We start from the raw sequence: 55,488 nt of genomic DNA, 5'->3' as shown, positions 1-55,488 counted from the left end.
GCCAAACCTGCGCCTGCGCGGGCTGATGGCCATTCCCGAAGCCCAGAGCGACCCGGCGCTGCAGCGCGCGGCGTTCAGCAAACTGCGCGCACTGGCGGACAGCCTGCGCGCCGATGGCCTGGACATCGACACCCTGTCGATGGGCATGTCGGGCGACATGGAAGCAGCGATCCTGGAAGGCGCGACCATCGTGCGCGTCGGCAGCGCGATTTTCGGTTCGCGCCATTACGATTAAAAGGAAACAATGAAGATCGCATTTATCGGCGGCGGCAACATGGCGACGGCGCTCATCGCCGGCTTGGTCAAGGGGGGCGGAGCGACGCAGGTGCACGTGGTCGATCCGAACCCGGAAGCGCTGGAGCGATTGGCGGCGCAGTATGGGGCGTCCACGACCGGCAGCATCGACGCCGCGGTGGCCGATGCCGACGCCATCGTGCTGGCGGTGAAGCCGCAGCAGATGCGCGACGTGGCGAACGCGCTGGCGCCGCACCTGGACAAGGGGCCACTGGTGCTGTCGATCGCGGCCGGCATCCGCGGCGCGGATTTGGCGCGCTGGCTGGGCGGTTACGGCGCCATCGTGCGCGCGATGCCGAACACGCCGGCGCTGATCGGCATGGGCGTGACCGGGCTGGTGGCGCTGGCCGGCGTGAACAACGCACAGCGCACGCTGGCCGACAGTGTGCTGCGCGCGGTCGGACAAACCGTGTGGCTGGACGACGAAGCGCTGATCGATCCGGTCACGGCGGTGTCGGGCAGCGGGCCGGCCTACGTCTTTTATTTTCTCGAAGCGATGCAGGCGGCAGCGGTCGAGATGGGACTCAGCGCGGAGCAGGGCAAGCAGCTGGCACTGGCCACCTTTGCCGGCGCCACCGAACTGGCGGCGCAGTCGGACGAGCCGCTCGAAGTATTACGCCAGCGCGTGACCTCGAAGGGCGGGACCACGCATGCGGCGATCACCAGCATGGAAGCGGCGGGCGTCAAGGCGGCGATCGTCGACGCGATGAAGGCGGCGGCGGCGCGTGGACGCGAACTGGGGGATGAGTTTGGTGCAGCGTAGGGTGGACGGCTCGACCCGAACCTGTGTTAATACGCGGCCGGTGCGCCGTCCACGCGTTCACATCACGCCAACAAAGATGCGGTGCGAGGTTTCAAGCAGTGGTTGAACCCGTCCACCCTACGGACGTCGGCGCAATCAGCGACGATTGATCAGCATCCCCAGCAGCACACCCGCCACGGCGCCGATACCGACCGCTTTCCATGGATTGTCCTTGACGTAGGTATCCGTGGCCTTGGCGGCGGCTTTCGACTTTTCGACGACTTCCAGGTTGGCCAGGCCCTCTTTGGCGCCGGCGATGGCGCCTTCGAACTTGGCTTTCGCGTTCTTGAGCTCGTCGCCGGTCAGCGTGCTGCCGTGGCGCAGCCAGGCTTCGGCGTCCTGGATGACGGTCTTCAGGTCGGCCAGCAGTTGGTCACGGGCGCCGGTCTGGGTCGGGATTTTTTCCATCATGGGGTGGTCCTCTTCATGTGAATGTGATGCGGCGTCTACACCGCAATAGAGCAGTACTTCAGGTCGTGCAATTCGGACAATATTATCCGAATGCATAGTCTAACGCGACACCGGCAAATAGTGCCGCACCCAACCAATTGTTGTGCCGGAATGCCGCAAAGCAGCGCATCCGGTCGCGGTCGCGGATCAGGGTGTAGTGGTATAGCGCGATACCGGCCGCCACCACCACGCCGCCGACGAACCACCAGCGCAGGCCCAGCAGCCAGCCGCAGACCAGGTCGATCGCCAGCGCCACGCCATAGCACAGCATGACCGCGGCGACGTCGAATCGGCCGAAGGTAATGGCCGAGGTGCGCATGCCGATCTTCAGATCGTCGTCGCGGTCGACCATCGCATATTCGGTGTCGTAGGCCACCGCCCAGAACACGTTCGCCGCCAGCAGCCACCAGGCCACCGCCGGCACCTGGTCCTGCACCGCCGCGAACGCCATCGGAATGCCGAAGCCGAAGGCGATGCCGAGATAGGCCTGGGGAATCGCGAAGAAGCGCTTGAAATACGGATAGGTGCCGGCCACGATCACGGCCAGCACGGACAGCTGCTTGGTCAGCGTGTTCAGCGGCAGGATCAGCAGGAAGGAGACGATGGCCAGCACGGCGGCCACCATCACCGCTTCCCAGCTCTTGATGCGGCAGGAGGTAAGGGGGCGGTCGACGGTGCGCTTGACGTGCTTGTCGAAATCGCGGTCGGCGTAATCGTTGATCGCGCAGCCGGCCGAGCGCATCAGCGCGGTGCCGAGTACGAAGATGACGACGATGGTCGGGTCGGGACGGCCGCCGGAGGCCATCCACAGCGCCCACAAGGTGGGCCAGAGCAGGAGGAGGATGCCGATCGGCTTGTCAGCGCGGACCAGCCGGAAGTAGAGCGCCAGCTTGTTCATGAGTCGCTTCTTGTCGCGCAAGAATTATTGTGTGCAAGACAGCGATTTTACCGGGTTTGTGAAAGGGCAGGCAGCGTGCGCAGCAGGACGTAGGGTGGGCGGGTCCCCCGCCCACGCGTTCAGTGGCGCTTGAGCAGTGGCACACGTCGCAGTATGCAAACGTGCGTTGAACGCGTGGGCGGGAAACCCGCCCACCCTACGTCCCTCCAGAAACGTCGCAGGTTACGCGGCTTTATCGAGCGCCAGCATATCGACCCCCGGCAAATCGCACTGCGCCACCGCATTGCACACCGCCTCGATCGCCGCGCGCCGCGTAAAACTCTTGCGCCAGACGATCACCACGCGCCGCGACGGCGCCGGCGCCGCGAACGGTACGAACGACAGCAACCCGTGCGGATCGTCCATGTCGCGCACCGAGGCGCGCGGCAAGACCGTCAGGCCGATGCCGCTGGCCACCATGTGGCGGATCGTTTCCAGCGACGAGCCCTCGAAGGTGCGCTGCATGCCGTTGCCCGGCGACGAGAAGCGCGCCATTTCCGGGCACACTTCCAGCACCTGGTCGCGGAAGCAGTGGCCGCTGCCCAGCAGCAGCATGGTTTCCGCTTTCAGGTCGTCGGCCGGGATTTCGCGGCGGCGCGACCACGGGTGGGTGCGCGGGGTGGCGACGACGAAGGGTTCGTCGTACAGGGTTTGCATCATCATGCCGTGGTCGGGCAGGGGCAGGGCCATGATGGCGGCGTCGAGCTCACCCTGGCGCAGCAGTTCCAGCAGCTTGACCGTAAAATTTTCCTGCAACACGAGCGGCATCTGCGGCACGTTGTCGATCAGGTTTTTCACCAACGGCGGCAGCAGATACGGCCCGATCGTGTAGATCACGCCCAGGCGCAGCGGGCCAGCCAGCGGGTCCTTGTTCTGTTTCGCCAGTTCCTTGATGGCGGCGGTCTGCTCGAGCACGCGTTCGGCCTGCGCCACGATCTGGGCGCCGACCGGCGTGACCGACACTTCCGAGCCGCCGCGTTCGAACAGGGTCACGCCGAGCTCGTCTTCGAGCTTCTTGATGGCGACCGACAGGGTGGGTTGGGCGACGAAACAGGATTCGGCGGCATGCCCGAAATGTTTGGCACGCGCGACGGCGACGATGTATTTCAGCTCGGTGAGTGTCATAGGAAGATGGTCAGTCGAATTGCATAGATGCAATAGTAAAGCTGCCATGGCCCGGCGTGGTCAGCCGAGAAAAGTATTTTAACGAGAATCTTAGTCGATATAATTGCCCCGCGGGTGATATCGACACTGAATAAAATCTCCCGCCTGTCCAGAAAGGCGCGTATGTCCTCCACATTTGGCCCGGCCGAAGCCCTGGCCTATATCCAGAAACTCCTGACCGTGATGCACCAGCAGGGCGGCTCGGATCTGTTCATTTCCGCCGATTTCCCGCCCAGCATGAAGCACCAGGGCGCGATGAAACCGATGAGCCAGCAGCGCCTGAGCGGCGAAGTCACGCGCGCGCTGGCCATGTCGCTGATGAACGAGCGCCAGCGCGCCGAGTTCGAAGCGCAAATGGAATGCAATTTCGCGATCTCGCTCCCTGGTGTTTGCCGCTTCCGCGTGAATGTGTTCGTGCAGCAGCAAAGCGTGAGCATGGTGGTGCGCACCATCGCCTCGGAAATCCCGAATTTCGAAAAGCTCGAATTGCCCGAAGTGCTGAAGGACGTCGTCATGACCAAGCGCGGGCTGGTGCTGGTGGTCGGCGGTACCGGTTCCGGCAAGTCGACCACGCTGGCCGCGATGATCGACTACCGCAACAGCAATTCGGCCGGCCACATCATCACGGTGGAAGATCCGGTCGAATACGTCCACAAGAACAAGAACTGCCTGGTCACGCACCGCGAAGTCGGCGTCGATACCCATTCCTGGCACAACGCCCTGAAAAACACGCTGCGCCAGGCGCCGGACGTGATCCTGATCGGCGAGATCCGCGATACCGAGACGATGGAGCACGCCATCGCCTTTGCCGAGACCGGCCACCTGTGCCTGGGCACGCTGCACGCGAACAACGCCAACCAGACCATGGACCGGATCATCAACTTCTTCCCGGAAGAGCGCCGCAACCAGCTGCTGATGGATTTATCGGCCAACCTGCGCGCGATCGTCTCGCAGCGCCTGGTGCGCACCGAGGATGGCAAGGGCCGCAAGGCGGCGATCGAAATCCTGCTGAACACTCCGACCATCGGCGAGATGATCCTGAAGGGGAATTTTCACAGCATCAAGGAGATCATGCACAAGTCGCGCGAACTGGGCATGTGCACCTTCGACCAGGCGCTGTACGAGCTCTACAACAATGGCCACATCAGCTATGACGAAGCGATCCGCAATGCCGACTCGGCCAACGGCCTGCGCCTGCAAATCAAGCTGTCGGGCGAACGGCGCGAAGCTGGCGAGGGCGCCGGCACCGCCTCGCCGCTGTCGATGATGCTGGAAGAAGAACCGCAAGACCCTGAAAAGTAAATTGAATCCCATGCCGAATTTCGAATCCAAGATCTGCTCGCGCGCCGAGCTCCGGGCGCGCGTCGCCGCCCTCCCGAAACCCGTCGTGCTGACCAACGGCGTGTTCGACATCCTGCACCGCGGCCACGTGACGTACCTGGCGCAGGCACGCGCACTGGGCGCCTCGCTGGTGGTGGCCGCGAACACCGACGCCTCGGTAAAGCGCCTGGGCAAGGGTGATGACCGGCCCCTGAACACGCTGGCCGACCGCATGGCCGTGCTGGCGGCGCTCGAGTCGGTCAGCCTGGTGGTCGACTTCGACGAAGACACCGCGCTGGAAACGGTGCTCGAAGCGCGGCCCGAGATATACGCCAAAGGCGGCGACTACGAAATGAGCGCGATCCCCGAAGGCCAGGCAGTGCTCGCCTACGGCGGCCAGGCGGTCGCCATCGACTTCGAGCACGACCGCTCGACGACCAAGCTGCTGACCAAGGTCCGCGCCGGCTGAGGCCTTGAGAGTCCCGTAGGGTGGTCGGGTCCCCCGTCCACGCGTTCGACAGCAGCCGGAGCCACCGATGCAAAAAACACTCAGCATCCTCCTCCTGCTGGCCTTGGTCGCCTACACCGCCGCCTGCCTCGCCCTGTTCCTCCTCCAGCGCTCCCTCATCTACTTCCTCCGCCGCAAGCTGCCATCCAGGCCCCGAAGGTAACAACGCTGACCGTCCCCGGCGCCCTCGTAAAAATCTCCGAACGCCCCCGCACCGGCAGCAAAGCCCTGATCTACCTCGGCGGCAATGCCGAAGACGCCAGCTTCAGCCTGCCGCAACTGGACGCCGCCTTTCCCGAACACGCCCTCTACCTGCTGCACTACCGCGGCTACAGCGGCAGCAGCGGCAAGCCAACCGAAGCGGCGTTGGTAGCGGACGCCTCCTTGCTGTTCGACCGCGTCGCCGCCACTCACAGCGAGATCGTCCTGGTCGGCCGCAGCCTGGGCACCGGCATTGCCGTCCAAGTGGCGAGCCAGCGCCCGCTGCATAAACTGGTGCTGGTCACGCCCTACGACAGCCTGGCGTCGCTCGCCGCCAGCCAGTTCCCGTATTTTCTGGTACGCCTGCTGCTGCGCGACCGCTACGACTCGGTGCGCTACGCGCCGCAGGTCACGGCGCCGACCTTGATCATCGCGGCCGAACACGACGAAGTCATCCCGGCGCACAGCACGGCGCGCCTGCTGGCGCATTTTGCCAAGGTCGTAGCAACGCACAAGGTGGTCGCAGGGACGGGACACAACACGGTTTCGGACAGCCCGGCTTATACGCAGGCGCTGGCGTGGGCAAGAGACTAGCCTGTTGCGTCATGCATGCAGCGGATTCGTTACCACATGTATATCAAGCGTGCTGAACAGTTGTTAGCTGTCCACGTAATCCTCTCAAGGGACTATTGCCCAGTAGCATGAACTGTTAGACTCCTATAGTTCAGGCCTATTCAAGATGTGTCTGTATTTACCAAGCACACAAAGGGCTGAAGCCGCGTCGCGCGCGGTTTTGTCTAATTGAAAACTAGGGGAAAGCATGTCCAACCGCCAGGTTCGGTCGAACCGCACGTCGTTGGCGGTTGCCATCGCAAGTATCGTCTGGAGCACCGTTGCGGCCGCGCAAGAAACGTCTGCAGAAATCCAGGAAGTGCTCGTCACCGCCCAACGCACCAGCAGCGTGGAATCGAAAACGCCGGTTGCCATGTCGGTCCTTGGCGGCAGGGCGCTGGACGAAGCCGGGATCGAGCGTCCATCCGACATCGGCACGCGCATCCCGGGCGTGGCCATCGTCGGCGCCGCCGACGGCCTGAAAATCACGATCCGCGGCGTCTCGAACGCCGACGCCACCGAGAAGGGCGAGCCGTCGGCCGCCTTCATGCTCGATGGCGTCTACATCGCACGTCCGCATGCCCAGAACGGCGACTTCCTCGACGTCGAGCGCGTGGAAGTGCTGCGCGGTCCGCAAGGCACCCTGTACGGCCGCAATACCACGGCCGGCGTCGTCAACGTGATCTCGCATGCGCCGACAGGGCGCTTAGAAGGCGCCGCCGCCGCCGAGATCGGCAACCACGGCCACCGCAAGGTCGAGGCCATGCTCAACGTGCCGGTAGGCGATGGCATCGCACTGCGCGCTGCCCTCTCGGAAAACCGCCGCGACAGCCTGCTACGGAACGGCCAGGGCACGCCGCACACGCTCGGCCAGGACCGCGACGCCAGCGCCGGCCGCCTGTCGGCCAGATTCGCGCTTGGGCAGTCGGCCTCGCTGCTGCTGCGCCTCGACCGCACGGTCCAGCGCGACAACAACGACGTCATCGTCCCCGACACCAATTTTTACAGCGGCATCGAAAACGGCGCCCCGATGCCCTACGATGCCGGTACCTCTGCGCGCCTGACCAATGGGTTCGTTCCACCCAACAGCGTGCCCGAGCAGGGCCACAGCCGCCGCGCCAGCACGGGTCTCGGCGCCGAACTGGCCTGGAATCTCGGTCCGGCCACGCTGCACTACCTGGGATCGCGGCGCCGCTTCGACCACGATTTCCTGGTCAATTATTATTACCGCATCATGCCCGGCTTCGCGCTCGGCGTGCGCCAGGACTTCGACGCCCGCTACGACCAGGATTCGCACGAACTGCGCCTGGCCACAAATGGCAAGGGGCCGTTCTCGGCGCAGGGCGGCGTGTACTGGTTCCGCGAAGAGATGGACCAACTGGCCAGCTTCCGTGACCTCGAACCCATCGGCCTGCCGCCGTACTACGTGTTCCCATCGAACCCCGTGGTCTCGACCAGCCGCGCGCTGTTTGGCCAGCTGACCTGGCACGCCACCGGGCGCCTGCGCCTGACAGCAGGTGCGCGCCGCACCGAAGACCACAAATCGCGCTACGGCTCGACCAACCTGCAGCAGGCGCCGCAGTTCAATCCGGCGACCGATATCGCGATGCCGAACGCCGCTGAACTGGAAACCGGCAAGACCAACTGGCGCCTCGGCGTCGACGTCGACCTGGCGCCGGCGACCCTGCTGTATGCCAGCATCTCGACCGGCTACAAGTCGGGCGGCTTCAACGATGGCTGCGTGGGCGGCACGCGCGCGCTCGGCGTCGATTGTCCTGCAGCGATCGGCGTACCCGCGTCGACCCTGGTCTATCAACCGGAGACGCTGACGGCGTACGAACTCGGCCTGAAAACCCGTTTCTGGGCCAACCGCGCCAGCCTGAACGTCAATCTCTACCGCTATGCCTACGACAACCTGCAATTATCGGGCGTGGCGATGGTGCAGGGCGTGCCGCGCTTCGTCACAAGCAATGCCGGCGAGGCCAGCGTCAAGGGCCTGGAAGTCGAAGGCGTGCTGAAACCGGTCGCGAACGGACGCCTGAGTTATACGCTGGCCCTGACCGACGCCCACTACCTGGCCTACAGCCCGGACGGCGTGCATTCCTGGGCCGGTTATAAACTCGACCGCGCGCCGCGCGCCGTGTTCACGCTCGGCTACGAGCACGCCTTCCAGCTGCGCGACGGTGTGTTGAAAGCGGCCGCGTTCACCCGTACCGGCAGCGACTGGAGCATCGGCGTGCCGAGCCAGCTGCTGCGCTACCGCGTCCCGGGCCGCACCGAGACCGATCTCAGCCTGGGCTATGCGCCGTTCGGCTCGCCCTGGAGCGTGCTGCTGCGCCTGAAAAACCTCGAAGACAAGGTCGAGCCGGTGACGATCGACAGTTTCGGCATGACCGTGCCGAGCGCACCGCGCGCGGTGGCGCTGCGGCTTGACTACCGCTTTTAAGAGACCAGCATGAGCGCAGACCTGATCGAGCCTTCCGCCGCCGACCCGCGCCAGCGCGCCGACCCGCTGGCCGACAGGGCGGTGGCACGTATCCTCGGCGCCTGGGACGACGGTACGCCCGCGCTCTCGCGCTGGGACGCGCTCGCCGCCACCCAGCGCGCACTCGGCGGCTGGGACAGCAACGGCGCGCTCGCCGCCTGGCAGGCCGATGCCGCCACGCCGGCGCCGATCGCGCAGGCGCTGCACGACTACCTGCGCCAGGCGGGCCAATTGCCGCAGTGGTTCGAGCCGGGCAAGATCGGCTGCGCCGAAGCGGTGTTCGCACGGATCGGCATGCTCGCGCCGGCGCTGCTGGCCTGCGCCAGCCTGCTCGAGGCCGACGTCGCGGTCGAGCCGCTGGCGCAGCCCCTGGGCAAGCGGGTGCGCGCGGCGGCAGGTCTGCAGTGCGCCGTGCTGCTGGGCGGCGGCCTGCTCGATCCGAGCGGCGCCGGCGTGACGCAGGTGTTGAAACTGCGCCTGGCGCACGCCATCGCGCGTCACCTGGTCGTGCGCGGCGATCCGGCCGAGGCGCTGGCCCACGGCGCCGCGATTCCCGCGCTGCGGCCCGAGGGTGCCGACCGCTGGCGCACCCTGTTCGCGCGCGGCTGGGACCTGCGCGCCAACGGACTGCCGCGCAACCAGGAAGAATTGGCGTATGCGCTGCTGACCCATCACTACGTGTTCCTGCGCAGCCTGCGCCGCCTGGGACAAGGCCTGGACCGCCAGGAAGAGGGCGCCTGGCTGCATGCCTGGAACGTGGTGGGCCACCTGCTCGGCATCGAAGAACACCTGCTGCCGGCGACGATGAAGGAAGCGGAGGCGCTGTTCGCGCGCCTGCAGCAAAACGCCGCTGCGCTGGCCGGCGCGCGCTATGCGGCGCCTGGCGTCGTCCGCTATGGAACCCTGGCCGATCCGCGTCCGGCGCTGGCTGCCGAATTGATGGATGCGCTGCAGGACGACATCGGTTCGCGCATCCGCAAACCCTGGCCGCTGCTGCTGGCGCGCCGCCTGTGCGGTCCCGCCACGATGCAGACCCTGGGCCTGGACGGGCGGGCAGGGCGCACCTCGCGCATCCTGTTCGCGCTCGCCATGGGCGCGGCGCGCGCCATCGATACGCCGGCGCGGCTGCTGGCGCCCGGCCTTTCGCTGCGGCGCCTGGGCGCGCGCATCCTCGGCTACCGCCTGGCGCGGCGCTACCTGATTGATCCGGCGCGGCCTCTGGACCTGCCCGAGGCCTTGCTGCGCCAGGTCGACGCCGCCGTGCGCGACTGGGATACCGACCCGGCGGCGCCGCGCTGGATGAACGCCATCGAACGCCGCTTCCGGCCGCAGCGCGCCCTGCGCGCCGGCCACGAGGCGGCGCCATGCTGAGGGCGGCCGTTGCCTTCCTGTTTCTGTTATTGGTCCTCGTGCCACGCGCCTTTGCGGCGCCGGCGCCGCTGGTGCTCGATGGGCGCAGCGGCAGCATCGACGCCTGGCCCGCGCTGACGATGCTGGCCGACCCCGGCGGCACACTCGGCATCGATGCCGTGCTGGCGGCGCCGCAGCGCTTTGCCGCACCAACCTCCAGCCACGCGACGCTCGGCGTGCAGGACGAACCGGTCTGGCTGCGCATTCCCGTCACCGTCCCCGCCCATGCCACGGCCACCTGGATCCTCGGGATCGACTATGCAGTATTGAACAAGGTCGAGCTATTCGTTGTCGCGAACGGCCAGGTACGCCAGCACGCGCTGACGGGCAACCTGCAGCCGGCGGCGCAAGTTGGGCAGGCTGGGCGGCGGGTACGCACGCCGGCCATGCTGCTCGACCTGGCGCCGGGGCAGCGCTACGATCTCTATCTGCGCATCGACAACATCGGCGCCATGGTGCTGCCGATCCGCCTCGCCCAGCCCGCCGTCTACCACGCCGATGCCGCCGACGAGCAGATGCTGCAAGGCTTGCTGCTTGGCCTGGCCCTGTGCCTGCTGCTCTACAGCCTGGCCCAGGCCGCGAGCCTGCGCGAGCCGCTGTTCGCCAAGTACGCATTGATGATCCTCGGGACCACGCTGTTTTCGGCCGAGTTCTTCGGCCTCGGCAGCCAGTACCTGTGGGGCGCGAACGCCTGGATGAACATCCACGCCGGCGGCCTGTTCGCGCTGATGGGTTCATGTGGCGCCTACCTGTTCGTCGAGCAGGCGCTGGCGCGGCCCGGCATGGACCGCACCTTCAGCCGCCTGATGAAAACCGGCGCCGCGCTGTGCGCGCTCGCGGCGCTCGCCTTCGGTGCCGGCCTGATCGACGTCGGCCAGCTGGTGGCGGTGGTGAGCACGCTCGGCATCATGCCGATGCTGCTCGGCCTGCCGGGCGCCTGGCGCCGTGCGCGCGCGGGCGACGGGGTCGGCGTCTACCTGCTGCTGGGCTGGGCGCTCAGCTTCGCCGGCTCGCTGGTGCTGAGCCAGATGATCGGCGGCCAGGTCGATGCCAATTTCTGGACCATGCACGCGCTACAGTTCACCAACGCGCTCGACATGGTGATCTTCATGCGCGTGCTCGGCCTGCGCACGGGCGAAATCCGCGCGGCCATGCTGCGCGCGCAGGAGGCCACGCGCCTGAAGACGGACTTCCTTGCCCACATGAGCCACGAGATCCGCACGCCGATGAACGCCATCATCGGCATGAGCCGCCTGGCCCTGATGGCCGAGCCGGCGCCGCAACTGCGCAACTACCTCGGCAAGATCCTGGGGGCGGGCGAACACCTGCTCGGCATCATCAACGACATTCTCGACGTGTCGAAGATCGAGGCCGGCCAGCTGAAGCTCGAACAGGTGGAGTTCGACCTGAACGACCTGTTCGACGGCCTGGCCAACCTCACCGCAGTCAAACGCGATGCGCGCCGCGTGGCGCTCGTGTTCCGCGTCGGCCCCGGCGTGCCGGCGCGCCTGGTGGGCGATCCGCTGCGCCTGGGCCAGGTGCTGATCAACCTGGCCGGCAATGCCGTCAAGTTCACCGAGCGCGGCGAGATCGCCGTGGCGGTCGACGTCGCCGGCCGCGGCGCCGACGGCGTCACCCTGCGCTTCTGCGTCAGCGACACCGGCATCGGCATGGACGCGGCCCAGCTGGCGCGCCTGTTCCAGTCGTTCAGCCAGGGCGACGCTTCGATCACGCGCAAGTACGGCGGCACCGGCCTGGGCCTGTCGATCTCGAAGCAGCTGGTCGAACTGATGGGCGGCACGATCGCCGTCACCAGCACGCCTGGCGTGGGCAGCAGCTTCAGCTTTACCGTGGAGTTGGGGCAGGGCGACGGTGGCGCGGAACTGGCCGCGCCGGGGGCGGCGGCGGAACGTGTGGGACTGGCCACGCGCGACCTGGCGCGCCTGCGCGGCGCGCGCATCCTGCTGGTCGAGGACAACGCCAACAACCGGGAGGTCGCGCTCGACTTCCTGGCCGCGGCCCGGGTCGAGGTCGACGTCGCCGCCCACGGCGGCGAAGCGCTCGAGATGGTGCAGGAGGGCGGCTATGACCTGGTGCTGATGGACATCCAGATGCGCGAAGTCGATGGCCTTACCGCGACGCGCCGCATCCGCGCCATCGCGGGTTTGCAGGCGCTGCCGATCGTCGCCATGACCGCGCATGCAATGGCGGGCGACCGCGAACGCAGCCTGGCGGCCGGCATGAACGACCACATTGCCAAGCCGATCGATCCGGATGTGCTGTTCCGGACCCTGCTGGCGTGGATCGACCCGGCGCGCCTGGCCGGCCGTGTGGGAGCGGACCTGCCGGCGGCGGCGCCTGCCGGCGCCGATGCGGTCCTGCTGCCGCCGCTGGCGGGCGTGGACTGGGAGGCTGCGCTGGCGCGCGTGAATCACGAGCAGGCGCGCCTGGTAAAACTGGTGCGCGGTTTCGAGCGCGAGTACCGCACGGCGCCGCGCCAGCTGGCCGAGGCGCTGGCGGCGGGCGACCATGCGCCGCTCGAGCGCCTGGCGCACAACCTCAAATCGAGCGCGGCCTATATCGGCGCGCACGCGCTGGCCGCCAGCGCGCGCCAGGTCGAAGCAGCCCTGCGCGCCGGCGAAGCGGCGCAGGCGGCCGCCCTGGCGCCGGCCTTGATTGGGGTGCTGGACACGGTCCTGGCAGGGATCGCGCCGCTGGCCGCGACCGGCGTCGCCGCGGCGCCGTCGTCCGATGCGCTGCCGGCCTTGCTCGCCCGGCTGGCCACGCACCTGGCGGCGGACGACGCCCGTGCGCGCGAGACGCTGGCACAATTGCAGGAATTGCTGCCGGCGCCCGACTACGCCGCGTCGCTGGCTGCAATTGCGCACGCCGTCGACGAGCTCGAATACGAGACCGCCCTGGCGCCGCTGGCGCAGCTGGAACGCCTGCTCGGCCTGAACCTGGAGGAAACCGCATGACGCCCGCCGCACCGCAGAAAGTCCTGGTCGCCGACGACGACCCGATCAACCGCGACGTGCTGTGCGAACTGCTGCAGCCCGAATACACGGTACTGCTGGCCAAGAACGGCGCCCAGGCGCTGGAACGCGCCACCCGCCACGTGCCGGACCTGATCCTGCTCGACGTCATGATGCCGGACATGAGCGGCTTCGACGTCTTGCGGCGCCTGCGCGCGGCGCCCCAGACCGAACACATCTCGGTGATTTTCATTTCGGGCCTGAACCGGCCCGAAGACGAAGCGGCCGGCCTCAAGATGGGCGCGTCCGACTACATCGCCAAGCCGTACAACGCGACGGTGGTGCTGGCGCGCGTGGCGCTGCACCTGCAGCTGGTGCGCCAGCGCCGCCTGCTCGAACACCTGGCGCACGTCGACGGTCTCACCGAACTGGCCAACCGGCGCCGCTTCGACGAGGTCTACGACCTCGAATGGCAGCGCGCGCGCCGCAGCGGCCAGCCGCTGTCGCTGGCCCTGCTCGACATCGACTCCTTCAAGCAATTCAACGATTTGTATGGCCATCCGGCCGGCGACCGTGCGCTGCGTGCCGTCGCGCGCCTGGCCAGCGCCCACATGCGCCGCCCGGCCGACCTGGCCGCGCGCTACGGCGGCGAAGAGCTGGTGCTGTTGATGCCGGAAACCGATGCCGGCCAGGCGGTGCGCATCGCCCAGGCCTTGCGCGAAGAGATCATGCACCTGAACATCGCCCACGCCGGCTCGGCAGTCGCGCCCTGCGTCACCGCCAGCATCGGCGGCGCCACGCTCGAGCCGTCGCGGCACGAGAGCTCGGCGGCGATGTTCGAGGCGGCGGACGTGCAGCTGTACCGGGCGAAACAGAGCGGCAGGAACCGGGTGATGTGGCGGATGGAGGTGGACAACGCATGATAAATGGGTCGCCTCCGCTACTGTCTGGCCTTGAGATGGAGGCTATCGCTCCGATAGTAAATCTTTAATTCTTCCTATTGTGTTGTGTTAGTCACTTAACAGTGACCTGACAGCTGGGTCGATATTGTCTGTTGTTGCAACCCAAACAACCAACAACCAGTGAGGATAGGATGACCGCACCCAAGAATAACTCAGGCGCTACCGACGGCGCAGGTTCCGTGCTGAGCACGGTAGCTGGACCGTCTACCAGCAAATCGCCGTCGACCTTGGGTAGCAGCGAACCGGTTCCGGAACGTCTGCTGGAAAAGACTACGGCCGAAAAACAGCTGGCGGCCGACATGCCGTTCAATCCCAACAAGCCGGACGAATACGGCGATGCGTCGCGCACGCCGCCCGAAGGCGATCATCACCAACCGGCGACCCCGGCCGCGACCGGCAGCACCAGCACCGAAATCATCATGTCGGACAAAGTCGGCAGCGGCCAGCCGCCGCTCGGCCAGAACCCGACCGTCGCCCCGCTCGACCGCGTGCGCGTCGATCCCAGCGACCGTCATCTGACGACCAACCAGGGCGTACCGGTCGCCGATAACCAGCATTCGCTGAAAATCGGCCTGCGTGGTCCGACCGCGATGGAAGATTTCATTCTGCGCGAAAAGATCACCCATTTCGACCACGAGCGCATTCCCGAGCGCGTGGTGCATGCACGCGGTTCGGCCGCGCACGGCTTTTTCGAATCGTATGGCGATTACAGCGACCTGACCCGTGCAATCCCGTTCGCCGCCAAGGGCAAGCGCACCCCGGTGTTCGTGCGCTTTTCAACGGTGGCCGGCGAACGCGGTTCGACCGACACGGCGCGCGATGTGCGCGGTTTCGCAGTCAAGTTCTACACCGAACAAGGCAACTGGGACCTGGTGGGCAATAACATCCCCGTGTTCTTCATCCAGGACGCCATGAAATTCCCGGACCTGGTGCACGCCGCCAAGCCAGAACCGCACCACGCCATGCCGCAGGCGGCCACTGCCCACGACACCTTCTGGGATTTCGCTTCGCTGTCGCCGGAAATCGCCCATATGCTGATGTGGGTGATGTCGGACCGTGCCATCCCGCGCAGCTACCGCACCATGCAAGGCTTCGGTGTACATACCTTCCGCCTGATTAACGCTGCGGGCGAGTCGCGCTTCGTGAAATTCCACTGGACACCATTACAGGGCACGCACTCGCTGGTGTGGGACGAAGCGGTGCGCATTTCCGGAGCAGATCCCGACTTCCACCGCCGCGACCTGTGGGAAGCGATCGAAGCCGGCAACTTCCCGGAATGGGAACTGGGCTTGCAGATCTTTACCGAAGAGCAGGCGGCAAGTTTCCCCTTCGATATCCTGGATGCGACCAAGCTCATTCCAGAAGAAATGGTACCGCTGACCCCGGTCGGCCGCATGGTGCTCGACCGTAATCCAGACAATTTCTTCGCCGAGACTGAGCAGGTCGCTTTCTGTACCGCGCACATCGTGCCGGGGATCGACTTCAGCAACGATCCGCTGCTGCAAGGCCGTAATCATTCCTACCTCGACACGCAGCTGTCGCGCCTGGGCGGCCCGAATTTCCACGAAATCCCGATCAACTCGCCGATCGTGCAAATCCAGAACAACCAGCGCGACGGCATGCACCGCCAGGCCATCAACCGGGGCCGTGTGAACTACGAACCGAATTCGCTCGGCGGCGGCTGTCCGTTCCAGGCCGGCAAGATGGGCTTCACCAGCTTCCCGGAACGCTTCACGACCGAGGACAAGGTGCGCGGCAATCCGGAACTGTTCGCCGAGCACTACGGCCAGGCACGCCTGTTTTACCAGAGCCAGAGCGCTGCCGAGCAAGCCCATATCGCCAATGCATTCCGTTTCGAACTGACCCGGGTCCAGACCCCCGCCGTACGCGAACGCATGCTGGCGCTGCTGGCGAACGTGGACGCCGGCCTGGTGGCGAAAGTGGCCGAAGGTCTCGGCATGGACGTACCGGCGCCGCTGCCGCTGGCGAGCAAGGACCCCATCCCGGCGTATGCACCGTCGCCGGCCTTGTCGCTGCTGAGCCGTCCGGGCCAGACCGGCATCCGTACCCGCCGCGTGGCGATCTTGGTAGCGAATGGTGTCGATGGCGAGCAGGTACGCAAGCTCTACAACAGCCTGTTGAAGGATGGCGCCGTGCCGCGCCTGGTCGGCAACATGCTGGGCAAGGTCAAGACCAGCGCGGGCGATCCGCTCGATATCGAGATCTCGCTGGAAGCGGGGCCGTCGGTGATGTACGACGCGGTGATCGTGCCGGATGGCGAAAAATCGGCTGATCTGCTGGCGCGCAATGCCCACACCATCGACTTCTTGCGCGAGCAGTATCGCCATTGCAAGACGATCCTGGCCCTGGGTGGCGGCGCCGGCCTGTTGGTGAAGGCAATGCTTCCGCCAACGCTGCCGGACGGGTCCGCCGATCCGGCGCTAATGGTCGACGGCAGCCTGGATGCCTTCAAGGAAGCGCTGGCAAGCCACCGTTCGTTCGCGCGCGAAACCGATCCGCCGATGGTGTAATCAGGCTGGCGGCAACAAAAGGAAACGGCCGATCCTCGGCCGTTTATTTGCGGATCACGCCCCGCCCGCGTACCCGTTCTGCCGCCACGCCTCATACACCACGACCGCCACCGTATTCGACAGGTTCAGGCTGCGGTTATCCGGCATCATCGGCAAGCGAATCCGCTGCGCCGCCGGAAAAGTCTCGCGAAACGCGGGCGCCAGCCCACGCGACTCCGGTCCGAACACGAACACGTCACCCGGCTGGAAGGCCGCGTTCGCGAACGGCGCCGAGCCGTGCGTGGTCAGCGCAAACATGCGTGCCGGGTCGGGCTGAGTGTCAGCCATGAAAGCGTCCCAATTCTTGTGCACTTTCATCGTCGCGTAGTCGTGGTAATCAAGGCCGGCGCGGCGCATCTTGGCGTCGTCGAGGGGGAAGCCGAGCGGCTCGATCAGGTGCAGTTGCACGCCGGTGTTGGCGCACAGGCGGATGACGTTGCCGGTGTTCGGCGGGATTTCCGGTTCGACTAGTACGACGTGAAACATTCAAACTCCATAATTAGTGTGGTGGCGTGCGCGCGAATACCAGGTTGGAGACGCGCGCGGCGCCGGCCGCCTTCAAGGTAGCAGCCAGCTCGTTCAAAGTGTGCCCGCTGGTCATGACGTCGTCGACGACGCCGACGTGGCGGCCCTCGACCAGCGCCGCCATCTCCGCCGCCACCTCGAAGGCGCCGCGGATGTTGCCGGCGCGTTCGCGTGGCGCCACGCCCGACTGCGCCGCCGTTTCGAGCGCGCGCATCGCCAGGCGCGGCTGCAGCGGGACGCCGAGCATCGCGGCGAGCGGCCGGGCGATCTCGAGCGCCTGGTTGAAGCCGCGCTCGGCCAGGCGCCGCGGTCCCAGCGGAACCGGACACAGCAGCTCAGGCAGCGGCCAGCCGGGGTGCGCCAGCACGGCATCGCGCATGCGGCCGGCACACCAGGGCGCCAGCGGCAGCCGCGCGCCGAATTTCAGGCCGAGCACCAGGCTGTCGAGCGGCGCCGCGTAGTCGCCGGCGACGATGGTGGCGTCGAAGGCGGGCGGCGCAGCGATGCAGGCGGCGCAGGTTTGTCCGTTCGCTTCAGCGGCGCCAAGCGGATTGGCGCAGCCGGGGCAGCGCGGCCCGCCGGGAGCGGCGTAGCGCAGCGTGCAGGGCGCACATACTGCCCCATCGGCCAACTCGCCGCACAGTGCGCAGGAAGATGGCAGCAGCGCAGGCAGCAGCACGCGCACCAGATCACGTACGCAGGCGCGCGGCCAGCGCAAGGCCAACGGTCTCATCTGCTCTACCTTCCGCAAACATGTACACTCCCGCCATTATCTCATTTGAACGCAACAGAACCATGGCTTCTCCTTCGACCCCATCGAAAATGAGCGCACCGATTGACGCCGAGCGCGTCCGTGCGTTATTCGCGGAACCGCAGCGCGTGGCGTCCGCCGACTTCCTGCGCCGCGAAATCGCCGCGCGCATGCACGAACGGCTGAGCCTGGTAAAAATCGTGCCGCAACGCGTGCTCGACGCCGGCTGCGGCGCCGGGCTTGACCTCGGCACGCTGCAAAAGACCTATCCGGCGGCCCAGATCGTCGGCCTCGACGCGTCCCCAGGCATGCTCGCCAGTGCCAAGGCGCCGGCGCCGGCCATGCGTTCGCTCAACCAGATGCTCAGCCGCCTGATGCCGGCAAAGGCCGGCGTCGACCTTCTGTGCGGCGACTTCGGTTCCCTGCCATTCGGCCCGAACGCAATCGACCTGGTATGGTCGAACCTGGCGCTGCACTGGCATCCCCAGCCCGACCGCGTGTTCGCCGAATGGCGCCGCGTGCTGCGCGTCGACGGCTTGTTGATGTTCTCGAATTTCGGTCCCGACACCTTCAAGGAGCTGCGCACCGCTTTTGCCGCGCTCGACGAAACGCCGCACACGCTGCCCTTCGTGGACATGCACGACTTCGGCGACCAGTTGGTCGAAGCCGGCTTCTCGACGCCGGTGATGGATGCCGAGCGCATCACGGTAACCTACAGCACGGTCGCGGCGCTGCTGGCGGACGTGCGCGCGATCGGCGGCAATCCGCTGGCGACGCGCCGGCGCGGGCTGATCGGACGCGCGGCCTGGGCGCGCATGGTCGATGCGCTCGAAGCACTGCGCGGCGCGGACGGCAAGATCCCGCTGACCTTCGAGGTGATCTACGGCCACGCGTTCCGGCCGGTGCCGAAAACGACGGCGGCGGGGGAGGCGATCATCCAGTTCCGGCCGCGCACGTAGGGTGGACGGTTTCACCTTTACCTATGATGAATACGCGGCGAGGGCGCCGTCCACGCGCGACGTTTGCAGACCAGCGGCCGCGGTGATGCGAAGGTTACGCGTGGACGGCGCACAGGCCGCATGGCAGCAACTATCCGGGTTGAGCCGTCCACCCTACGCCTCACGGTATTTCGATCCGATCGGCAACAACGAGTTAGCACGAACAGCCCCCGCCAGCAAGGCCCATACGGCAACGCTCGATGCCATAACGCACGAAATAAGACGGCCGCGGCAAGGATTTTCCTTGAATAAAAATTACCGATTTGAGTATAATCAATAACTATTTTTCCGCCGCCATGTGGCCGCCAAACGTTGAAAAACAAGGCGCAACGGTGAAGAATTAGAAAAGAAAAGCAGCATCCGCAAGTTTCGCGCCCGTCAGTGTGTTGTTGCAGTTGCTGGTGGACGAGCAATATGGTGTACACCTGTTGCGCGTCCATAAGCCGCGCCGCCGGGAACCAGCTTGCACTTGGTTTCGGAGCGGCGGCGGTTCGTTCATGGAATTGCTGACCGTTTAAAAATATTCTTATTTTGGGTGGTTGGGGACAATACATGACATATGCAAAGCGACTTCACGCCTTGATGCTCGGTCTCGCCGTATCGGCCAGCGTCCCGGCACTGGCGGCCCCGGACATCACGGGGCGGCCGGTGGAACACCAGTTGAACATGCAAACTCCGGTGACTGGGATCGGCGCTGACATCTACAGCTTGCACAACTGGATGATGATCGTGTGCCTGGTCATCTTCGTCGGCGTCTTCGGCGTCATGTTCTACTCGGTGTTCAAGCACCGTAAATCCCTCGGCCACAAACCGGCCACCTTCCACGAATCGACCGCCGTCGAAATCGCCTGGACCATCGTTCCCTTCCTGATCGTCATCGGCATGGCGCTGCCCGCCACCAAGACGGTCGTGGCCCTGAAAGACACCTCGAACGCCGACCTCACCATCAAGGCCACCGGCATGCAGTGGAAATGGGGCTACGATTACCTGAAGGGCGAAGGCGAGGGCATCAGCTTCCTGTCGAACCTGTCGACCCCGCGCAGCCAGATCGGCGAGCCGGGCGTGGCCCCTACCGAAAAGCGCGGCGAAAACTACCTGCTCGAAGTCGACAACGAAATGGTGGTCCCGGTCGGCAAGAAGGTGCGCATGGTCTTCACCGCCAACGACGTGATCCACGCCTGGACGATCCCGGCCTTCGCCATCAAGCAGGATGCGATTCCCGGTTTCGTGCGCGACGGCTGGTTCAAGGCCGACAAGGTCGGCGTCTATCGCGGCAACTGCGTCGAACTGTGCGGCAAGGACCACGCCTTCATGCCGATCGTGGTGCGCGTTGTCTCGGCCGAGGATTACACCGCCTGGGTCGCCGGCGAGAAAAAGAAAATGGCCGCGCTGGCCGACGATCCGACCAAGGTCTGGACCATCGATGAACTGAAAACCAAGGGCGAAGCCGTCTATGCCGCCAACTGCGTGGCCTGCCACCAGGCCAACGGCAAGGGCGTGCCGAACGCCTTTGCGCCGCTCGACGGTTCGCCGGTGGTGAATGGCGCCAAGGCCCACCAGATCGACGTGCTGCTCAACGGCCAGGACACCCCGGCCTACGCCTCGGCCATGCCGGCCTGGAAGCAGCTGTCCGATTCGGACATCGCTGCCGTCATTACCTATACCCGCAATACCTGGTCGAACAAGGCCGCCGAAAACATTGTCCAACCGGCCGAGGTGCTGGCTGCACGCAGCAAGTAACGCCGTAAAGTTCTCAGGATACTGACATGACTACCAGCACACTCGACCACGCGCACGACGACCACCACGGCCATGACCACGCGCACCACGACATGCCCACCGGCGCCCGCCGCTGGCTGTTCGCCACCAACCACAAGGACATCGGCACCCTCTACCTATGGTTCTCGTTCATCATGCTGCTCTCGGGCGGCGTGCTGGCGCTGATGATCCGCACCGAGCTGTTCCAGCCCGGCCTGCAGTTCTTCCGTCCCGAGTTCTTCAACCAGCTGACCACGATGCACGGCCTGGTGATGGTGTTCGGCGCGATCATGCCGGCGTTCGTCGGCTTCGCCAACTGGATGATCCCGCTGCAGGTCGGGGCATCGGACATGGCCTTCGCGCGCATGAACAACTTCTCGTTCTGGCTACTGCCGCCGGCGGCGCTGCTGCTGGCCGGTTCCTTCTTCTCGCCGGGCGGGGCGACGGCCGCCGGCTGGACGTTGTACGCACCGCTGTCGACCCAGATGGGCCCCGGCATGGACATGGCGATTTTCGCGATGCACATCATGGGCGCCTCGTCGATCATGGGCTCGATTAACATCATCGTCACCATCCTCAACATGCGCGCGCCCGGCATGACGCTGATGAAGATGCCGATGTTCTGCTGGACCTGGCTGATCACCGCCTTCCTGCTGATCGCCGTGATGCCGGTGCTCGCAGGCGCGATCACCATGACCCTGACCGACCGCCACTTCGGCACCTCGTTCTTCAACGCCGCCGGCGGTGGCGACCCGGTCATGTACCAGCACATCTTCTGGTTCTTCGGCCACCCCGAGGTCTACATCATGATCTTGCCGGCCTTCGGCATCGTCTCGCAGATCCTGCCGGCCTTTGCGCGCAAACCGCTGTTCGGCTACGCCTCGATGGTGTACGCGACCGCCTCGATCGCCGTGCTGTCGTTCATCGTCTGGGCCCACCACATGTTCACCACCGGGATGCCGGTGACCTCGCAGCTGTTCTTCATGTACGCCACCATGCTGATCGCGGTGCCGACCGGCGTGAAGGTGTTCAACTGGGTCGCCACCATGTGGAAGGGCTCGATGACCTTCGAGACGCCGATGCTGTTCGCGGTCGGCTTCATCTTCGTGTTCACCATGGGCGGCTTCACCGGCCTGATCCTGGCCGTGACCCCGATCGACATCCAGGTGCACGACACGTATTACGTGGTGGCGCACTTCCACTACGTGCTGGTGGCCGGTTCCCTGTTCGCGCTGTTCGCCGGCTTCTATTACTGGGCGCCGAAGTGGACCGGCCACATGTATCCGGAAGGCCGCGGCAAGATGCACTTCTGGCTGTCGCTGATCACCTTCAACGTCACCTTCTTCCCGATGCACTTCCTCGGCCTGGCCGGCATGCCGCGCCGTTACGCCGACTATGCCGTGCAGTTCACCGACTTCAACATGATCGTCTCGGTGGGCGCCTTTGGTTTCGGCCTGTCGCAGGTGTACTTCCTGTTCGCCGTCGTGCTGCCGACCATCAAGGGCGGCCCGAAGGCGGAAGCCAAACCATGGGAAGGCGCGGAAGGCCTGGAGTGGACCGTGCCGAGCCCGGCGCCGTTCCACACCTTCGAAAACCCACCGCTGGTGAAGTGATGAACGCGCAGAAAAAAACCAGCAATGGCAAGATCGCGCTGGTGCTGTGCGTGATCGCGGCGTTCTTCTTCGCCGCGGTGATCGTCAAGCGCATGTGGTTCATGTAAATGAGTTACACGCCCAAAGAGCGCCTGCAACTGAACCGCTCCACCCTCGGCAAGCTGGTGGTGGTGGCGGTGATGATGTTCGGCTTCGGCTACGCGCTGGTGCCGGTCTACCGCCAGATGTGCGAGGTGCTCGGCATTAACGTGCTGACCCAGCAGGACGGCACCGTCGAGCGTCCGGAAAATACCCAGGTCGACAAGACGCGCCTGATCACGGTGGAACTGGACGGCAATGCGCAGGGACCGTGGCGCTTCCGTCCGACCACGCGTTCGATCCAGGTCCATCCGGGCGAACTGGCGACCGTGATGTACGAGGTCGTGAACACGCAGGGACGCGCCGTGAAGGCGCAGGCGATCCCGAGTTATGCGCCGCAGTCGGCGACGCCGCATTTTAAAAAGGTCGAGTGCTTCTGCTTCCGCGAGCAGCTCATGAAACCGAACGAAGCGCGCCAGATGCAGGTGGTATTCTTCATCGATCCGAAGCTGCCCAGGGAAGTGAAGAACATCACGCTGTCGTACACCTTCTTCGAGATTTCCGGCGCGGTGGCGGCGAACTGATGAAACCGGACCAGGCGCCGCGCAAGGCTTCGTTCCTGGCTTCGATGAAGGCCGTGCTCTGGTCCTTCTTCGGCGTGCGCAAGCGGCGCGATTACGAGGACGACGCGGTGAACCTGAACCCGTTCCACGTGATCCTGGCGGCGCTGCTGGGGCTGGCGATGTTTATCGGCGTGCTGTTGTTGTTGGTGAGGATAGCGGTCTCTCAGTAAAACGTATTTCAATTCAACGCATTAGAACAACGATCCAGGAGATGAAGATGAGTGTGTCAAAGACCGCGCCGCATTATTTCGTGCCAGGCCCCTCGATGTGGCCGATGGCCGGCGGCATCTCGATGCTGGTGACCATGCTGGGCGCTTCCGGCTGGGTCAACAGCGCCTCCTGGGGACCGGTCGTCTGCCTGGCCGGCATCGTGGCGATGCTGACCGTGCTGTATTTCTGGTTCGGCGACGCCATCAAGGAATCGGAATCGGGCCAGTACAGCCATCGCATCGATTCGTCCTTCCGCTGGTCGATGAGCTGGTTCATCTTCTCGGAAGTGATGTTCTTCGCCGCCTTCTTCGGCGCGCTGTTCTATGCGCGCGTGATCTCGATGCCCTGGCTGGCCGACCTCGACCACAAGGTGCTGTGGCCCGACTTTGCCGGCCATTGGGGCAACACCGGCCCGGCCGGCGTGGTCGACACCTTCAACACCATGGGCCCATTCCCGATCCCGACGATCAACACCGCCTTGCTGCTGCTGTCGGGCGTGACGCTGACCATCGCCCACCACGCGCTGCGCGCGGGCCACCGCCGCAACACCGCCGTGTTCCTGTTCTTCACGATCCTGCTGGGCGCGATCTTCATGGGCTTCCAGGTGTATGAATACATGCACGCCTACCAGGAACTGAACCTGAAGCTGACCTCGGGCATCTACGGCTCGACCTTCTTCATGCTGACCGGCTTCCACGGCTTCCACGTGACGATGGGCGCGATCATGCTGTCGGTGATCCTGTACCGCGTGCTGCGCGGGCACTTCACGGCGGATCACCACTTCGGTTTCGAAGGCGCGGCCTGGTACTGGCACTTCGTCGACGTCGTGTGGCTCGGCCTCTACGTCGTGGTGTACTGGTTGTAACCGAAAGCGCTGCGGAAATGGCAGGGGACAGCCGCTTGGCTGTCCCTTGTCACATCAGCGGATGCCGGTTGGATGGATCCAGCCCATCTTGTAGGATGCCAGCAGCAGCAGGAACAGCGTGATCGACAGGCCGACGCGCATCGCCAGCGCCTGCACGGTGCGGTTGCTGCGGCCCTTGTCCTTCATCAGGAAGAACAGGGCCGAGCCGAGGCTGCCGATGATCAGGATAAAGGCGATGGCGACGAAAATTTTCATTGTTCTGGCCGGCGGGTTGGAGTAGGGGTTCATTGTAATGCGATTGGCATTCCGGTTTAGGGTAATACCGTTTGTGGCCACGGTGGCGCTGGTGGTGCTGGGGATTTTGTTGGGGAATTGGCAGACGCGGCGCGCGGAGGAGAAGTTGGCGGTGGCGGCGCGGCTTGCCGAGCGTGGTGCGCTCGCGCCGCTGGTGCTGGGAAGCGGTGGTCGTTTGCAGGAACACGAACGCGTGGACGGAGTCCACCCTACATTCGTTGAATATCGGCGGGTGCGGCTGACGGGGGAGTGGGTCAGCGGCTGGCCGCTGTTTCTCGATAACCGGCCGCTGAACGGGCGGGCCGGGTTCGTTCTGGCGATGCCGTTTAAAATAGCGGGTTCGAGCCAGCACGTGCTGGTGCTGCGCGGATGGTTGCCGCGCGATGCGCAGGATTATGCGCGCGTACCGGGCTTCCAAACGCCGCCGGGAACGGTGACGATCGAGGGCGTGGCCACACTCAGCGCCGGGCACCTCATGCAGCTTGGCAGCGCCGGCAAACTGGAGCCGGGCATGCGCGTGCAGAACCTCGACATCGCGGCAGTGGCAAGCGCGAGCGGCCTGGCATTGCAGCCGTTCTTCGTGCAGCAAGCGGGAGCGGGGCAGGAAGAAGGGCTGGTGCGCGAGTGGCCGGCGCCCAGCCTGGGCGTCGACAAGCACCGCGGCTACGCCTTCCAGTGGTACGCATTGGCGGCGATGGCTGCCTTATTTTTCGTCATTACAGGATTTCGAAGTGGAAGAAAACAAGCTGTCTGAAGGAGCACGCAAGGCCCGCCTGCACGGGCGCCTGAAACTGATCGTGCTGCTCTTGGTGTGCGCCGCGCCGATCATCGCCTCGTACGTGACCTATTACATCATCAAGCCGGAAGGGCGCACGAACTACGGCGCCTTCATCGACCAGCAGGCGCATCCGATGCCGAAGCTGACCAGCACCACGCTCGACGGCCGCTCGGAAACGCTGGAAAACTATGCCGGCAAGTGGATCATGGTGAAGGTCGGCGGCGGCGCCTGCAACGAAGCCTGCGCCAAGCAGCTGTTCGCGATGCGCCAGCTGCGCACGATGCAGGGCAAGAACATGGAGCGCGTCGAGCGCGTCTGGCTGATCACCGACAACGAACCGATCGACACCATGCTGATCCGCCAGTACGACGACATGCACATGCTGCGCGTGCCGCGCGCGCAGCTGTCGCACTGGCTGCCGGTCGAGATCGGAACCAAACTCGACGACCACATCTTCCTGATCGACCCGCGCAGCAACCTCATGATGCGCTTCCCGAAAGACCCGGACCCGCGCAAGGTCCATAAAGACCTGGCCAAGCTGCTGAAAGCGTCGGCGATCGGATGAACATGTCTGCATCGACCCTGTTCCAACTCGGCCTGATGGGCCTGTTTGTCGCCAGTATTCCATTGACCATGGTCTGGCTGTCGTCCGACGCCAACAAGTACCGCAAGCTGGTCTGGGTAATGGCCTTCCTCACCTTCGACCTGATCGTGTTCGGCGGCTTTACCCGGCTCACCGATTCGGGCCTGGGCTGCCCCGACTGGCCGGGCTGCTATGGCGCGGCCAATCCCTTCATCGCGCACGAGCAGATCGCCGCGGCCGAAGCGCTGATGCCGACCGGGCCGGTTACGAAAGTCAAAGCCTGGATCGAGATGATCCACCGCTACCTGGCGATGGGCATTGGCGTGCTGATCATGGCGCTGATGTTCCAGTCGATCCGCCAATGGAGGAAGACCCATCAGCAGGCGTTCGCGCCGGCGCTGCCGGTGGCGCTGTTCCTGTTCGTCTGCGTGCAGGGCGCATTCGGCGCCTGGACCGTGACACTGAAACTGCAACCGGCGATCGTCACCATCCACCTGTTGCTGGGTATGGGGCTGCTGGCGATGCTGGTCTGGCTGGGCGGGCGCGAAGACTTCCTGCTGGCGCCGCCGGCGCCGAGCCGCGACCTGAATGGCGTACGCGCCCTGCGCACGCTGGCGCTGGTCGCTGCGCTGGTACTGGTCGTGCAGATCGCGCTCGGCGGGTGGGTAAGCACCAACTACGCGACCATGGCCTGCGACGAATTCCCGCTGTGCGACGGCCGGTTCGTGCCCGAGATGGACTTCGAACACGGCTTTACCTTGTGGCGCGAACTGGGCAAGACGGCGGCCGGCCATTACCTGCAATTCTCGGCGCTGGTGGCGATCCACTGGGTCCACCGCAACTTCGCGCTCGTCGTCACGCTGGTCCTTGGGCTGGCGGCCTGGCGCGCCGCGCGCCAGCCGGCGCTGCGCAGGACGGGTATCCTGATCGCCGCGGTACTGCTGGCACAGCTGTTCACGGGCGTGGCGACGGTCTATTTCGACTTCCCGCTGGCGATTGCCGTGTTGCATAACGCAGGAGCGGCGCTCCTCGTCCTGCTGGTGACCATGTTAAACTACAAGGTCAAGCACCTGCTCGACGTGTCGCAGCGCACCCCCGCGCAAGCCCATGCTCCCGCGAATTCGTATCGATGACCACCCAGACCGCACTCCAACCGACCAGCCGACTCTCCCAATACTGGACGCTGACCAAGCCCCGGGTGACCCAGCTCGCGGTCTTCTGCGCCATCATCGGCATGTTCCTCGCCACGGACGGCTTTCCCGGCTGGCGCGTGCTGATTGCCGGTACGATCGGCATCTGGCTGCTGGCCGGCGCCGCCTTTGCCGTCAACTGCCTGATCGAAGCCGAGATCGACGCGCGCATGGCGCGCACCGCCCGCCGCGCCACCGCGCGCGGCGAGCTGACGCGCAACCAGACGCTGACGTTCTCGGCCATCATCGGCGGCCTCGGCATGCTGGTGCTGTACACGCTGGTCAATCCGCTGACGATGTGGCTGACCTTTGTCACCTTCGTCGGCTACGCGGTCGTCTACACCATCTACCTGAAGCCGGCGACGCCGCAGAACATCGTCATCGGCGGCCTGTCGGGCGCGATGCCGCCGGCGCTGGGCTGGGCGGCGGTGGCCAACGACGTGCCGATGGAAGCCTGGCTGCTGGTATTGATCATTTTCGTCTGGACCCCGCCGCATTTCTGGGCGCTGGCCATGTACCGGCGCGACGACTACGCGCGCTCGGGCCTGCCGATGCTGCCGATCACCCACGGCATGGCCTATACCGGCCAGCAGGTCTGGCTGTATTCGCTGGCGCTGTTCGCCACCACCATGCTGCCGTTCGCGGTGCGCATGAGCGGCCTGATCTACCTGGCGGCGGCGATCGTCCTGAACATCCTGTTCCTGCGCCATGCCTGGCGCGTGCACAAGCACTACAGCGACGGCAATGCGCGCAAGGCGTTCGCCTATTCGATCCTGTACCTGTCGCTGCTGTTCGCGGCGCTGCTGGTCGACCATTATTTCAAGTTTTAAGGGGCCGACATGAAACGACTGATCACCGTGGGCATGCTCGCGCTGGCATTATTGGGCGCGGGCTGCGACAAGCTGTCCTCCAAGCCCGCCGCCTTCCAGAACACCGACCTGACCGGCCTCGATTACGCGAAAGGCTTTTCGCTGACCGACCATACCGGCAAGGCGCGCACCCTGGCCGACTTTCGCGGTAAGCTCGTCGTGCTGTTCTTCGGCTATACCCAGTGCCCGGACGTGTGTCCGACGACGATGGCCGAGATGTCCGCGGTGATGAAGGAACTCGGACCCTCTAGCGACGACGTGCAGGTGCTGTTCGTCACGCTCGACCCGGAACGCGATACCCAGGAAGTGCTGGCGTCCTACGTGCCCGCCTTCGACAAACGCTTCCTCGGCCTGCGCGGCACGCCCGAACAGACGGCGCAAACGGCCAAGGAATTCAAGGTGTTCGTGGCCAAGGTGCCGGGATCGGCGCCGGGCAGCTACACGGTGGATCACACGGCCGGCAGCTATGTGTTCGACAAGGATGGGCGCGTGCGCCTGTTCCTGCGCCATGGGCAGGGTCCGGCGCCAATCGTGCACGACCTGCGCCAACTCATGTGACGATTGCGCCTGCTGTTATGATGATGTAAATACCAATCATCATAGACCGCATGGAACCACGCGCCGGCCGCAACTACACCCGCATCGCCACGGTCGTCCTGCTGACGCTGGGCTGCCTGTTCGTCCTCAAACCCTTCCTGCCGGCGATCCTGTTCGCGGTCGCCGTCGTCATCTCTTCCTGGCCCCTGTACCTGCGCCTGCTCGGCGCCATGCGCGGGCGGCGCACGCTGGCGGCGCTGACGATGACGCTCTCCTTGACCCTGCTGGTGATCATCCCGCTCGCCACCGTCGCCTACAACCTGGCCGACGACGTCGCCTCCACCTTCGGCCAGATGCGCTACGCGCTCGAACATGGCGAACTGCTGCCGCCGGGCTGGATCCGCGACCTGCCTTTCGTCGGCGAGACCTTCGACAGCTACCTGCGCCAGCTGGTCGCCAGCCGCGAGCAGATGCTGTCGCTGGCGCGGCGCATGGTCGAGCCGGCGCGGCATACGCTGATGGCGGGCGGGCTGATGCTCGGCACCGGCGTCGTCCAGATGAGTTTGGCCGCCTTTGTCAGCTTCTTTGTCTACCGCGACGGCCATTCGCTGATCGCCGTCACCTCGAGCATGATGAACAAGGTGATGGGCGAGGGCGCCCAGTCGGTCACCGACATCATCAGCCAGACCACGCGCGGCGTCATGTACGGCCTGCTCGGCACGGCCCTGGCCCAGGCGCTGGTGGCGGCGATCGGTTTCTACATGGCCGGGGTGCCGGCGGTGCCGCTGCTGTCGGTGCTGGTATTCGTCACTTCGCTGGTGCCCTTCGGGCCGCCGCTGATATGGGGCGGGGCGGCGATCTGGCTGTTCGGCCAGGGCAGCACCGGCTGGGGCATCTTCATGGTGATCTGGGGCACGCTCCTGATCAGCGGCGTCGACAACGTCGTGCGCCCGATGCTGATCAGCCGCGGCACCAGTCTGCCGTTCCTGCTGACGCTGCTCGGCGTGCTGGGCGGGGTGATCGCCTTCGGCGTGGTGGGGATGTTCATCGGACCGGTGCTGCTGGCGGTGGGGTATTCGTTGATGAGCGAATGGACCGGGACGCGCGATCCGATCGTCGTGCAGAAAACGGATACGTCGCAAGGATAAGTCGAGACAGTGGCGTAACGTAGGGTGGAGTCCTGACTCCACGCGGGTACACCATCCGAATTAAGGCGAAAGCGTTGTCATCGCGACGGCCGCAGACCGAGTATTGTGTCTCGGTTGCAGAGATGCCGCACCGCGTGGAGTCAGGACTCCACCCTACAGATCCAGGCCGTCGAGAAATTCTTGCATCAGGCGCACGCACTCGGCAGGCGCGCTCATGTGCGGACAATGGCCGACGTTGCGCACTTCGCGCAGCACGCTGCCGGCCAGGTGGCGCTGCAGGTAGCGGCCGACGTCGACGGGGGCGATCAGGTCGTCGCTGCATTGCAGGATCAGGGTCGGCACGGTGGCATGTGCGAGGTCGGCGCGGTGGTCGGCGCGGAAAGTCACGCGGCCGAAATGGCGGGCGATGGCGGGATCGTTGCGGCAGAAGTTGTTCGTCAGTTCGACGCCCAGGTGCGGCCGGTTCGGTGCACCCATGATTACTGGGGCCATGCTGGTCGACCAGCCGAGGTAGTCCGCTTCCATCGCCGCCACCAGTTTGTCGACATCGCCGCTGCTGAAGCCGCCGCGGTAGTCGCCGTCGTCGACATAGCATGGGGAAGGGGCGATCATGACCTGGGCACGGAAGCGTTCCGGTGCCCTGATCCCGGCCAGCAGGCCGATCATGGCGCTCACCGAATGACCCACGTAGACCACCGGGCCGTCGCCAACGTCGTCGACGATGGCGAGCAGGTCGTCGGCATGGGCGTGCAAGGATACGTAGCGCGCGCGGTCATAGGCCGCCAGCTCGGACTTGCCGCTGCCGAGCAGGTCGTAGGCGACCACGCGGTAGCGGTCTTCGAAAGCGGGCGCCATGAAGCGCCACACGGTCTGGTCGCAGCCGAAGCCGTGGGCGAACACCAGAGTGACGGGGCCGTTGCCGGAAACGCTGACGTTGTGACGGGGTCGGATGCGCATGCAGGGCTCGGTGTGAACGAAGAGGTTTCCGAAGAAACATTATACCCACGCAACTGCTGAGCTGGACCGCCGGGGCCAATCGTGCGAACTTAGCCGTGGTCGTCGTCGCCTTCGCCCCGCTCCAGGCGTGGAAACACCTTGACCAGCAGGATACGCGGCCCGTTCGTCTTTTTCACTACCACGTCGAATTTCGGGAATTCGATCCGTTGCCCCTGTTTCGGAATATCTCCCAGCTTCGCCATCAACAGGCCGCCGACCGATTCGACGTCGTCCAGGCCCATCTCTTCGTTGTCGATGTCGATCCCGAGCAGGCGTTCGAGCGAGTAGATCGGCAGCGAGGCCTTGCCGATATAGGTGCCGTCCGACTGCGGCAGCCAGTCGTTTTCGTTCATGCGGAATTCGTCGCGGATCTCGCCTACCATCGCGCCCAGCAAATTGTCGAGTGTGATGAAACCGACCGGGCGCTTGCCCTTCTCGCCGATCAGCGCGAAGTGCGGGGCGCCGGTGCGGAAGCGGCGGAAGATGTCCTGCGCCGGCGTGCGTGCTGAAATCGTCTCGACCGGGCGCAGGAATTGCGTCAGGTCGCTGATGTCCTTGCCGGCCTGCTGGGCGAAGAACAGGTCCTTCAGGTGAATCACGCCCAGCACTTCCTCGCCTTCCTCGTCGAAATACGGGTAGCGCGAAAAGCGGTTGCGGCGCACCGTATCCAGGTTTTCCTCGATCGGCAAGTCTTCGTGCAGCGCGATCACCTCGTTAATCGGACGCATCAGGTCGGACACGGCCATCTCCGAAAACTCGAGCGACTGCGCCAGGATGTGGCGCTCGTCGTGGGTGAACTTTTCCTTGCCGGTGCTGGTGTTGGTGCGCAGGATAAGTTTCAGTTCGTCGGTCGAATAATGGGTGTCGTGGCTGCCGCTGCCGGCCAGGCCAGCGGCGCGCAGCACGCCGTTCGCACTTTTGTTGAGCAGCCAGATCGCCGGGTACATGGCCCAATAAAAGCCGTACAGGGGCAGGGCGGTCCACAGCGCGACCGATTCGGGAATCCGGATCGCCAGCGATTTCGGCGCCAGTTCGCCGACCACGATGTGCAGGAAGGAGATGACGCTGAAGGCGACCACGAAGGAGACGCCGTGGATGATCTCGGGGGAGGTGACGCCGGCCATGGCGAACAGCGGTTCGAGCAGGCTGGCAAAGGCCGGCTCGCCGACCCAGCCCAGGCCCAGTGAGGCCAGGGTGATGCCGAGCTGGCAGGCCGACAGGTATTCGTCGAGCTGGCCGTGGACCTTGGCCAGGATGCGCCCGCGCAAGCCGGTGGTCTTGGCGATGGCGCGCACGCGGGTCTTGCGCAACGTGACGATCCCGAATTCGGCCGCCACGAAGAAGCCGTTCAGGGCAACCAGGAACAGGGCCAGAACGACAAATAAAATATTTTCCATATAAGAAGTGAGTTACTAAAAAGACAGCTGACGGCCATTGTACAAGCTAGCCGGCCTCAAGCCCCGCCCAACTTTCCATGATGCACTGACGCCAGGATCGCCTCGACCGCCGGATGCACGATCTTGCGCTCGTTCGAGATCGCATAAAACTGCTCGCGCACCTCGGGCACGCGGCCCACCAGCACCGCCTGCAACTGCTCGGCCAGGTCGGCCGCCAGCGCCGCCGGCGCGAAGTACAGGCCCAGGCCGCGCCGGCCGAAGGTATTCAACAGCGCGTTGTCCTCGAACTCGCCCACCACGTCCGGATGCACGCCCTGCAATTCGAACCACTCGTCGATCTTGCCCCGCAAGGCATTATTCCGCGTCGGCAGCAGGAAAGGCGCGCCATTCAGCCTCTGCGGGAAGTCCTGGGCATAGGTGGCGGCGAGGTCGGCCGTGCCCACCACCGTCATCTCGCTTTCGAACAGCATGTGGCTGAACACGCGCAGCGTGCTGCCCGAGGGCAGGGCGCGGTCGGTCAGGACGACGTCGAGTTTATGCAAGGCGAGGTCGGCCAGCAGCGCTTCGTACTGGTCTTCCGAACAGACCAGGCGCACCGGCGTGGCCAGGCGCGTGGTCGCTTCCAGCAGGCGGTAGGCGGTCAGCTTCGGCAGCGAATCGGAAATCCCGACCGACAGGCGGGTGCGCAGGGTCGAGGTCTGGTCGAGCGCGTCCTGCATCTGCTCGCCCAGCAGAAAAATCTGGTCGGCATAGGTGAGGGCCAGGCGACCCGCTTCGCTCAGCACCAGGCGCCGTCCCTGCTGGGTGAACAGCGATTTGCCGAGCGCCTGCTCGAGCAGGGTGATCTGGCTGCTGACGGTTTGCACGGCAAGATGGAGTCGTTCCGCCGCGCGGGTAATGCTACCCTCCTTGGCGACGACCCAGAAGTAATACAAATGGCGGAAATTCGTCCCTGCGTTTTTCATCTGTTCCGTTTTCTCGAAGTAATGGTTCGATTATCTTCGCTTTTTCAATGGTCCGCATGGCATTACACTGCGTCCTATCAATTTTTCATTGAGGGGTCATCAACATGAACAATAAAGAAAGGAAATCAACATGAAGCATTTCAGAGGGTCTTTCATCGTGACCGTCATCTGCCTGGCGCTGGCCGCCTGGTGGGGTTACGAGCATGGCGGCGTTTCCGGCGCGCTGACGGCAGTCGGTATCGCGACCATCCTGTCGGTGATGGAAGTCTCGCTCTCGTTCGACAATGCCGTGGTGAACGCCTCGGTCCTGAAGGGATGGAACGAATTCTGGCTCAAGCTGTTTCTGGGCCTGGGCATGATCATCGCCGTGTTCGGCATGCGCCTGGTATTCCCGATCGTGATCGTGGCAGTTGCGGCCGACCTCGGCATGACCGAAGTCTGGAACCTGGCACTGAACGATCCGAAAGCGTTCTCGGGCCATCTGACGGCGCACCATGCGGAAGTGGCGGCCTTTGGCGGCATGTTCCTGATGCTGGTCTTCCTGAACTTCCTGCTCGACGATGAAAAGGAAACCCACTGGCTGGGCAACTTCGAGAAGAAGCTCGGTTCGCTCGGCAAGGTGTCCTCGATCTCGGTGATGCTGTCGCTGGCGGCCCTGCTGTTCGCCTCGACCTTCGTGGCCGACGCCCAGCGCATGATCGTGCTGGTGGCCGGTATCTACGGCATCCTGGTCTACGTCGGCGTCGACATGATCAGCAGCCTGCTGGAAAAGAGCGAGTCGGATGAAAACAGCAACGTCGGCGACATGGTCAAGACCGGCGGTATCGGCGGCTTCCTGTACCTCGAAGTGCTCGATGCATCGTTCTCCTTCGACGGCGTGATCGGCGCCTTCGCGATCACCTCGGACGTCGTGATCATCATGCTGGGCCTGGCGATCGGCGCGATGTTCGTGCGTTCGATGACGGTCTTCCTGGTCAAGAAAGGCACGCTGGACGAGTTCGTGTACCTGGAACACGGCGCGCACTATGCGATCGGTATCCTGGCCGTGATCATGCTGGCGAGTATGCACGTCCACGTGCCTGAGCTGATCACCGGCTTGACGGGTGTGGCGTTCATCATCGCCTCGCTGTGGTCGTCGATCCAGTACAAGAAGAAGCATGCCGCGCTCGAGGCACATGGCGCCAAAGAGCTGGCGTAAGTAGGGGAGACGGTGGCGATGGTTGCCACCGTCTCGAAAGGGACGCGTTGTACCGCGTGGGCACAAGTGCCCACCCTACGGTGCACAGCCGTCCGTTGCAACTTCATGGAACAATTGCGTAACGTAGGGTGGGCTCTTGAGCCCACGCGGTGCACGGCAAGCGTAGCAACACAAGATTTCGCGGAGCGCCGCAAACGAACCGCCCGGCGAACGGCAGAACACCAGTTCGCTGCGCGTTGTACCCCGGTGTTCATACAAGCAGTCCATCCACTTAGGAGAACCACATCATGGCAATCAGTCTGCAAAAAGGCGGTAACGTCAACCTGTCGAAAGAAGCCCCTGGCCTGACCAACCTGAAGGTCGGCCTCGGCTGGGACACCCGCGCCACCGACGGCGCCGCCTTCGACCTCGACGGCGCGGTGTTCATGCTGAACTCGTCCGGCAAGGTCCGCTCCGACGCCGACTTCATCTTCTACAATAACCTGAAGTCGACCGACGGTTCCGTCGTCCACTCGGGCGACAACAAGACCGGCGAAGGCGCAGGCGATGACGAAACCGTCAACGTCGACCTGACCAAGGTGCCGGCCGACGTCGACAAGATCGTGCTGGCCGTGACCATCCACGACGCCGAAACGCGCCGCCAGAACTTCGGCATGGTCGGCAAGGCCTTCATCCGCTGCATCAACGCCAGCGGCGATGCGGAAATCGCCCGCTACGACCTGTCGGAAGACGGCTCGACCGAAGCGGCAATGATCTTCGGCGAGGTGTATCGTAACGGCGCCGACTGGAAATTCCGCGCCATCGGCCAGGGCTTCCAGGGCGGCCTGGGCCCACTGGCCAAGAACTACGGCGTCAACGTTTAATTCAACAGGTTCGCGGTCCTCCGACCGGGGGCCGTAACTCAAAAGGAAGCCATTTAACATGCCAACTTTTACCGTGACCGGGGACGTCGATCCCTTCCTGCATGTCTCGATGAACCAGGGCGAAACCATCTATTGCGAATCCGACGCGATGGTGATGATGGAATCGACCCTCGACCTGAAAGGCAAGATGCGGGGCGGGCTCGGCAGCGCGCTGATGCGCACCTTCGCCAACGGCGAGTCCTTCTTCCAGCAGCACATCGAAGCCACGCGCGGCGCCGGCGACTGCCTGCTCTCGCCGACGCTGCCGGGTGCGATGCAAGTCGTCGACGTCGGCCCGAACAACTACATCCTCAGCGACGGCGCGTTCGTCGCGGCCAGCTCCGGCGTGGAGCTGAAGGTGCGCACCCAGAACATCGGCAATGCGCTCTTCGCCAACAGCGGCGGCTTCTTCGTCACCGAGACCGGTGGCCGGGGCCAGGTGGTGGTGTCGGGTTTCGGGTCGATGTCGATGCTGGACGTCGAGCCGGGCAAGGACGCGATCATCGACAACTCGCACGTCGTCTGCTGGGACAGCACGCTGCGCTACGAGATCTCGATCACGACCGGCACCAGCGGTGGCTTCCTGGGTAACCTGATCAACAGCCAGACCAGCGGCGAGGGCATGGTCCTGCGCTTTTCGGGCAAGGGCAAGGTCTACGTGTGTTCGCGTAACCGCGCCGCCTTCAAGGCGTGGATGCAAACGCCCGCCAAGTAAGTCCGCTGGATAGCACTAAACCAAGGAGAACTACAATGACCGTCAGTCTGCAAAAAGGCCAGAAAATCTCGCTCTCGAAAGAGGGCGGCGGCGCACTCACCCGCGTGACCATGGGTCTCGGCTGGGACGCCATCAAGTCGAAGGGCTTCCTCGGCTTCGGCTCGAAAACCGAAAGCGTCGACCTCGACGCCTCGGTCGTCATGTTCGACGAATCGAACCGTCCGGTCGACACCGTCTGGTTCCGCCAGCTGAAAAGCAAGGACGGCAGCGTCGTCCACACCGGCGACAACCGCACCGGCGCCGGCGACGGCGACGACGAACAGATCAACGTCGACCTCTCCGCCGTGCCGGGCAACGTCAAGTCGCTCGTGTTCACCGTGAACAGCTTCACGGGCCAGAACTTCTCGCAAGTGCAAAACGCCTACTGCCGCCTGCTCGACGCTTCCGGCAACAAGGAAGTGGCGCGCTACGACCTGTCGGTGCAGGGTGCCCACACCGCGCAGGTGATGGCCAAGCTGTACCGCCACAACGGCGAGTGGAAGATGCACGCGATCGGCGAGAACGCCAGCGGCCGTACGTTTGACGACCTGATGCCGTCGATTACTCCGCACCTGTAATCGTCGTTCGCAGGTGATCGATCAAACCGGGGATGCGTCCCCGGTTTTTTTCGTCTTGCGGGTGCCGGACCACTTACCGCGCAAGCGCGGGATCGAGCGCCTCGGCAATGGCGATGCTGTTGCCGTCCGGGTCTTTCACCATCAGCGTCTTGACGCGCTCGTTGCTGGCCCGGTCGCCGGGCTCGACGCCCATCGCGGCCAGCGTGCGCGCAACGGCCTCGATGTCGCTGACCGCCAGCGTGAACGAGCAGTTTCCTGCGCGCTCGGCGCCCTGGTAGACCTGCAGCCCGCCGCCGCGCGGAAACGTCCATTCCTCGACTTCGGGCATGGGCCGCTGGCCCTTCACTCCCAGGAGTGCGGCGTACCAGGCGGCGGACTTGTCGATGTCCTTCACGGCAACGCTTGCCAATGCGTTTTCGATCGTCATGTCGTGCTCCTCTCTTTGCAGTGGGTTGATGGTGGGGTGTCGCAGCGTGCATGCGATCAGCCGCGCACCCCGATGGCCACTTCGATCCGCCATCGTTGCTGGTCCGGCTCGGCCTCGGCATCGGTGAGGAAGGTTTCGTACCTGGCCTGGAAGACCTGGCCCTCCTGCGCTATGTGCTCTCCCTGCGCCGCAATCCAGTCGATGAGCTCCCTGTTGGCCGACACGCCGTTCCGCACTCCTGTGTACAGCAGCACGGCATAGCGGCCAGCCGGCAGCAGGCGGCTTTCCACCTGGCCTGTCGCGTCGTGCGCATGATCGGTCGGCATGCCGAGCTCCACGTCCATGCGCTCCGGCATGTCGATGGCGTGGTAGCGCAGGAAGGGCGGACCCGCCGGGCGCACGTGGCGGGCGTCCAGCCAGTGCGATACCGTCGCCGTCATCGCGGGGATCTCCTGCTCGAAGTCGCGCATGGCGATGACCGCCCGGGTTCCCACGTAGGGGCGCTCGGGCCGCATCTCGATCCTCGGTTGGTCACTCACGGCGCAGCCTCCTGTGCGACCGCGTCGTAGCGCATATCCGTCGGCGTGTGGCGGGCGATCTCGGCCTTCTGGTCCTGCTCGGCCTTGACATGGGCGGGCCGCGCGAGGATGGCCCGGTGCCAGTCCGCCAGCGTGGGCAGCTCGTCGAGCAGCTTGAGCCGGTCGGCAGTCTTGAGGATGGAGGCGAGCATCAGGTCGGCGACCGTGAAGCCGTCGCCCACGAACCAGTCGCGCCCGGCGCGCGCGTCCTCGAGCATCGCCAGCCGCTCCTTCGCCTGCTGCACCACAAGCGGACGCCTGGCGTTCCTGGCCTCGTCGTCGTCCATGAAGTACTCGACCTCGGCCACGTTGAACAGAGTCGGTTCGACCGAGTTCAGGCCGGCGATTACCCATTGCAGCGCGGCGGCACGCTCGGGCGTGCCCTCGGCGCCGATGCAGCGGCCGGCACGCATGGCGACGTCGAGCACGATGGCGCCGCTCTCGAAGATGGGCGGGCGGCCGTCCTCCTGCAGGACCGGCAGCTGGCCGAAGGGCTGCAATTCGCCGTAATAGCCGGACGATTTCATGGTGGGCGCATCGACCAGCCGGATCTCGTAGGGCCAGTCCACTTCGTTGAGAATCCAGCGCACGCGGTGGTCGCGGACCTGGCCGGCGGCGAAGGGTGGCGCCCATTTCATGGCGGTGACGGTGATCATGGGTTTCCTCCAGGTGCGTCTCGGCCAACGGGTCGGTTTGCGCCTTGCGATGGGCGAGCGATTCGACTGCGGGACGGCGGCAAGCGCCGTGATCGTTACAACTGTCCTGCCTTGCGCTGCAGCTTGTCGAGTGCGCCGTTCCAGCCCTGCTCGTGGCTGTCGCGCGTGGCGTCGTCCGCGAGCTTTGCATGGACGAAGGTGAGTTCGGTGTGCCCTGCGCCGACCGGCTTCAAGGTGGCCTGCACGCGCGACGCCGGTGTGTCCTCGTCTTCCCACGACCAGCTCATGGCCAAGTGGTGCGGCGGCTCGAAGACCTCGAAGATGCCGAAGCAGCCGTGCTCGCTGCCGTCCAGCATGCGAAAGCGCACCAGGAAGCGGCCGCCGGGGCGGGCATCGACCTCCGCATGCGTGACCGGCCCGTCGTCGGGTCCCCACCACAAGGCGATCTTGTCGGGTTCGACGAAGGCGGCGAAGACGGCTGCGGGCGGCGCTTCGATGACGCGGACGATGGTCAGGCTAGTCACGGCGGTTCCTCCTCGGATGTCGACGGCCCGGAAGGCCGCGGGGATGCGACGACGACGGCAAGCCGGTCCAGGCGGCCGGTCCAGAACGTCTCGGTGCGCTGCAGCCAGGCCATCGCCTCGGACAAGGCGGCCGGCTGCAAGGTCACGGTAACGGTGCGGCCCGTCTTGTGCCGGCACACCAGCGCGGCGCGCTCCAGCACGGTCAGGTGCTTGAGCACGGTTGGCATCGCCAGCGGCAAAGGCGCCGCCAGCTCGCTCACCGTGAGCGAGCGCGCATCCGCCAGCCGTTGCAGCATAGCCCGCCTGGATGGATCGCCCAGCGCACGGTAAATGGCGTCGAGCCGGTCCGTTTGCATTAGTTCACTATAGGGTAAAGTATTGGAGTTGCAAGGCGAATTTGCTCGGAGCCTATCTGAGTAGGACAAGGCGAGTTGCGAGCGCTGGAGGGCAAGTGCGGGCAAGGCGCGAGGAGGCCGCACGGCGGGCCACGAATTTTTTCCAATGCGCCGACAAGCAACGCAGCACCTGCTTGTCAGGCGTACTCGTGGCGCCTTTTAGCTACTGGTATAGACGCTTACTGCGGCGGCTGCCCATTCGAAGCCATCAACCCAGCATCGACCGGCAGGTTGACGCCGGTAATGAGGCGCGCATCCTCGCTCGCCAGGAATGCCATCGCCGCCGCAACGCCTTCCGGATCTTCGGGCGCGCCGAGCGGCATACGCTCCTGGAACTTGGCGACGAGTTCCGGATTGTTCACCATATCCTCGGTCATCCCGGTCCTGGTAAAGCTTGGATTGACCGCATTCACCCGCACCCCATCCTTTGCCGCATCCATCGCCATCGCGCGCACCATGTTGCTGACGGCGCCTTTCGACGTGTTGTAGGCGAACAGATTCCAGTCTCCACCCAGGCCCGAAACGGACGAGGTCATGACGATCGATCCGCGCGTTTTCACGAGTTCGGGCATCGCCGCCTTGGCCATGTGGAAGTAGCCGGCGACATTGACTGCCATGACGCGTTCGAAGTCTTCTTCGCTCGTCTGCGTGATGTCGCCCTCGGTAGCCATGCCCTCGTCGTTGGTTAGCATATTAAGACAAGAGGCCTCCTCGGCTATGGCACTAGAACTGGAAGCGTCAACCTCGACGCCTCAGTTGTCATGTTGAACGACTCAAACCGCGCGGTCAACACCGTGTTGTTCCGCCAGATGAAAAGCATAGACGCCAGCATCGCCCATACCGCTAGTAACCGTTCAGCCGCCGGCGACCGCGATGACGAGGCGATCAACGTCGGCTCGGACGCACCCGGCAATGTCACATTGCCCGTGTCGCGGTAAGCGGTTTTACGTGTCAGAACTTTTCACGGCGCAAAACATCTACTGCCGACTGCTTGACGCCATCAATGACAAGGAAGCTGTGCGGTAAGTCCTGGTGGTGCAGGGCGCTTACACGACGCAGGTCTCGGCCAAGCTGTGCCGTTATAACGGTGAGTGGAGGATTTATGCGGGAGAACGCCAGCGGCCGCACATTTAATGATCTGATGCTGCCGATTACCGCGTATATGCAAGCGGTTGTTAGTGGAGATTGAGGCTGAAGAAGATAGAGCTACGTCTCTGTTTTTTTCGCTTGCACCTCAGCGGCAAGAACTTTTTGCTTGTTACGAGAGTAACAATTCTCGTACACTCAGGCGTCGGGACAGTTGGTTCACTTCCAAAGCAGCTTGGAGGTTGAGGGGCGCTGCCAAAATATAGATATAACTATCATCTTTACCAGTCCGAAGAGGCGGCTTTTTTAAACATTTGATCTACAAAAATGTTAAAAAGTCTCTTTTTAATGAAAAAATTAACGGAAACATTTATGCTTGAGCAAATCAGATCTCTTCGGGATAGCAAATTTTTAATAAAGTTAAAGAATCCTATATCCCGCGAAATTTATCAGCTCGATTCAGTTAACCTGATCATTGGTGACAATGGAACTGGAAAGACTCGCTTAATGAAATCAGTTATGCGCGATCTTTGTACGCCAACTGCAGAAGCTGAATATTCTATCGATGGACCAACCGAGGATTTAGCCGTTATTTATTATACAGCGGCCCCTTTCCATCGTCGCATGCAGGACGCGTTGCGTACAACGATTCCTTTTATGGATGTTTCCCCAAGGTCCTCTCATCTCGATGTGCGAAACTTTGCCCATGACGCTAAGGAATTTTTAACAATTGCACGCTTGTTGGATCTCGATTCGTTCCGTGAGCGGCCACTAAATTTCGACTTTGCAGAGTTTTTCGAAAAGGTCGTAAATAGCCTCTTTAACGAGTACTCGCCGGACGCATTTCCAAATTGGTTAAGCTCTACTGCGCACGAGTTCCGAGACAGTATTGATACCCTACAAAAATACGAGTTGGATCGACGCCAAGCGTATAACATGGAGCATTCAATCGTCGATCAGAATGGTCCTTACCAGCTAATACAACTAAAAGAAGCTGAACAGACGGTTGCACAAATGAATTCCGAAATGGCACGCGCAGCTGATGCTCATTTCAAAATTGGGAAATTAGGAGTGAGTCGTATATTATCTGCTCGCGGACCCCGCTCGTATGACCAAGCCTGCCAATGGGTTGCTGTCTGCTGCATTATGCGGAATTTTTCTGCAAGTAGAACGCGTCAAGCTAGCTTCATACATCAGTTCATTACCGAGCAGTGGGTGAATAGTAATTTACGGAATTGGTTTGTTCATGCGACGGAGTCGATCGAAAATTTCATTTATGCTATAGAAAAGACGCAGGCTGGGAAATTTTCTTGGAGTGAGAAGGGAGCATCGCTAACTTTCGATCTATCCAAGGCCATTGATCGCGGAATGTCTGAAGATCTTTTAAATAGAGCAGCTAAGTTAGGATTGACTGATCTAGGTTTCAATAAATTCAGCTCTGGTGAGGCTGCGATTACACATCAACTCGCAAGCATTTCTCGTGCAATTCACCAATTTGAGAAAAGAGGGAAAAGAAATTTTGTGGTTTTTATTGATGAGGGAGATCTACTGTTGCATCTTAACTGGCAACGACAGTATCTAGCGGTGCTTGACGAACGACTAAGCACTATACGTGACAAACTCTCGTTAAAATCTATACAAGTAATTGTGGCAACGCATTCACCTTTACTTGCTAGTGATGTACTCAGAGAGTCCATAACTAGGTTAGGTGAGGCCACGACACAAACTAATAGCTTTGCCGCACCATTGCAAAAGATTGTTAATTATAGTTTCGGCACTCCAGCAATTGGTGCAATAGCGGAAGCGACAATCGATAAGCTGCAGGCAAAAACTGTGCTTGATAGTACAGACGAACTCATTATCAACGAAATTGATGATGATTTTGTTCGGCAGTTCCTTTTGAAGAAGACACGTCAATGATTATCACAGCCTCAGACTGCTGGGACTTGGCTAAGAAACAGCATTCGATATATTTTGATAAAAACGTGAAAGCGCGGCTGAATTTACACAAAAGAGCATTGACGAAAGCTGTGCATAATTTTCTTGTTGCCAATCATGACTTAATTAGAGATGGTCAGGAGGCTGATTTTCGAACGATACAAGCAAATTTAGAAAAAATCATTATTCTGCTCGCACCGGCCACACAGAGTAAAATTAAGAAAAAATTGCAGAGAATATATGACTATTCAATTTTTCAAAAGAAAAATGTAAAGGGGTGGGGTGCCTATGAACTTTGCAGGAATTTGCTAGTCGAAACCTGCCCCTATTGCAACTTGGCGTTTGCCCACACAGTTTTTGTGAAGAATGTTCCAAAAACTAGACCTACGTTAGATCATTTCTTTGATAAGGCGAACTTTCCGGTGTTTGCAATCAGTTTAGGAAATTTGGTGCCAAGCTGTTATAGTTGTAATTCATCTTTAAAAGGGACAAAAGATTTTTTTGCTAATCCTCACCTCAATCCGCTAACTTCTACCGAAAAGATAGTAATTTCGCTCGATGTTAATATACTTAAAGCTCGTTTCAATCATATATTATTTGATTCCGCTGCGATTAAGCTAGACTTTGATGCAAAAGATTTGCGCGCCATTAATTCTGAGAAAACATTTTGTCTTGAGCAACGATACCAAAAAGTTGTCGAAGATGCGCGCCTTATTGCTAAAGGCATAGCAAGCTTTACATCAACTCCTTTGCCTAATACCCAAGATTTTGAACGTTTGAATTGGTTAAGAAGAGGTGTGTCAATAAATAATTATAGGAATAAGATCATGGGAAAGATGATAATGGATTTAACACAGACTTATTTAGTCCCCTAGTTCCTGGTAGTACATGACTCGTACTGCCGGAGGACGATCATATCTAGCGACTGCATTTATAGGATTTGCTGTGGCCGAAGGAGCAGCGAAGAGATCGACAAAATGCTCGATTCCGATAATACGTGTCCGTTCGGTTCCGCGTTGCTTTTGGCAAATAGCGAACCCCGCAATGGCTTCAAAAAAGATGTGCCTGCTTCTAAAGCATGTGCCAAGTTTCTTTAGCACTTTTGGTAAAGGAAATCTGGCTATACTCTGATGAATATTTAACACAAGTCTTTTTCTGTTTAGGGCGCAGCATAATTTACTGAACTAGTGCAACCTCGGCTTAAGAAGATTTTCGTTATTACTCTGCTGATGAGATCTATCTAAAAATACATATGACGACTCTCTCGAATCAGGAAATAGAAAATGAGATTAACGGTCACCGTCTCGTAACGGAGGCAGATAGTAGTCAAATTGGAGGAGCATGCTACGAACTACGACTCGGGAGCACCTACTACGACTTGACTGAGAGCGATCATCCAAGAGATGCATCTCCTCATGGAAATGTGCTTATCAAGCCAGGCCATAGGGTGGTGTTGATCAGTCATGAAAAGCTCGATATTCCATTCGACATGATTGCTCGAGTCGCAAGTAAAGGTTCCTTGTTCAGTATTGGGCTCAGTCCAGTCAGCACTTATGCTGATCCTGGATTTCGCGGTAATCTTGGAATCGTAACCCAGAATATAAGTGATAAATATATCTTATTGCCAATTGGAGAGGCTATAGCAAAAATTGAATTTGCCAAACTCACTAGCATAACGACGCGACCTTATAACGGGCAGCACGGTTTTCAGACGCGCATTTGGCCGATAAAACACCAATTCCAGAAAAATTATCAGGATGTTGAAGCTGACTCAAGAGTAAAGAGTGAAAGTGAAGAGGCACTTGCGATTCTTCCTTATGCAACTGCGCAGACGATCAAGCGACTCGTAAAGCGACAGAATTGGTTCAATGTGGCAATTTTAGCCAATGTTCTTATCGCATCTAGTTTGCTTGCAGCAGCCGTAACAAAAAATTTGGATCCTATCGTTTCAATTATCGGCAATTTGATTTCTAGCGTAATAGCTGGAATATTCGTCTGGATGGCGCAGAAGGAGGGGTGATATATGGAATTAAGAGATGTGATTGCTAGGCAATTGGAGCAAGATGAAGTTCACGGATTCAAATGGCGTTTTGATGACGAGGCTGAACGATATTCGCAGATTACAAAAGATCTTGTAGGTATATTGGGGGAAATAGGTGAGCTGGCAAATATAGTAAAGAAAATCAATATAAAAATAGAAAGACCAGAATCGTACGATTTGGATATGTTAGCTGCACAAAAAGAAATGCGCGAGGAATTAGCAGACACATTCATTTACCTTATTCGCCTCGCGGCTATGTTGGACGCGGATTTGGAGTTAGAAGTTATTAATAAAATCAAACTTAACAAAAGACGATATGCAAAGCTCCGTCGATAAGCAGGGAAAAAAATTTTTCGTAGGTTTGAACACTGGGTTTGTGGACGAAAATTTAAACCCTGACAGTCGCTGTATAGATTTTTACTCATCTAGAAGTAGGCATAAGCTTTACTGTACAATTGTGGGAAATGTAGTATTGCCGAGCGGATTTAGCACAAACAAAAAAACTGCAAGAATTTCCCATGCTCCAGCTTGGAATCATTTAGCTGAAGCGATCACAGAGCAGGGGGCCGTGCCAGGTATACAGTTTAGCTCGACTTGGAGCGGCTTTGAAGGTAAGCGGCGCTTTGTAGCGCATAACTATGCCAGTACGTTTAAATTTTACCAATCGGTTGGTGCTCAGATTACACAGCGGGAGATTGCTGCTCTCATAGTAGATTTATCAGATGCAACAAGAATCGCCGTTGATCATGGTTTCCGTCATATTCAACTTCACGCAGCGCACGGCTATTTTTTTAACCTTGTTACGCATCCATTATTTAGTTCGCATAGCCAATGGACTTGTTCTTATATACAGAGCTGGTTGGACGAGTTGCACACGAAAGGAATTGAGACTTCCATCAGGGTTTCTATGACGACAGGGTGGCCTGAAATCGATTGTGAATATATTGCTGGAATGTCAAGATTATATGACCTAATCGTGAACTATACAGATCTTTCAGACGGTTTTTATAATCTGGATAAAAGAAAAATATATCCATCGACGAAAGATTTAGCAAATCGGCGTTTCAATCTGTCCACTAGTATAGCCGCTGAGTATCCAAGCAAAATGTTCATACTTTCTGGTCAGGCGAAAGATTACGCCGATAACTTGCGTGAAAATTTGCACTTGGGTTTCTGTCGCGATCTCATTGCAAACCCTAATTTCTTATTGGATATGATAAATGGATGCGTTCTTTGTAATAAATGCCACTATTTTTCGCGAAGGGAAGAACATCTATTTTGTCCTGAGTGGGAAAAAGTAATAGGAATTAATAACTTACCTCTATAATAATATTCAATATGCCTTATCCTATTGAAAGAAAATTGGTTATTGGAATTGCTTCAAGCGCTTTGTTTGATTTGTCTGAATCGCATGACGTGTATGTTAACGAAGGCGTGGACCGTTATCGTATTCATCAAGAGGAGAGACTTGATACTCCTTTTCCTAAAGGCGTAGCGTTCCCATTCATTCGGCGCTTTCTCGGTATAAATAAAGCATTTCCGAAGCAAGCGCCTGTTGAGGTTGTCTTGCTTTCAAGGAACTCACCAGAAACGGGGATGCGCGTATTTCGTTCAATTCGACAGTACGGACTCGATATTACACGAGCTGCATTTATGGCTGGGAAGTCTCCACATATGTACATCCCGGCGTTTAATGCATCCCTTTTTCTTAGCGCGAATGAAGGTGATGTTCAACGTGCTATTGATGCAAATTACCCTGCCGGTGTAGTCCTGCCTTCAAAAGTGTTTGACGATGAGCTTGATGCCGAGCTTCGAGTAGCATTCGATTTTGATGGTGTTATTGCAGACGATGAGGCTGAAACAATCTATAAGAAAAATAATGATTTAAATGAATTTCAGGTTCATGAGACCGCAAGGAGAGCAATTCCTCATCAGCCAGGCCCGCTTGCAGACCTTTTTAGGAAGCTCTCGTTTATGCAGAAATTAGAGGATAAACGTCTCCGAGAAGATCCAAGCTATAAACAAATACTTCGGATTTCGATAGTGACAGCAAGAAACGCACCTGCACATGAACGTGTAGTTACTACGCTTAAAGATTGGGGGGTTGCTGCAGACGAGTCGTTTTTTCTAGGGGGGATGGAAAAATCAAGAATTCTATCCATCTTGAAACCGCACATGTTTTTTGATGACCAGCGCAGCCATTTGGAATCAGTCGCAGGCGACATACCAATGGTCCACATTCCCTTTGGAATTGCAAACAAGATGTAACTTCTTTGGGATTTCCCAAGGCGGAATATTGAAACGAATCTTGCTAAGTGTCGAGGAAAAAAAGCTATTGCATTGATAAAAAATCTATGCAATTACGACTCAATGGATTAGGCATGCCACTTAAGCATTGGGCAAGTTAGTTTTTAAAGAAGATATGTAAGATAGAACAATGGCTCTGAATACCTGCGCTGCTATTGCTATTGAGGTCCCTGGGATTAGCGCAGGAATAAGAGAATTCGAGAATTCGATTAGCAAAACTCGTACGTAATCTTCTTACGAGAAATAACAGACCTTATCGGAAAATAATAATGTTGCCTTAGGGCCACCTCTAAAAACCTCTGCCGAGATGCCTGCGGCTGAGTAAAATCCTGGCATCGAACCAAGCCAGCGAGTGCCGTCATGATGAAACCCCGGATCAGTCTGTTTGCCGAGCAGGAGCGTGAGGACCGGCGAGCAAAGCTGGGCGATCCGTTGGTGGGCTTGGCCGAGCACGTGGATTTCGAGGCGCTGGCGGCGCGCATCGATGCCGCCGCGCCGCGTCCTTCGCGCGCCAAGGGCGGCCGTCCGCCGTACCCGACGGTCTTGATGATCAGGATTTTGGTGCTGCAACAGCTCTACAACCTGGCCGACGACGCGCTGGAGTACCAATTGCTGGACCGCCGCAGCTTCCTGCGTTTCCTGGATCTGACGGAAAGCAGCAGCATCCCCGACGCCAAGACGATCTGGCTGTTCCGTGATCGCCTGGCACAAGCTGGCGTAGGCAATCAGGTATTCGAGCAGGTCCAGCAACAGCTGCTGTCGCAGGGCTATTGGCGCGCTGCGGGCAGATTGTCGACGCCTCGCTGGTACAGGCTCCGGTCCAGCGCAACAAGCGGGAGGAAGCCGAGACGGTCAAGGAAGGCACGATGCCGCTGGGCTGGAAACCGCACAAGCGCGCACAAAAGGATGTCGATGCGAAGTGGACCAGAAAGCACGGCAAGAATCATTTCGGGTACAAGCTGCACGCCAGCGTCGACAAGCGTTACAAGCTCATCCGCAAGATCGCCATCACGCATGCGGCCGTGGCCGACACCACGGTCTTCGAGGAGTTGCTCGACCTGAGCAACACGAGCCGGGATGTCTATGCCGACCGGGGATACCCCAGCATTGAACGCGAAGCCCGCTTGAAGCAAGCCGGCTGGCGCGTGCATATTCAGCGGCGCGGCCATGCGACCAAAGGCATTTCCAAGACGCAGAAACGGCGCAACCGCGCGATCGCTACGCCGCGCGCCCGTGTCGAGCATGTGTTTGGCGCCCTGGCCCAGATGGGCGGCAAACTGGTGCGCTGCCTGGGAATCGTGCGCACCACGTTGGTCTTGCATCTGAAGGCGGCCAGTTACAACCTCAAGCGTCTCGTCTTCATGAAAGAACGCGGACTGGCGCCGTTCTAAACAGCAGTTTGGCAGCCAGGGGCTGCCAAACTTGCCTGGCCCAGGTATCTGGCGCCTTGAAAATCACGCTGCCGAGGCGACGCTGGAACGCGGAACAACGTTGCGCACGGCGCTGCTCACGCCGAAAGCGGGTTATTCGAGGTGGCCTTAGGGTATATTTCAAATAGCCTAATTAAATGCCGTTAATAGTTGGTGATAATTAGCCAAATACAAGTAGCATAACATTATCACCGACATTAATATGATTATTCCCAAAGAAGCTAATAAAATTAACAGAAATTAAGCTATTGGTAAAGAGTTGAGCTTCTGCACCGTATTCCACCATTCACACGAGCCGGTCAATCGAGGGGTGCAGGAGATCGGCTCATCGCAGCCATAGGCCTTCCTGCATCGCTTTGTTTTCACGGCGCCAGCAATTAATTTCTGAATTATCTCATGATGCGAGAATTGGACCGCCATGGTAGCATCCAATCTTTGCAGTACATTATCAACTTCAGCAATAGATCGGAAGATTTCACCAGCTTTGGCGAGATCTTCCTGTTTCTCAAAAAGATTTGGCTTACCGTCGCGTGCTGTAACTCTATTAACGGCTAAGTCAGCCGGTAGGTCGAGCCAAAATGCCGCATCCGGTTCTAGTACATTTGCCCGGATACGCTCCACAATCGTCTTGGGGTTTTCTACCAGAATTCCCTGATAAGCAATGGTAGAATAGAAATATCGGTCGAGAATTACAATATTCCCTGCTTCTAAGGCGGGGATAATTTTATTCTTAAGATGGTCCTGTCTATCACGGATAAACAAATCCAACTCTTCGTCGAATGGTAATCGACCATTAAGAGCAGAATCTCTAAGCTTCTGCCCCCACTTACCATCAGTTGGCTCTTTAGAAATGACTACGGTTTCGCCAATTTGCTCAAATGCTGACCTAAGCAAATGCACCTGCGTGGTTTTACCCGCACCGTCGATGCCGTCAATCGCTATTAAAATGCCGTCGTAAGTACTCATTCAAACAGGTTAGCATAACCTACATTCGTGTTCTTTGCAGATCTGCGTTGTACGTTGTAAGCGTCAAGGTAAGCCATCTATCGAGGAAAGGGCGGTAGGCATACCCGGGCGTTCGCTTCAACGAGCGTTCCCAGCAGTTGGCGAACGTCTGCATTACCTGCAACTACCCCAGCTTCGCCTTGAAAAACCCCACCGTCCGCCCCCACGCCAGCTTCGCCGCCGCCTCGTCGTAACGCGGCGTCGTATCGTTGTTGAACCCATGCTCGGCGCCTTCATACACGAAGTGCTGGTAATCCACCTTGTTCGCCTTGAGCGCCGCCTCGTACGCCGGCCAGCCGGCCAGGATGCGCGCGTCCTTGCCGGCGTCGTGGATCATCAGCGGCGCGCGAATTTTCGGGACGTCGGCGGCGGACGGCTGGCTGCCGTAGAAGGGCACGGCCGCGGCCAGGTCGGGCAGGGTCGTCGCCAGGTAGTTGGCGATGGCGCCGCCGTAGCAGAAGCCGACCACGCCGACCTTGCCCGTCGCCTGTGGAAGTCCTTTGAGCGCACCCGCTGCGGCAACGAAATCGGCGCGCGATTTGGCCTGGTCGAGTGTCTGGAACAGCGTGCGCGCCTTGTCCTCGTCGCCCGGATAGCCGCCCAGCGGATGCAGCGCGTCGGGTGCGAACGCGATGAAACCTTCCAGCGCCAGGCGGCGGGTCACGTCTTCGATGTGGGGATTCAGGCCGCGGTTTTCGTGGACGACCAGCAGCGCGGGCAGCTTGCCCTTGGCATTCGCAGGCACGGCCATGTAGCCGCGCAGGGTGCCGTAACCCTGCGGTGACGGGAATTCTTCGTAGCTGGTCTTCAGGCGCTTGTCGGACGCGGCCACCAGCGGCGCCGCGAACGAGGGCGACAGCTGCGCCAGCAAACCCGCCGCCGTCACGCCGCCGACGGCATGGCGCGAAGCACGCGCCAGGAATTCGCGCCGCGACAGGCGGCCGTGGACGTAGCCATCGAACAATTGCAACACTTCGGGATCGAAATCGTTTGCCGTCAGTCGGGTCATGTCAGGCCTCTCGGGGTAGGTCATCGTCTTCACAGCATACGCCTGATGGGCTACGCGTGGATACCAAAAGCACATTTTGCATTTCTTGTTGACATCACTTTAAAACGTGTCTACTGTATTAATCAACTAATACACTAGATGCCATGGCCACTCACACAGCCCAGCTGTTTTCGATCACCACCGGCTCTTCCGAGCCGATCTATCGCCAGCTCGTCGAGCAGGTGCGGCGCCTGGTCGCCGCCGGCCAGCTGGCGCCCGGCGACGGCATGCCGTCCGTGCGCGAGGTGGCGCAAGTGCTTGCCCTGAACCCGATGACCGTCTCCAAGGCCTACGGCCTGCTCGAGATGGAAGGGTTGTTGGCGCGCCAGCGCGGCATGGGCATGCGCGTCGCCGAACGCGCCGGCGCCGCCCGCAGCACCGCCAGCCGCGCTGAACTGCTGCGTCCGACCCTGGAGCGCGCGGCACTGGAGGCGCGCCAGCTCGAACTCGATTCCGACACCGTCCTTTCCCTGTTTACCCTCATCCTGAAGGAACAAGCATGAACAACCCGATCGTCCGGCTTTCCTCGATCCACAAGCAGTTCGGCGGCGCGTACGTGCTGGGTGGCCTCGACTGGCAAGTGCTGCCGGGCCAGGTCATCGGCCTGCTGGGCCGCAATGGCGCCGGCAAGTCGACCCTGCTCGAATGCCTGCTTGGCCTGCGCGAGACCGACGCGGGATCGGTGACGATCCATGGCGAAGACGTGCGCCAGCTGTCGGACGCCACGCGCGCGCGCATCGGTTACGTGCCGCAGAAGTCGGACCTGTTCGAGTGGATGACGCCGCGCCAGATGCTGGATTATTTCAAGGCCTTGTACCCGCGCTGGAACGATGCCAAGGTGGACGCGCTGCTGCAACGCTGGGGCTTCGATCAGCGCATGCAGGGCAAGGCGATCGGCAAGCTGTCGGGCGGCGAGCAGCAGCGCCTGTCGATCATCCGCGCGCTCGGCCCCGATCCGGACTTGCTGATCCTCGACGAACCCGTGTCCGCACTGGACCCGGTCGGCCGGCGCGACTTCCTGCGCGAGCTGATCGACGGCGTCATCGAGCAGGGCACGACGGTCGTGTTCTCGACCCACATCCTGTCCGACCTGGAGCGGGTGGCGCTCGACGTCGCCTTCCTCAAGGATGGCAGGATCGCGCTGCAGGGCCAGCTCGACGCCTTGCTGGAAGGCGCGCGCCGCGTGGTCGGTCCGGGCGCGCTGCTCGATGGCGTGACGCTGGCAGGCGAAGTGCGGCGCCAGCGCAGCCGCGACGGTTCCGTCAGCGTGGTGACGCACGATGGTGCAGGGCTTGGCGCGATCGGTGGCCAGCCCGGCGTGCGCGTGGAGAGCCTGAGCCTGGAAGACTTGTTCATCGAGGTGACGCAATGAGCCAGGCGCTGCGCGACTTTTATTTGCTGTGGCGGATGGCACGCAGTACGCGCCACAAGCGCCGCATCAAGTGGCTACTTGGCGCCATCGCGCTGATCGTCGTCGTGACCTTCTTGCTGTTCCTGGAGAGCCGCGATGTCTTGCTGGCGGTCGGTGTCGGCGTGCGGATCGCGCTTGCCGGCCTGACGCTGGTGGCGGTCATGTCCTTCCTGCCGGGTGCGGTGAAACTGAACACGCCGATCAACGCGCAGCTGGTGCCGCGCATGCGCCGGCGGCTGATGCAATTGACCGCCGGGGTTTGGGTCACCGCGACTGCCGTGGCGACGCTGGTAGCGCTCGGTACACGCCTGCCAGCGCCGCTCGTCTTCCTGGCCACGGGCAGCTTCATTGCCACACAAGGCCTGGCACTGAGCGGCCACCGGGCCGGCTTTTACCTGCAATTCGTGGGGTATGCCATCCTCGGCTTTGGCGGAAGCAACCTGGTCGGCGAGGCGCTCGAGCGGGCGGCGGGCGGCTGGTATTTCGTGGTGTGTGCAGGCCTGATGGTCGTTTTCAGCGCGTATGCGCTCAAGGCGATGTTCATGGGGGGCGGCGACCGCCACTACGCCCTGCGCGAGCGTCAGCGTCATCAACTCGATCCGCTTGGTCCGCAAGGCCATTCCGGGGAGCGCAATCGGCACAGGCTTTCCACCGCACTGTATGTCGGCGCCTTGCGCCGCGACTGCGCGAGGCGCAACGCCGGCAAGCTGCTTGCCCACCTGCTTGGCCCCAAGGACCACTGGACCAGCCAGACGCTGGCGCTGGCCGCCATTGTCGTGCCGATGGCCGGCGCGATGCTCCTGATCAGGCATCATGGCGGCGACACGCTGCGCCGTTTGCTGGCCGGCCTCGGCTGGGCATTCGCAGCAGGATTCCTGCTCGGCCCCCTGGTCCGCGGCGCCACCGAATCCGTCCTCGTCACCCAGTTCAGCCTGTGTTGCCTGATGCTGCCGCTGCTGGGCCTCAACCTGCGCGACCAGGCGCGCCTCGGCAGCATGCTGGGCAGCAGCGTCTTCCTGTTCCTGCTGGCGTCCGCCGCAGTCAGTCTGGTCGCGGGTCTGATCCTGTACGCGGCAACCGGCCTGCCGGTCATGCCTGGTGCCGCCCTGACGAGCATCGTGATCACGTGCGTGGACATGGCGCAGCACTGGAGGCGTAGCGCGGATGCGCCGTTTGCGTTTCCGGTGGGGCGCCTGGCCTGATCCAGTCAGCTAAGCCATGCTTATTTTTGGAACGATGCACGGACCTGTAAGGTGGGCGGCTGCACCTCTTGAGTTTGCGGACCAGCGGCGGTTGCGCCGCCCACGCGTTCAACTATCCGGTGATTCGTCGCGACGTTTCGAAGTGTGGTTGAACGGGGGGGCGGCGTTCAGGCAGCGGGAAGACGCACACCCGGGTGTAGCCGCCCACCTTACGGGTCTGTGCAACGTTCTCGAAACGAAGTACGCTTGACTGGCGAGCATCGGGCGCCTGCCTTCGACTTCGGCCCCAGCCTCAATGCCCCTTGCGCTGCACTAGCGCGCTCCCCACCCCGTGGCGCCGGCCTTCGCTGACCGCCGTCACGGTACCGTCCGGATTGAACACGATCGCATTCGCCGCGCCGATCTCCTCGGGTGGCGTTTCCCATTTGTGTCCATAGGCCTCCAATGCCCTGGCCTGGGCACTGCCGGCAAAACCCGGTTCGACCGAAGTGACGGCGCCGTTGCGCTCGGACAGGCGCGGCGCGTTGATGGCCGCATCCATGGGCATGCCGAGGTCGACATAATTCACGATCGTCTGCAGCACCGTGGTGATGATGGTCGCGCCGCCCGGACTGCCGATGGTGAAGGCCGGCTTGCCGTTGCGCAGGGCGATGGTCGGCGCCATGCTGCTGCGCGGGCGCTTGCCGGCTTCGGGCACGTTCGGGCGCGGACCCGAGAAATCGAAATCGGTCATCTCGTTATTCAGCAGGAAGCCGTAGCCGGGCACCACGATGCCGCTGCCGCCCCAGGACTCGATGGTGAAGGTGTAGGAGACGATATTGCCTTCCTTGTCCGACACGGTGAAGTGGGTGGTGTGGGCGCTCTCCCGTTGCAGCATCGGCGGCTCGGGACGCAGCGGCACGCTCTGGTCTTCCTGGTAGCCGTAGGGATCGCCTGCGGCGACATTCGCACTGACGCGCTTCGGGTTGATCAGGGCGCGGCGTGTAGCCGCGAATTCTTTCGAGAGCAGGCCGGCCACTGGCGTATCGACGTATTCCGGATCGGCCAGATAGGCATTGCGGTCGGCAAAGGCGAGACGGCTCGCTTCCAGGTACAGGTGCTCGGCGTCGGCGCGCGGCAGCGATTTCAGGTCGTAGCCTTCGAGGATGTTCAGCGCTTCGGCCACGGTCACGCCGCCGCTGCTCGGCGGCGGCATGCCGTAGATCTCGTAGCCGCGGTAGGTGCTGACGATCGGCTGGCGGATGCGCGCTTCGTAGTTGGCGAGGTCGGCCAGCGTCATGCTGCCGGCGCGCACGCTCGTACCGCCGGTCACCGGCGGCCTGTTGACGGCATCGACGATGGCGCGCGCCATCGGTCCCTCGTAAAAGGCGCGCTGGCCGCGGGCGGCGATTTCCTGGTAGGCCTTGGCCATGTCCGGATTGCGCAGCAGGGTGCCGGGCGTGAGCGCTTTACCATTGCGCAGGTAGAGCGCGCTGGTCGGGGCGAACTGCTGAAATTTTCTTTCATTTTCGCGTGTTAAATGAGAGAAAATTTCACTGACGACGAAGCCTTTATTGGCGACGTCGATGGCCGGCGCCAGCACCTGTTTGAAATTCATGCTGCCGTAGCGCTCGAGTGCCTCGTGCCAGCCGCGCACCGTGCCCGGCACCCCGACCGCCGCGCCGCTGGCAATCGCCTTTTCGTAGTCTAGCTCCTTGCCCTTGTCCATGAAGGTCATCGGCGTGAACGAGGCCGGCGCCGTCTCGCGGTGGTCGATGGTGATCACGCGCTTGTCCTTCGCAAGATAGATCACCATGAAGCCGCCACCGCCGATGCCGCAGCTGAACGGATCGGTCACGCCCAAGGTCGCCGCCGCGGCCACCGCCGCATCGATCGCATTGCCGCCCCCGTTGAGGATGGCGAGCGCGGATTCCGACGCTTTTTCGCTGATGGTGGCAACGGCGCCACCGGTGCCGGTGGCGATCGGCGTCTTGGCGAGCGAAAGCGGCGCGTGCAGGATGATGGTGAGGGAAAGAAGGGCGGTCGCGGTTCGGGTCATGGAGTGGTGGGCGAGGTGGTGGAGTCGGGTGGATCGAGGCGGAGGGTGGCGCGGTAGGTGATCGTCGTATCCGGTGCGGGCGGCGCGGGGAGGGCATCTTCGTCGAGGATGATGCGACTGCCGTGCAGTGCGGCCGGCGCCGCATCCGGCTGTCCGGGCGCTAGCGTGAACGATTCGGGCGCAGCGCTGCCGCGCCGGATGCTGAAGCGGTAACTCAGCTTGCCGGCCCAGACGCACTGTACGCCGGGCGGGCAGCGGCTGTCCTCGAAGGACTCGAAGGTGACGGTCACGCCCGGCGCCACCTCGGCGGACTGGCCCGGTGCAAGCGTGAACGGGCCGGCCGGAAGCGGCGCGCCTGGTGCGGCGCAGGCGGCGAGTGCGATGCAAGCGACGGGCAAGGCGAGCAGGTGGCGCATCGGGCAAATGGTCGTATGGGTGTGCCCAGCATAGCAAAAATGCCATAGCAGGGGCGCATATCGGCAAGTCATACAGCGGTCATATTCGCTGGCTAGACTGCGTGCATCACTCAACCAACTGAGCCACCCCTGAGCTACGACAAAATGAAAATCAAGCACATGTTCAAAACGATGATCGCCGGTGCCGCTGCCGCGATGGTGATGTCCTCCTCGTTTGCCGCCGACGTGACCGGCGCGGGCGCCACCTTCCCGTACCCGATCTATGCGAAGTGGGCGGAAATGTACAAGGCAGCCACCGGCACCGGCATGAACTACCAGTCGGTCGGCTCGGGCGCGGGCATCAAGCAGATCAAGGCCAAGACCGTCGACTTCGGCGCCTCGGACATGCCCCTGAAAGCGGCCGAGCTGGACGAAGCGGGCCTGATGCAGTTCCCGGCCATCATGGGCGGCGTGGTCGCCGTGGTCAACGTCGAAGGCGTGGCGCCGGGCCAGCTGAAGCTGACCGGCCCGGTCCTGGCCGACATCTACCTCGGCAAGATCACCAAGTGGAACGCGCCAGAAATCGCCGCGCTGAATCCGGGCGTGAAGCTGCCGGGCGACGAGATCACCGTCGTGCACCGCGCCGACAGCTCGGGCACCTCCTTCCTGTTCACCGACTACCTGTCGAAGACCAACCCTGAATTCCA

General features: G+C 61.8%; 58 protein-coding genes and 1 pseudogene (2 of these 59 running past the window's edge). 40 read left to right on the top strand and 19 right to left on the bottom strand.

The features are described from left to right. Nucleotides 1-235: the final stretch of a YggS family pyridoxal phosphate-dependent enzyme gene (locus tag IFT60_RS04635; protein ID WP_192049958.1), read on the top strand. It extends 467 nt beyond the left edge of the window; the window shows 235 of its 702 coding nt (coding positions 468-702); its start codon lies beyond the left edge, outside the window; the stop codon is at nt 233-235. Between the two features lie 9 nt (nt 236-244). Continuing rightward, nucleotides 245-1,057 carry a pyrroline-5-carboxylate reductase gene (gene proC / locus IFT60_RS04630; RefSeq protein WP_192049956.1) on the top strand — a complete coding sequence of 271 codons (813 nt, stop codon included), beginning with the start codon at nt 245-247 and terminating at the stop codon, nt 1,055-1,057. Between the two features lie 135 nt (nt 1,058-1,192). Here the strand turns inward: proC and IFT60_RS04625 are convergent, their stop codons facing one another. The 3 genes from IFT60_RS04625 to IFT60_RS04615 all read right to left on the bottom strand — a co-directional run bounded on the left by IFT60_RS04625 (nt 1,193) and on the right by IFT60_RS04615 (nt 3,608). Beyond that, a complete protein-coding gene (locus tag IFT60_RS04625) occupies nt 1,193-1,507 on the bottom strand; it encodes an ElaB/YgaM/YqjD family protein (RefSeq protein ID WP_192049955.1) in 315 nt (104 codons plus the stop codon). A gap of 82 nt (nt 1,508-1,589) precedes the next feature. Further along, nucleotides 1,590-2,444, bottom strand: a complete 855-nt coding sequence (gene ubiA / locus IFT60_RS04620) for a 4-hydroxybenzoate octaprenyltransferase (protein ID WP_192049953.1) — start codon at nt 2,442-2,444, stop codon at nt 1,590-1,592. A gap of 222 nt (nt 2,445-2,666) precedes the next feature. After that, nucleotides 2,667-3,608, bottom strand: coding sequence for a hydrogen peroxide-inducible genes activator (locus IFT60_RS04615; RefSeq protein WP_192049951.1), 942 nt, complete (start codon nt 3,606-3,608; stop codon nt 2,667-2,669). A gap of 162 nt (nt 3,609-3,770) precedes the next feature. On the opposite strand from IFT60_RS04615, the gene IFT60_RS04610 reads away from it, so the two are divergent. The 9 genes from IFT60_RS04610 (at nt 3,771) to IFT60_RS04575 (ending at nt 16,651) form a co-directional block, all read left to right on the top strand. Next, nucleotides 3,771-4,949, top strand: a complete 1,179-nt coding sequence (locus IFT60_RS04610) for a PilT/PilU family type 4a pilus ATPase (RefSeq protein ID WP_192049949.1) — start codon at nt 3,771-3,773, stop codon at nt 4,947-4,949. 10 nt (nt 4,950-4,959) lie between these two features. Then, nucleotides 4,960-5,436 carry an adenylyltransferase/cytidyltransferase family protein gene (locus tag IFT60_RS04605; RefSeq protein WP_192049947.1) on the top strand — a complete coding sequence of 159 codons (477 nt, stop codon included), beginning with the start codon at nt 4,960-4,962 and terminating at the stop codon, nt 5,434-5,436. 67 nt (nt 5,437-5,503) lie between these two features. Beyond that, entirely contained in the window at nt 5,504-5,638 is a 135-nt protein-coding gene (locus IFT60_RS26760) for a hypothetical protein (protein WP_267874563.1), read from the top strand. Between the two features lie 221 nt (nt 5,639-5,859). Then, complete coding sequence (locus IFT60_RS26425; protein WP_229510681.1) at nt 5,860-6,270, top strand: alpha/beta hydrolase; 411 nt, start codon at nt 5,860-5,862, stop codon at nt 6,268-6,270. A gap of 226 nt (nt 6,271-6,496) precedes the next feature. After that, entirely contained in the window at nt 6,497-8,734 is a 2,238-nt protein-coding gene (locus tag IFT60_RS04595; protein WP_192049945.1) for a TonB-dependent receptor, read from the top strand. 9 nt (nt 8,735-8,743) lie between these two features. Next, entirely contained in the window at nt 8,744-10,144 is a 1,401-nt protein-coding gene (locus tag IFT60_RS04590; RefSeq protein WP_192049943.1) for an oxygenase MpaB family protein, read from the top strand. Beyond that, a complete protein-coding gene (locus tag IFT60_RS04585) occupies nt 10,138-13,161 on the top strand; it encodes a hybrid sensor histidine kinase/response regulator family protein (RefSeq protein WP_192049941.1) in 3,024 nt (1,007 codons plus the stop codon). The genes IFT60_RS04590 and IFT60_RS04585 overlap by 7 nt, the downstream gene beginning before the upstream one ends. Next, complete coding sequence (locus tag IFT60_RS04580; protein WP_192049939.1) at nt 13,158-14,081, top strand: diguanylate cyclase; 924 nt, start codon at nt 13,158-13,160, stop codon at nt 14,079-14,081. Before IFT60_RS04585 ends, IFT60_RS04580 begins: the two co-directional genes overlap by 4 nt. Nucleotides 14,082-14,251: 170 nt before the next feature. After that, nucleotides 14,252-16,651: a catalase gene (locus IFT60_RS04575; RefSeq protein ID WP_192049937.1), complete on the top strand. Its 2,400-nt coding sequence runs from the start codon at nt 14,252-14,254 to the stop codon at nt 16,649-16,651. 54 nt (nt 16,652-16,705) lie between these two features. Here IFT60_RS04575 and trmL read toward each other — a convergent pair whose 3' ends face one another. Continuing rightward, a complete protein-coding gene (gene trmL / locus IFT60_RS04570) occupies nt 16,706-17,176 on the bottom strand; it encodes a tRNA (uridine(34)/cytosine(34)/5-carboxymethylaminomethyluridine(34)-2'-O)-methyltransferase TrmL (protein WP_192049935.1) in 471 nt (156 codons plus the stop codon). A 13-nt stretch (nt 17,177-17,189) separates the two neighbouring features. Next, entirely contained in the window at nt 17,190-17,948 is a 759-nt protein-coding gene (locus tag IFT60_RS04565; protein WP_192049933.1) for a ComF family protein, read from the bottom strand. 89 nt (nt 17,949-18,037) lie between these two features. On the opposite strand from IFT60_RS04565, the gene IFT60_RS04560 reads away from it, so the two are divergent. From IFT60_RS04560 to IFT60_RS04535, 7 genes are all read left to right on the top strand, one after another. Then, on the top strand, nt 18,038-18,925 hold the full coding sequence (locus IFT60_RS04560; RefSeq protein ID WP_192049931.1) for a methyltransferase domain-containing protein: 888 nt from the start codon (nt 18,038-18,040) through the stop codon (nt 18,923-18,925). A gap of 591 nt (nt 18,926-19,516) precedes the next feature. Continuing rightward, nucleotides 19,517-20,704, top strand: coding sequence for a cytochrome c oxidase subunit II (gene coxB / locus IFT60_RS04555; protein ID WP_192049929.1), 1,188 nt, complete (start codon nt 19,517-19,519; stop codon nt 20,702-20,704). A gap of 26 nt (nt 20,705-20,730) precedes the next feature. Then, a complete protein-coding gene (ctaD, locus tag IFT60_RS04550; protein ID WP_192049927.1) occupies nt 20,731-22,335 on the top strand; it encodes a cytochrome c oxidase subunit I in 1,605 nt (534 codons plus the stop codon). After that, nucleotides 22,335-22,442 (top strand): cytochrome oxidase small assembly protein, encoded by a 108-nt coding sequence (locus tag IFT60_RS27165; protein WP_497164816.1) that lies wholly within the window; start codon nt 22,335-22,337, stop codon nt 22,440-22,442. Before ctaD ends, IFT60_RS27165 begins: the two co-directional genes overlap by 1 nt. After that, nucleotides 22,443-22,997, top strand: coding sequence for a cytochrome c oxidase assembly protein (locus IFT60_RS04545; RefSeq protein WP_192049925.1), 555 nt, complete (start codon nt 22,443-22,445; stop codon nt 22,995-22,997). After that, nucleotides 22,997-23,206 (top strand): DUF2970 domain-containing protein, encoded by a 210-nt coding sequence (locus IFT60_RS04540; protein WP_192049923.1) that lies wholly within the window; start codon nt 22,997-22,999, stop codon nt 23,204-23,206. The genes IFT60_RS04545 and IFT60_RS04540 overlap by 1 nt, the downstream gene beginning before the upstream one ends. A gap of 47 nt (nt 23,207-23,253) precedes the next feature. Next, entirely contained in the window at nt 23,254-24,111 is an 858-nt protein-coding gene (locus tag IFT60_RS04535) for a cytochrome c oxidase subunit 3 (RefSeq protein ID WP_192049921.1), read from the top strand. Between the two features lie 54 nt (nt 24,112-24,165). Here IFT60_RS04535 and IFT60_RS04530 read toward each other — a convergent pair whose 3' ends face one another. After that, the gene (locus IFT60_RS04530; protein ID WP_192049919.1) at nt 24,166-24,366 is read right to left on the bottom strand and encodes a twin transmembrane helix small protein; all 201 of its coding nucleotides are present in this window, start codon (nt 24,364-24,366) and stop codon (nt 24,166-24,168) included. Nucleotides 24,367-24,403: 37 nt separating this feature from the next. Between IFT60_RS04530 and IFT60_RS04525 the strand changes: the two genes are divergently transcribed. From IFT60_RS04525 to IFT60_RS04500, 6 genes are read left to right on the top strand one after another with little or no spacing between them, the layout of a single operon-like run. Further along, nucleotides 24,404-25,159 carry an SURF1 family protein gene (locus tag IFT60_RS04525; RefSeq protein ID WP_192049917.1) on the top strand — a complete coding sequence of 252 codons (756 nt, stop codon included), beginning with the start codon at nt 24,404-24,406 and terminating at the stop codon, nt 25,157-25,159. Then, nucleotides 25,137-25,748 (top strand): SCO family protein, encoded by a 612-nt coding sequence (locus IFT60_RS04520; RefSeq protein WP_192049915.1) that lies wholly within the window; start codon nt 25,137-25,139, stop codon nt 25,746-25,748. The genes IFT60_RS04525 and IFT60_RS04520 overlap by 23 nt, the downstream gene beginning before the upstream one ends. A 2-nt stretch (nt 25,749-25,750) precedes the next feature. After that, nucleotides 25,751-26,899: a COX15/CtaA family protein gene (locus IFT60_RS04515; protein ID WP_192050011.1), complete on the top strand. Its 1,149-nt coding sequence runs from the start codon at nt 25,751-25,753 to the stop codon at nt 26,897-26,899. Further along, nucleotides 26,896-27,786, top strand: coding sequence for a heme o synthase (gene cyoE, locus IFT60_RS04510; RefSeq protein WP_192049913.1), 891 nt, complete (start codon nt 26,896-26,898; stop codon nt 27,784-27,786). The genes IFT60_RS04515 and cyoE overlap by 4 nt, the downstream gene beginning before the upstream one ends. Nucleotides 27,787-27,795: 9 nt before the next feature. Beyond that, nucleotides 27,796-28,383, top strand: a complete 588-nt coding sequence (locus IFT60_RS04505; protein WP_192049911.1) for an SCO family protein — start codon at nt 27,796-27,798, stop codon at nt 28,381-28,383. 50 nt (nt 28,384-28,433) lie between these two features. Then, a complete protein-coding gene (locus IFT60_RS04500) occupies nt 28,434-29,510 on the top strand; it encodes an AI-2E family transporter (RefSeq protein WP_192049909.1) in 1,077 nt (358 codons plus the stop codon). A gap of 153 nt (nt 29,511-29,663) precedes the next feature. Here IFT60_RS04500 and IFT60_RS04495 read toward each other — a convergent pair whose 3' ends face one another. From IFT60_RS04495 to nhaR, 3 genes are all read right to left on the bottom strand, one after another. Next, nucleotides 29,664-30,467, bottom strand: a complete 804-nt coding sequence (locus IFT60_RS04495; RefSeq protein ID WP_192049907.1) for an alpha/beta fold hydrolase — start codon at nt 30,465-30,467, stop codon at nt 29,664-29,666. 89 nt (nt 30,468-30,556) lie between these two features. Further along, nucleotides 30,557-31,903, bottom strand: coding sequence for a hemolysin family protein (locus IFT60_RS04490; protein WP_192049905.1), 1,347 nt, complete (start codon nt 31,901-31,903; stop codon nt 30,557-30,559). Nucleotides 31,904-31,959: 56 nt separating this feature from the next. After that, nucleotides 31,960-32,868 (bottom strand): transcriptional activator NhaR, encoded by a 909-nt coding sequence (nhaR, locus tag IFT60_RS04485; protein WP_192049903.1) that lies wholly within the window; start codon nt 32,866-32,868, stop codon nt 31,960-31,962. Between the two features lie 130 nt (nt 32,869-32,998). Here nhaR and IFT60_RS04480 point away from each other — a divergent pair, with 130 nt between their 5' ends. The 4 genes from IFT60_RS04480 (at nt 32,999) to IFT60_RS04465 (ending at nt 36,300) form a co-directional block, all read left to right on the top strand. Next, complete coding sequence (locus IFT60_RS04480) at nt 32,999-34,066, top strand: DUF475 domain-containing protein (RefSeq protein WP_192049901.1); 1,068 nt, start codon at nt 32,999-33,001, stop codon at nt 34,064-34,066. A 287-nt stretch (nt 34,067-34,353) separates the two neighbouring features. Further along, on the top strand, nt 34,354-34,929 hold the full coding sequence (locus IFT60_RS04475; protein WP_192049899.1) for a TerD family protein: 576 nt from the start codon (nt 34,354-34,356) through the stop codon (nt 34,927-34,929). Nucleotides 34,930-34,987: 58 nt separating this feature from the next. Then, entirely contained in the window at nt 34,988-35,683 is a 696-nt protein-coding gene (locus IFT60_RS04470; protein ID WP_192049897.1) for a TIGR00266 family protein, read from the top strand. Between the two features lie 35 nt (nt 35,684-35,718). Further along, the gene (locus IFT60_RS04465) at nt 35,719-36,300 is read left to right on the top strand and encodes a TerD family protein (RefSeq protein WP_192049895.1); all 582 of its coding nucleotides are present in this window, start codon (nt 35,719-35,721) and stop codon (nt 36,298-36,300) included. A 73-nt stretch (nt 36,301-36,373) separates the two neighbouring features. On the opposite strand, the gene IFT60_RS04460 is transcribed toward IFT60_RS04465, so the two are convergent. The 6 genes from IFT60_RS04460 to IFT60_RS04435 form a co-directional block, all read right to left on the bottom strand. Further along, a complete protein-coding gene (locus IFT60_RS04460; protein ID WP_192049893.1) occupies nt 36,374-36,727 on the bottom strand; it encodes a VOC family protein in 354 nt (117 codons plus the stop codon). 56 nt (nt 36,728-36,783) lie between these two features. Continuing rightward, nucleotides 36,784-37,266, bottom strand: a complete 483-nt coding sequence (locus IFT60_RS04455) for a GyrI-like domain-containing protein (protein ID WP_192049891.1) — start codon at nt 37,264-37,266, stop codon at nt 36,784-36,786. After that, complete coding sequence (locus IFT60_RS04450; RefSeq protein WP_192049889.1) at nt 37,263-37,961, bottom strand: glutathione S-transferase family protein; 699 nt, start codon at nt 37,959-37,961, stop codon at nt 37,263-37,265. The genes IFT60_RS04455 and IFT60_RS04450 overlap by 4 nt, the downstream gene beginning before the upstream one ends. A gap of 95 nt (nt 37,962-38,056) precedes the next feature. Continuing rightward, nucleotides 38,057-38,485, bottom strand: coding sequence for an SRPBCC family protein (locus IFT60_RS04445; protein WP_192049887.1), 429 nt, complete (start codon nt 38,483-38,485; stop codon nt 38,057-38,059). Next, the gene (locus tag IFT60_RS04440) at nt 38,482-38,841 is read right to left on the bottom strand and encodes an ArsR/SmtB family transcription factor (RefSeq protein WP_192049885.1); all 360 of its coding nucleotides are present in this window, start codon (nt 38,839-38,841) and stop codon (nt 38,482-38,484) included. Before IFT60_RS04440 ends, IFT60_RS04445 begins: the two co-directional genes overlap by 4 nt. A gap of 218 nt (nt 38,842-39,059) precedes the next feature. Further along, nucleotides 39,060-39,599, bottom strand: coding sequence for an SDR family NAD(P)-dependent oxidoreductase (locus tag IFT60_RS04435; protein ID WP_374000473.1), 540 nt, complete (start codon nt 39,597-39,599; stop codon nt 39,060-39,062). Nucleotides 39,600-39,641: 42 nt separating this feature from the next. Between IFT60_RS04435 and IFT60_RS04430 the strand changes: the two genes are divergently transcribed. The 8 genes and pseudogenes from IFT60_RS04430 (at nt 39,642) to IFT60_RS27025 (ending at nt 47,643) form a co-directional block, all read left to right on the top strand. Next, nucleotides 39,642-39,818 (top strand): TerD family protein, encoded by a 177-nt coding sequence (locus IFT60_RS04430; RefSeq protein WP_192049882.1) that lies wholly within the window; start codon nt 39,642-39,644, stop codon nt 39,816-39,818. Between the two features lie 475 nt (nt 39,819-40,293). Further along, nucleotides 40,294-41,886 (top strand): AAA family ATPase, encoded by a 1,593-nt coding sequence (locus tag IFT60_RS04425; protein WP_192049880.1) that lies wholly within the window; start codon nt 40,294-40,296, stop codon nt 41,884-41,886. Next, the gene (locus IFT60_RS04420) at nt 41,883-42,779 is read left to right on the top strand and encodes a hypothetical protein (protein ID WP_192049878.1); all 897 of its coding nucleotides are present in this window, start codon (nt 41,883-41,885) and stop codon (nt 42,777-42,779) included. The genes IFT60_RS04425 and IFT60_RS04420 overlap by 4 nt, the downstream gene beginning before the upstream one ends. A 377-nt stretch (nt 42,780-43,156) precedes the next feature. Further along, nucleotides 43,157-43,924: a dCTP deaminase domain-containing protein gene (locus IFT60_RS04415; protein ID WP_192049876.1), complete on the top strand. Its 768-nt coding sequence runs from the start codon at nt 43,157-43,159 to the stop codon at nt 43,922-43,924. A 3-nt stretch (nt 43,925-43,927) separates the two neighbouring features. Beyond that, complete coding sequence (locus IFT60_RS04410; RefSeq protein WP_192049874.1) at nt 43,928-44,281, top strand: MazG nucleotide pyrophosphohydrolase domain-containing protein; 354 nt, start codon at nt 43,928-43,930, stop codon at nt 44,279-44,281. Beyond that, nucleotides 44,262-45,272 carry an oxidoreductase gene (locus IFT60_RS04405; RefSeq protein WP_192049872.1) on the top strand — a complete coding sequence of 337 codons (1,011 nt, stop codon included), beginning with the start codon at nt 44,262-44,264 and terminating at the stop codon, nt 45,270-45,272. The genes IFT60_RS04410 and IFT60_RS04405 overlap by 20 nt, the downstream gene beginning before the upstream one ends. An 11-nt stretch (nt 45,273-45,283) precedes the next feature. Then, nucleotides 45,284-46,213 (top strand): 5'-nucleotidase, encoded by a 930-nt coding sequence (locus IFT60_RS04400; RefSeq protein WP_192049870.1) that lies wholly within the window; start codon nt 45,284-45,286, stop codon nt 46,211-46,213. A 402-nt stretch (nt 46,214-46,615) separates the two neighbouring features. Beyond that, a pseudogene (locus tag IFT60_RS27025) lies at nt 46,616-47,643 on the top strand (IS5 family transposase). 279 nt (nt 47,644-47,922) lie between these two features. Here the strand turns inward: IFT60_RS27025 and tmk are convergent. Both tmk and IFT60_RS04385 read right to left on the bottom strand, forming a co-directional pair. Further along, complete coding sequence (tmk, locus tag IFT60_RS04390; RefSeq protein ID WP_192049868.1) at nt 47,923-48,648, bottom strand: dTMP kinase; 726 nt, start codon at nt 48,646-48,648, stop codon at nt 47,923-47,925. Between the two features lie 163 nt (nt 48,649-48,811). Further along, nucleotides 48,812-49,696: a dienelactone hydrolase family protein gene (locus IFT60_RS04385; protein ID WP_192049866.1), complete on the bottom strand. Its 885-nt coding sequence runs from the start codon at nt 49,694-49,696 to the stop codon at nt 48,812-48,814. A 143-nt stretch (nt 49,697-49,839) separates the two neighbouring features. Between IFT60_RS04385 and IFT60_RS04380 the strand changes: the two genes are divergently transcribed. From IFT60_RS04380 to IFT60_RS04370, 3 genes are read left to right on the top strand one after another with little or no spacing between them, the layout of a single operon-like run. Beyond that, the gene (locus IFT60_RS04380) at nt 49,840-50,238 is read left to right on the top strand and encodes a GntR family transcriptional regulator (RefSeq protein WP_192049864.1); all 399 of its coding nucleotides are present in this window, start codon (nt 49,840-49,842) and stop codon (nt 50,236-50,238) included. Then, nucleotides 50,235-51,107, top strand: coding sequence for an ABC transporter ATP-binding protein (locus IFT60_RS04375; RefSeq protein WP_192049862.1), 873 nt, complete (start codon nt 50,235-50,237; stop codon nt 51,105-51,107). Before IFT60_RS04380 ends, IFT60_RS04375 begins: the two co-directional genes overlap by 4 nt. Further along, nucleotides 51,104-52,348, top strand: coding sequence for a hypothetical protein (locus IFT60_RS04370; RefSeq protein ID WP_192049860.1), 1,245 nt, complete (start codon nt 51,104-51,106; stop codon nt 52,346-52,348). The genes IFT60_RS04375 and IFT60_RS04370 overlap by 4 nt, the downstream gene beginning before the upstream one ends. Nucleotides 52,349-52,640: 292 nt before the next feature. Here IFT60_RS04370 and ggt read toward each other — a convergent pair whose 3' ends face one another. Next, the gene (ggt, locus tag IFT60_RS04365; RefSeq protein WP_192049858.1) at nt 52,641-54,386 is read right to left on the bottom strand and encodes a gamma-glutamyltransferase; all 1,746 of its coding nucleotides are present in this window, start codon (nt 54,384-54,386) and stop codon (nt 52,641-52,643) included. Then, nucleotides 54,383-54,802 carry a hypothetical protein gene (locus IFT60_RS04360; RefSeq protein WP_192049856.1) on the bottom strand — a complete coding sequence of 140 codons (420 nt, stop codon included), beginning with the start codon at nt 54,800-54,802 and terminating at the stop codon, nt 54,383-54,385. The genes ggt and IFT60_RS04360 overlap by 4 nt, the downstream gene beginning before the upstream one ends. A gap of 159 nt (nt 54,803-54,961) precedes the next feature. Between IFT60_RS04360 and pstS the strand changes: the two genes are divergently transcribed. Continuing rightward, a protein-coding gene (pstS, locus tag IFT60_RS04355) for a phosphate ABC transporter substrate-binding protein PstS (protein ID WP_229510678.1) crosses the window boundary here: on the top strand, nt 54,962-55,488 show its 5' portion. The gene runs 502 nt beyond the window's last position; the window shows 527 of its 1,029 coding nt (coding positions 1-527); it begins with the start codon at nt 54,962-54,964; its stop codon lies beyond the right edge, outside the window.

This window comes from Massilia sp. CFBP 13721 (assembly GCF_014842025.1).
Lineage (GTDB): Bacteria > Pseudomonadota > Gammaproteobacteria > Burkholderiales > Burkholderiaceae_D > Telluria.
Note: the sequence above shows the minus strand (reverse complement) of the source record. Positions and strands in the feature narration are given on the sequence as shown.

Excerpts from the sequence above, each read along its gene's own strand:
- cyoE (WP_192049913.1), top strand. The coding sequence starts at position 26,896 with ATGACCACCCAGACCGCACTCCAACCGACCAGCCGACTCTCCCAATAC.
- IFT60_RS04625 (WP_192049955.1), bottom strand. The coding sequence starts at position 1,507 with ATGATGGAAAAAATCCCGACCCAGACCGGCGCCCGTGACCAACTGCTG.
- IFT60_RS04565 (WP_192049933.1), bottom strand. The coding sequence starts at position 17,948 with ATGAGACCGTTGGCCTTGCGCTGGCCGCGCGCCTGCGTACGTGATCTG.
- IFT60_RS04560 (WP_192049931.1), top strand. The coding sequence starts at position 18,038 with ATGAGCGCACCGATTGACGCCGAGCGCGTCCGTGCGTTATTCGCGGAA.
- IFT60_RS04590 (WP_192049943.1), top strand. The coding sequence starts at position 8,744 with ATGAGCGCAGACCTGATCGAGCCTTCCGCCGCCGACCCGCGCCAGCGC.
- IFT60_RS04575 (WP_192049937.1), top strand. The coding sequence starts at position 14,252 with ATGACCGCACCCAAGAATAACTCAGGCGCTACCGACGGCGCAGGTTCC.
- IFT60_RS04430 (WP_192049882.1), top strand. The coding sequence starts at position 39,642 with ATGTTGAACGACTCAAACCGCGCGGTCAACACCGTGTTGTTCCGCCAG.
- IFT60_RS04535 (WP_192049921.1), top strand. The coding sequence starts at position 23,254 with ATGAGTGTGTCAAAGACCGCGCCGCATTATTTCGTGCCAGGCCCCTCG.
- IFT60_RS04525 (WP_192049917.1), top strand. The coding sequence starts at position 24,404 with ATGCGATTGGCATTCCGGTTTAGGGTAATACCGTTTGTGGCCACGGTG.
- IFT60_RS27165 (WP_497164816.1), top strand. The coding sequence starts at position 22,335 with ATGAACGCGCAGAAAAAAACCAGCAATGGCAAGATCGCGCTGGTGCTG.
- IFT60_RS04495 (WP_192049907.1), bottom strand. The coding sequence starts at position 30,467 with ATGCGCATCCGACCCCGTCACAACGTCAGCGTTTCCGGCAACGGCCCC.
- ubiA (WP_192049953.1), bottom strand. The coding sequence starts at position 2,444 with ATGAACAAGCTGGCGCTCTACTTCCGGCTGGTCCGCGCTGACAAGCCG.
- IFT60_RS04400 (WP_192049870.1), top strand. The coding sequence starts at position 45,284 with ATGCCTTATCCTATTGAAAGAAAATTGGTTATTGGAATTGCTTCAAGC.
- IFT60_RS04545 (WP_192049925.1), top strand. The coding sequence starts at position 22,443 with ATGAGTTACACGCCCAAAGAGCGCCTGCAACTGAACCGCTCCACCCTC.
- ctaD (WP_192049927.1), top strand. The coding sequence starts at position 20,731 with ATGACTACCAGCACACTCGACCACGCGCACGACGACCACCACGGCCAT.
- IFT60_RS04595 (WP_192049945.1), top strand. The coding sequence starts at position 6,497 with ATGTCCAACCGCCAGGTTCGGTCGAACCGCACGTCGTTGGCGGTTGCC.
- IFT60_RS04370 (WP_192049860.1), top strand. The coding sequence starts at position 51,104 with ATGAGCCAGGCGCTGCGCGACTTTTATTTGCTGTGGCGGATGGCACGC.
- IFT60_RS04465 (WP_192049895.1), top strand. The coding sequence starts at position 35,719 with ATGACCGTCAGTCTGCAAAAAGGCCAGAAAATCTCGCTCTCGAAAGAG.
- IFT60_RS04580 (WP_192049939.1), top strand. The coding sequence starts at position 13,158 with ATGACGCCCGCCGCACCGCAGAAAGTCCTGGTCGCCGACGACGACCCG.
- IFT60_RS04410 (WP_192049874.1), top strand. The coding sequence starts at position 43,928 with ATGGAATTAAGAGATGTGATTGCTAGGCAATTGGAGCAAGATGAAGTT.
- coxB (WP_192049929.1), top strand. The coding sequence starts at position 19,517 with ATGACATATGCAAAGCGACTTCACGCCTTGATGCTCGGTCTCGCCGTA.
- tmk (WP_192049868.1), bottom strand. The coding sequence starts at position 48,648 with ATGAGTACTTACGACGGCATTTTAATAGCGATTGACGGCATCGACGGT.
- ggt (WP_192049858.1), bottom strand. The coding sequence starts at position 54,386 with ATGACCCGAACCGCGACCGCCCTTCTTTCCCTCACCATCATCCTGCAC.
- IFT60_RS04450 (WP_192049889.1), bottom strand. The coding sequence starts at position 37,961 with ATGATCACCGTCACCGCCATGAAATGGGCGCCACCCTTCGCCGCCGGC.
- IFT60_RS04500 (WP_192049909.1), top strand. The coding sequence starts at position 28,434 with ATGGAACCACGCGCCGGCCGCAACTACACCCGCATCGCCACGGTCGTC.
- IFT60_RS04530 (WP_192049919.1), bottom strand. The coding sequence starts at position 24,366 with ATGAAAATTTTCGTCGCCATCGCCTTTATCCTGATCATCGGCAGCCTC.
- IFT60_RS04405 (WP_192049872.1), top strand. The coding sequence starts at position 44,262 with ATGCAAAGCTCCGTCGATAAGCAGGGAAAAAAATTTTTCGTAGGTTTG.
- IFT60_RS04480 (WP_192049901.1), top strand. The coding sequence starts at position 32,999 with ATGAAGCATTTCAGAGGGTCTTTCATCGTGACCGTCATCTGCCTGGCG.
- nhaR (WP_192049903.1), bottom strand. The coding sequence starts at position 32,868 with ATGAAAAACGCAGGGACGAATTTCCGCCATTTGTATTACTTCTGGGTC.
- IFT60_RS26760 (WP_267874563.1), top strand. The coding sequence starts at position 5,504 with ATGCAAAAAACACTCAGCATCCTCCTCCTGCTGGCCTTGGTCGCCTAC.
- IFT60_RS04605 (WP_192049947.1), top strand. The coding sequence starts at position 4,960 with ATGCCGAATTTCGAATCCAAGATCTGCTCGCGCGCCGAGCTCCGGGCG.
- IFT60_RS04470 (WP_192049897.1), top strand. The coding sequence starts at position 34,988 with ATGCCAACTTTTACCGTGACCGGGGACGTCGATCCCTTCCTGCATGTC.
- IFT60_RS04460 (WP_192049893.1), bottom strand. The coding sequence starts at position 36,727 with ATGACGATCGAAAACGCATTGGCAAGCGTTGCCGTGAAGGACATCGAC.
- IFT60_RS04375 (WP_192049862.1), top strand. The coding sequence starts at position 50,235 with ATGAACAACCCGATCGTCCGGCTTTCCTCGATCCACAAGCAGTTCGGC.
- IFT60_RS04540 (WP_192049923.1), top strand. The coding sequence starts at position 22,997 with ATGAAACCGGACCAGGCGCCGCGCAAGGCTTCGTTCCTGGCTTCGATG.
- IFT60_RS04615 (WP_192049951.1), bottom strand. The coding sequence starts at position 3,608 with ATGACACTCACCGAGCTGAAATACATCGTCGCCGTCGCGCGTGCCAAA.
- IFT60_RS04420 (WP_192049878.1), top strand. The coding sequence starts at position 41,883 with ATGATTATCACAGCCTCAGACTGCTGGGACTTGGCTAAGAAACAGCAT.
- IFT60_RS04380 (WP_192049864.1), top strand. The coding sequence starts at position 49,840 with ATGGCCACTCACACAGCCCAGCTGTTTTCGATCACCACCGGCTCTTCC.
- IFT60_RS04360 (WP_192049856.1), bottom strand. The coding sequence starts at position 54,802 with ATGCGCCACCTGCTCGCCTTGCCCGTCGCTTGCATCGCACTCGCCGCC.
- IFT60_RS04425 (WP_192049880.1), top strand. The coding sequence starts at position 40,294 with ATGTTAAAAAGTCTCTTTTTAATGAAAAAATTAACGGAAACATTTATG.
- IFT60_RS04475 (WP_192049899.1), top strand. The coding sequence starts at position 34,354 with ATGGCAATCAGTCTGCAAAAAGGCGGTAACGTCAACCTGTCGAAAGAA.
- IFT60_RS04505 (WP_192049911.1), top strand. The coding sequence starts at position 27,796 with ATGAAACGACTGATCACCGTGGGCATGCTCGCGCTGGCATTATTGGGC.
- trmL (WP_192049935.1), bottom strand. The coding sequence starts at position 17,176 with ATGTTTCACGTCGTACTAGTCGAACCGGAAATCCCGCCGAACACCGGC.
- IFT60_RS04515 (WP_192050011.1), top strand. The coding sequence starts at position 25,751 with ATGTCTGCATCGACCCTGTTCCAACTCGGCCTGATGGGCCTGTTTGTC.
- IFT60_RS04440 (WP_192049885.1), bottom strand. The coding sequence starts at position 38,841 with ATGCAAACGGACCGGCTCGACGCCATTTACCGTGCGCTGGGCGATCCA.
- IFT60_RS04585 (WP_192049941.1), top strand. The coding sequence starts at position 10,138 with ATGCTGAGGGCGGCCGTTGCCTTCCTGTTTCTGTTATTGGTCCTCGTG.
- IFT60_RS04610 (WP_192049949.1), top strand. The coding sequence starts at position 3,771 with ATGTCCTCCACATTTGGCCCGGCCGAAGCCCTGGCCTATATCCAGAAA.
- IFT60_RS04385 (WP_192049866.1), bottom strand. The coding sequence starts at position 49,696 with ATGACCCGACTGACGGCAAACGATTTCGATCCCGAAGTGTTGCAATTG.
- IFT60_RS04415 (WP_192049876.1), top strand. The coding sequence starts at position 43,157 with ATGACGACTCTCTCGAATCAGGAAATAGAAAATGAGATTAACGGTCAC.
- IFT60_RS04490 (WP_192049905.1), bottom strand. The coding sequence starts at position 31,903 with ATGGAAAATATTTTATTTGTCGTTCTGGCCCTGTTCCTGGTTGCCCTG.
- proC (WP_192049956.1), top strand. The coding sequence starts at position 245 with ATGAAGATCGCATTTATCGGCGGCGGCAACATGGCGACGGCGCTCATC.